Annotated in this window: 54 protein-coding genes (2 of these 54 only partly in view); 37 read left to right on the top strand and 17 right to left on the bottom strand. The window is 67.8% G+C overall.

From position 1 onward, the window contains the following. Window positions 1-242: the 3' end of a selenide, water dikinase SelD gene (gene selD, locus A6B37_RS14280; RefSeq protein ID WP_111826119.1), read on the top strand. Its footprint begins 820 nt before the window's first position; only the last 242 of its 1,062 coding nucleotides appear in the window; its start codon lies off the left edge, out of view; the stop codon is at window positions 240-242. Between the two features lie 10 nt (window positions 243-252). Here selD and A6B37_RS14275 read toward each other — a convergent pair whose 3' ends face one another. Beyond that, window positions 253-1,170 (bottom strand): LysR substrate-binding domain-containing protein, encoded by a 918-nt coding sequence (locus A6B37_RS14275; RefSeq protein ID WP_102773178.1) that lies wholly within the window; start codon window positions 1,168-1,170, stop codon window positions 253-255. Window positions 1,171-1,274: 104 nt separating this feature from the next. On the opposite strand from A6B37_RS14275, the gene A6B37_RS14270 reads away from it, so the two are divergent. Together A6B37_RS14270 and A6B37_RS26085 are read left to right on the top strand one after the other, a co-directional pair. Further along, window positions 1,275-1,928 (top strand): 2-hydroxychromene-2-carboxylate isomerase, encoded by a 654-nt coding sequence (locus tag A6B37_RS14270; RefSeq protein WP_102773179.1) that lies wholly within the window; start codon window positions 1,275-1,277, stop codon window positions 1,926-1,928. A gap of 42 nt (window positions 1,929-1,970) precedes the next feature. Beyond that, entirely contained in the window at window positions 1,971-2,129 is a 159-nt protein-coding gene (locus A6B37_RS26085) for a hypothetical protein (RefSeq protein ID WP_168202195.1), read from the top strand. An 8-nt stretch (window positions 2,130-2,137) separates the two neighbouring features. Here the strand turns inward: A6B37_RS26085 and A6B37_RS14265 are convergent, their stop codons facing one another. Continuing rightward, the gene (locus A6B37_RS14265; RefSeq protein WP_102773180.1) at window positions 2,138-2,518 is read right to left on the bottom strand and encodes a DUF779 domain-containing protein; all 381 of its coding nucleotides are present in this window, start codon (window positions 2,516-2,518) and stop codon (window positions 2,138-2,140) included. Window positions 2,519-2,576: 58 nt separating this feature from the next. Beyond that, window positions 2,577-4,106, bottom strand: a complete 1,530-nt coding sequence (adh, locus tag A6B37_RS14260; RefSeq protein ID WP_102773181.1) for an aldehyde dehydrogenase — start codon at window positions 4,104-4,106, stop codon at window positions 2,577-2,579. Window positions 4,107-4,339: 233 nt separating this feature from the next. Between adh and A6B37_RS14255 the strand changes: the two genes are divergently transcribed. Further along, window positions 4,340-6,205 (top strand): sigma-54-dependent Fis family transcriptional regulator, encoded by a 1,866-nt coding sequence (locus tag A6B37_RS14255; RefSeq protein WP_111826118.1) that lies wholly within the window; start codon window positions 4,340-4,342, stop codon window positions 6,203-6,205. Here the strand turns inward: A6B37_RS14255 and trpC are convergent. The 6 genes from trpC to rpe all read right to left on the bottom strand — a co-directional run bounded on the left by trpC (window position 6,202) and on the right by rpe (window position 11,906). Beyond that, window positions 6,202-6,990 (bottom strand): indole-3-glycerol phosphate synthase TrpC, encoded by a 789-nt coding sequence (gene trpC, locus A6B37_RS14250; RefSeq protein WP_102773182.1) that lies wholly within the window; start codon window positions 6,988-6,990, stop codon window positions 6,202-6,204. The two genes, A6B37_RS14255 and trpC, sit on opposite strands and share 4 nt — an antisense overlap. After that, entirely contained in the window at window positions 6,987-8,018 is a 1,032-nt protein-coding gene (gene trpD, locus A6B37_RS14245; protein WP_102773183.1) for an anthranilate phosphoribosyltransferase, read from the bottom strand. The genes trpC and trpD overlap by 4 nt, the downstream gene beginning before the upstream one ends. A 12-nt stretch (window positions 8,019-8,030) precedes the next feature. After that, window positions 8,031-8,597: an aminodeoxychorismate/anthranilate synthase component II gene (locus A6B37_RS14240; RefSeq protein WP_111826117.1), complete on the bottom strand. Its 567-nt coding sequence runs from the start codon at window positions 8,595-8,597 to the stop codon at window positions 8,031-8,033. A gap of 45 nt (window positions 8,598-8,642) precedes the next feature. Next, on the bottom strand, window positions 8,643-10,163 hold the full coding sequence (gene trpE / locus A6B37_RS14235) for an anthranilate synthase component I (RefSeq protein ID WP_102773185.1): 1,521 nt from the start codon (window positions 10,161-10,163) through the stop codon (window positions 8,643-8,645). Between the two features lie 256 nt (window positions 10,164-10,419). Then, window positions 10,420-11,163, bottom strand: a complete 744-nt coding sequence (locus A6B37_RS14230) for a phosphoglycolate phosphatase (protein WP_111826116.1) — start codon at window positions 11,161-11,163, stop codon at window positions 10,420-10,422. Window positions 11,164-11,177: 14 nt separating this feature from the next. Continuing rightward, window positions 11,178-11,906, bottom strand: coding sequence for a ribulose-phosphate 3-epimerase (rpe, locus tag A6B37_RS14225; protein WP_111826115.1), 729 nt, complete (start codon window positions 11,904-11,906; stop codon window positions 11,178-11,180). 90 nt (window positions 11,907-11,996) lie between these two features. Here rpe and apaG point away from each other — a divergent pair, with 90 nt between their 5' ends. From apaG to A6B37_RS14200, 5 genes are all read left to right on the top strand, one after another. Next, the gene (gene apaG / locus A6B37_RS14220) at window positions 11,997-12,371 is read left to right on the top strand and encodes a Co2+/Mg2+ efflux protein ApaG (protein WP_039882644.1); all 375 of its coding nucleotides are present in this window, start codon (window positions 11,997-11,999) and stop codon (window positions 12,369-12,371) included. A gap of 36 nt (window positions 12,372-12,407) precedes the next feature. Further along, window positions 12,408-13,706: an MltA domain-containing protein gene (locus A6B37_RS14215; RefSeq protein WP_111826114.1), complete on the top strand. Its 1,299-nt coding sequence runs from the start codon at window positions 12,408-12,410 to the stop codon at window positions 13,704-13,706. Continuing rightward, entirely contained in the window at window positions 13,703-14,872 is a 1,170-nt protein-coding gene (locus A6B37_RS14210; protein WP_111826113.1) for a UbiH/UbiF family hydroxylase, read from the top strand. The genes A6B37_RS14215 and A6B37_RS14210 overlap by 4 nt, the downstream gene beginning before the upstream one ends. A gap of 52 nt (window positions 14,873-14,924) precedes the next feature. Then, the gene (locus A6B37_RS14205; protein WP_111826112.1) at window positions 14,925-15,710 is read left to right on the top strand and encodes a DsbC family protein; all 786 of its coding nucleotides are present in this window, start codon (window positions 14,925-14,927) and stop codon (window positions 15,708-15,710) included. A gap of 61 nt (window positions 15,711-15,771) precedes the next feature. Further along, complete coding sequence (locus tag A6B37_RS14200) at window positions 15,772-16,728, top strand: D-2-hydroxyacid dehydrogenase family protein (RefSeq protein WP_111826111.1); 957 nt, start codon at window positions 15,772-15,774, stop codon at window positions 16,726-16,728. A gap of 243 nt (window positions 16,729-16,971) precedes the next feature. On the opposite strand, the gene ttcA is transcribed toward A6B37_RS14200, so the two are convergent. Both ttcA and folB read right to left on the bottom strand, forming a co-directional pair. Further along, on the bottom strand, window positions 16,972-17,937 hold the full coding sequence (gene ttcA, locus A6B37_RS14195; protein WP_111826110.1) for a tRNA 2-thiocytidine(32) synthetase TtcA: 966 nt from the start codon (window positions 17,935-17,937) through the stop codon (window positions 16,972-16,974). 2 nt (window positions 17,938-17,939) lie between these two features. Continuing rightward, on the bottom strand, window positions 17,940-18,299 hold the full coding sequence (gene folB, locus A6B37_RS14190; protein ID WP_102773193.1) for a dihydroneopterin aldolase: 360 nt from the start codon (window positions 18,297-18,299) through the stop codon (window positions 17,940-17,942). 112 nt (window positions 18,300-18,411) lie between these two features. On the opposite strand from folB, the gene A6B37_RS14185 reads away from it, so the two are divergent. From A6B37_RS14185 to A6B37_RS14135, 11 genes are all read left to right on the top strand, one after another. After that, window positions 18,412-19,308 carry an NAD(P)/FAD-dependent oxidoreductase gene (locus A6B37_RS14185; protein ID WP_111826109.1) on the top strand — a complete coding sequence of 299 codons (897 nt, stop codon included), beginning with the start codon at window positions 18,412-18,414 and terminating at the stop codon, window positions 19,306-19,308. 379 nt (window positions 19,309-19,687) lie between these two features. After that, entirely contained in the window at window positions 19,688-20,881 is a 1,194-nt protein-coding gene (gene urtA / locus A6B37_RS14180) for an urea ABC transporter substrate-binding protein (RefSeq protein WP_111826108.1), read from the top strand. Between the two features lie 69 nt (window positions 20,882-20,950). After that, window positions 20,951-21,853, top strand: coding sequence for an urea ABC transporter permease subunit UrtB (gene urtB, locus A6B37_RS14175; protein WP_111826107.1), 903 nt, complete (start codon window positions 20,951-20,953; stop codon window positions 21,851-21,853). Window positions 21,854-21,857: 4 nt separating this feature from the next. Continuing rightward, a complete protein-coding gene (urtC, locus tag A6B37_RS14170; protein WP_111826106.1) occupies window positions 21,858-22,904 on the top strand; it encodes an urea ABC transporter permease subunit UrtC in 1,047 nt (348 codons plus the stop codon). Window positions 22,905-22,936: 32 nt separating this feature from the next. Continuing rightward, the gene (gene urtD, locus A6B37_RS14165) at window positions 22,937-23,698 is read left to right on the top strand and encodes an urea ABC transporter ATP-binding protein UrtD (protein ID WP_111826345.1); all 762 of its coding nucleotides are present in this window, start codon (window positions 22,937-22,939) and stop codon (window positions 23,696-23,698) included. Window positions 23,699-23,712: 14 nt separating this feature from the next. Continuing rightward, window positions 23,713-24,402, top strand: a complete 690-nt coding sequence (gene urtE / locus A6B37_RS14160; RefSeq protein WP_111826105.1) for an urea ABC transporter ATP-binding subunit UrtE — start codon at window positions 23,713-23,715, stop codon at window positions 24,400-24,402. Window positions 24,403-24,427: 25 nt separating this feature from the next. Beyond that, entirely contained in the window at window positions 24,428-25,465 is a 1,038-nt protein-coding gene (locus tag A6B37_RS14155; RefSeq protein WP_111826104.1) for an aliphatic amidase, read from the top strand. A 70-nt stretch (window positions 25,466-25,535) separates the two neighbouring features. Further along, complete coding sequence (locus tag A6B37_RS14150) at window positions 25,536-26,342, top strand: CbbQ/NirQ/NorQ/GpvN family protein (protein WP_111826103.1); 807 nt, start codon at window positions 25,536-25,538, stop codon at window positions 26,340-26,342. Between the two features lie 2 nt (window positions 26,343-26,344). Further along, complete coding sequence (locus A6B37_RS14145; protein ID WP_246842473.1) at window positions 26,345-28,318, top strand: VWA domain-containing protein; 1,974 nt, start codon at window positions 26,345-26,347, stop codon at window positions 28,316-28,318. 97 nt (window positions 28,319-28,415) lie between these two features. Continuing rightward, window positions 28,416-29,570 carry a transporter substrate-binding domain-containing protein gene (locus A6B37_RS14140; RefSeq protein ID WP_111826101.1) on the top strand — a complete coding sequence of 385 codons (1,155 nt, stop codon included), beginning with the start codon at window positions 28,416-28,418 and terminating at the stop codon, window positions 29,568-29,570. Continuing rightward, window positions 29,570-30,199 carry an ANTAR domain-containing protein gene (locus tag A6B37_RS14135; RefSeq protein WP_111826100.1) on the top strand — a complete coding sequence of 210 codons (630 nt, stop codon included), beginning with the start codon at window positions 29,570-29,572 and terminating at the stop codon, window positions 30,197-30,199. Before A6B37_RS14140 ends, A6B37_RS14135 begins: the two co-directional genes overlap by 1 nt. 11 nt (window positions 30,200-30,210) lie before the next feature. On the opposite strand, the gene A6B37_RS14130 is transcribed toward A6B37_RS14135, so the two are convergent. Together A6B37_RS14130 and A6B37_RS14125 are read right to left on the bottom strand one after the other, a co-directional pair. Then, entirely contained in the window at window positions 30,211-30,972 is a 762-nt protein-coding gene (locus tag A6B37_RS14130; protein WP_111826099.1) for an Asp/Glu racemase, read from the bottom strand. A gap of 82 nt (window positions 30,973-31,054) precedes the next feature. Further along, window positions 31,055-32,014 carry a tripartite tricarboxylate transporter substrate binding protein gene (locus tag A6B37_RS14125; RefSeq protein ID WP_111826098.1) on the bottom strand — a complete coding sequence of 320 codons (960 nt, stop codon included), beginning with the start codon at window positions 32,012-32,014 and terminating at the stop codon, window positions 31,055-31,057. Between the two features lie 119 nt (window positions 32,015-32,133). On the opposite strand from A6B37_RS14125, the gene A6B37_RS14120 reads away from it, so the two are divergent. Next, window positions 32,134-33,021: a LysR substrate-binding domain-containing protein gene (locus A6B37_RS14120; protein ID WP_111826097.1), complete on the top strand. Its 888-nt coding sequence runs from the start codon at window positions 32,134-32,136 to the stop codon at window positions 33,019-33,021. A 25-nt stretch (window positions 33,022-33,046) separates the two neighbouring features. Here the strand turns inward: A6B37_RS14120 and A6B37_RS14115 are convergent, their stop codons facing one another. Further along, window positions 33,047-34,816 carry a PDZ domain-containing protein gene (locus A6B37_RS14115; RefSeq protein WP_111826096.1) on the bottom strand — a complete coding sequence of 590 codons (1,770 nt, stop codon included), beginning with the start codon at window positions 34,814-34,816 and terminating at the stop codon, window positions 33,047-33,049. A gap of 51 nt (window positions 34,817-34,867) precedes the next feature. On the opposite strand from A6B37_RS14115, the gene A6B37_RS14110 reads away from it, so the two are divergent. From A6B37_RS14110 to A6B37_RS14035, 16 genes are all read left to right on the top strand, one after another. Further along, window positions 34,868-35,644 carry an enoyl-CoA hydratase gene (locus A6B37_RS14110; RefSeq protein ID WP_102773197.1) on the top strand — a complete coding sequence of 259 codons (777 nt, stop codon included), beginning with the start codon at window positions 34,868-34,870 and terminating at the stop codon, window positions 35,642-35,644. A 262-nt stretch (window positions 35,645-35,906) separates the two neighbouring features. Further along, a complete protein-coding gene (locus A6B37_RS14105) occupies window positions 35,907-37,442 on the top strand; it encodes a DUF1254 domain-containing protein (RefSeq protein WP_111826095.1) in 1,536 nt (511 codons plus the stop codon). Between the two features lie 385 nt (window positions 37,443-37,827). Beyond that, entirely contained in the window at window positions 37,828-38,265 is a 438-nt protein-coding gene (locus tag A6B37_RS14100) for an ATP synthase subunit I (RefSeq protein WP_102773199.1), read from the top strand. Between the two features lie 84 nt (window positions 38,266-38,349). Then, complete coding sequence (gene atpB / locus A6B37_RS14095; protein ID WP_102773200.1) at window positions 38,350-39,231, top strand: F0F1 ATP synthase subunit A; 882 nt, start codon at window positions 38,350-38,352, stop codon at window positions 39,229-39,231. A 119-nt stretch (window positions 39,232-39,350) separates the two neighbouring features. Further along, window positions 39,351-39,593, top strand: coding sequence for a F0F1 ATP synthase subunit C (atpE, locus tag A6B37_RS14090; RefSeq protein ID WP_003815363.1), 243 nt, complete (start codon window positions 39,351-39,353; stop codon window positions 39,591-39,593). A gap of 143 nt (window positions 39,594-39,736) precedes the next feature. Beyond that, complete coding sequence (locus tag A6B37_RS14085) at window positions 39,737-40,207, top strand: F0F1 ATP synthase subunit B (RefSeq protein WP_013391129.1); 471 nt, start codon at window positions 39,737-39,739, stop codon at window positions 40,205-40,207. 12 nt (window positions 40,208-40,219) lie between these two features. Further along, a complete protein-coding gene (locus tag A6B37_RS14080) occupies window positions 40,220-40,759 on the top strand; it encodes a F0F1 ATP synthase subunit delta (RefSeq protein ID WP_102773201.1) in 540 nt (179 codons plus the stop codon). 28 nt (window positions 40,760-40,787) lie between these two features. Further along, a complete protein-coding gene (atpA, locus tag A6B37_RS14075; RefSeq protein WP_102773202.1) occupies window positions 40,788-42,329 on the top strand; it encodes a F0F1 ATP synthase subunit alpha in 1,542 nt (513 codons plus the stop codon). A gap of 98 nt (window positions 42,330-42,427) precedes the next feature. After that, the gene (gene atpG, locus A6B37_RS14070) at window positions 42,428-43,333 is read left to right on the top strand and encodes a F0F1 ATP synthase subunit gamma (RefSeq protein ID WP_102773203.1); all 906 of its coding nucleotides are present in this window, start codon (window positions 42,428-42,430) and stop codon (window positions 43,331-43,333) included. 37 nt (window positions 43,334-43,370) lie between these two features. Continuing rightward, window positions 43,371-44,771: a F0F1 ATP synthase subunit beta gene (gene atpD / locus A6B37_RS14065; protein WP_102773204.1), complete on the top strand. Its 1,401-nt coding sequence runs from the start codon at window positions 43,371-43,373 to the stop codon at window positions 44,769-44,771. Between the two features lie 9 nt (window positions 44,772-44,780). Further along, window positions 44,781-45,206, top strand: coding sequence for a F0F1 ATP synthase subunit epsilon (locus A6B37_RS14060; protein ID WP_043543081.1), 426 nt, complete (start codon window positions 44,781-44,783; stop codon window positions 45,204-45,206). Window positions 45,207-45,640: 434 nt separating this feature from the next. Beyond that, entirely contained in the window at window positions 45,641-46,468 is an 828-nt protein-coding gene (locus A6B37_RS14055; protein WP_246842472.1) for a helix-turn-helix domain-containing protein, read from the top strand. A gap of 115 nt (window positions 46,469-46,583) precedes the next feature. Further along, complete coding sequence (hemE, locus tag A6B37_RS14050; RefSeq protein WP_102773205.1) at window positions 46,584-47,657, top strand: uroporphyrinogen decarboxylase; 1,074 nt, start codon at window positions 46,584-46,586, stop codon at window positions 47,655-47,657. A 292-nt stretch (window positions 47,658-47,949) separates the two neighbouring features. Beyond that, entirely contained in the window at window positions 47,950-50,037 is a 2,088-nt protein-coding gene (locus A6B37_RS14045) for a primosomal protein N' (RefSeq protein ID WP_111826094.1), read from the top strand. Between the two features lie 96 nt (window positions 50,038-50,133). Next, window positions 50,134-52,197, top strand: a complete 2,064-nt coding sequence (locus tag A6B37_RS14040; RefSeq protein WP_102773207.1) for a UvrD-helicase domain-containing protein — start codon at window positions 50,134-50,136, stop codon at window positions 52,195-52,197. An 85-nt stretch (window positions 52,198-52,282) separates the two neighbouring features. Next, the gene (locus A6B37_RS14035) at window positions 52,283-53,122 is read left to right on the top strand and encodes a class II glutamine amidotransferase (RefSeq protein WP_102773208.1); all 840 of its coding nucleotides are present in this window, start codon (window positions 52,283-52,285) and stop codon (window positions 53,120-53,122) included. A 172-nt stretch (window positions 53,123-53,294) separates the two neighbouring features. Here A6B37_RS14035 and dapD read toward each other — a convergent pair whose 3' ends face one another. From dapD to A6B37_RS14020, 3 genes are all read right to left on the bottom strand, one after another. Then, window positions 53,295-54,278, bottom strand: coding sequence for a 2,3,4,5-tetrahydropyridine-2,6-dicarboxylate N-succinyltransferase (dapD, locus tag A6B37_RS14030; protein ID WP_111826093.1), 984 nt, complete (start codon window positions 54,276-54,278; stop codon window positions 53,295-53,297). Window positions 54,279-54,358: 80 nt separating this feature from the next. Continuing rightward, window positions 54,359-55,489, bottom strand: a complete 1,131-nt coding sequence (locus A6B37_RS14025) for a M20 family metallopeptidase (protein WP_111826092.1) — start codon at window positions 55,487-55,489, stop codon at window positions 54,359-54,361. Between the two features lie 38 nt (window positions 55,490-55,527). Continuing rightward, window positions 55,528-56,079, bottom strand: the 3' portion of a protein-coding gene (locus tag A6B37_RS14020) for a prolyl oligopeptidase family serine peptidase (RefSeq protein ID WP_111826091.1). Its footprint extends 354 nt past the window's final position; the window shows 552 of its 906 coding nt (coding positions 355-906); the start codon falls outside the window, past its right edge; its stop codon occupies window positions 55,528-55,530.

Here is a 56,079-nt window from a genome sequence, read left to right as displayed (position 1 = left end):
TGATCACCGGCGCGTCCGGCCGCAACTGGGCCTCCTACGGCGAATCCATCCGTCTGGGCGAGTCGGTCACCGACACGCAGCGCGCCCTGCTGACCGACCCCCAGACCTCGGGCGGCCTGCTGGTGTCCTGCGCGCCTGACACGGCCGACGCGGTGCTGGACCTGTTCCGCGGCCACGGCTTCGCCGACGCCGCCGTGATCGGCGAGATGAGCGCCGGCGAGCCGCTGGTGCGGGTGGAGTAAAGCGGGGCCGCTACGCGCCCAGGCCGCTGGCGGTGGCCGCGGCCTGTTCCGCCAGCCACTGCATGACCACCGCCGTGTCCGGCGAGCTGCGGCGCGGGTTGCACACCAGCCAGTAGGCCAGCTCGGTGGCGCTGGCGGCCTGCCCGCCCACCGCCTCCAGGCGCTTGTCCGCCAGCATCGGCGCGACCAGCGCCAGCCGTCCCAGCGCGATGCCGTGGCCGGCCAGCGCCGCGTGCACGATCTGGTCGTACTGATTGAAGCGCAGCATGCCCTTGGCCTGGGCCCGGCCCAGGCCGCGCGCGTTCAGCCATTCCGACCATTGCAGCCAGGGGCGGCCGGGGTCGTCGAATTCCAGCAGCACGTGGCGCTGCAGTTCGCGGGCGTCCAGTTCGCGCGCGCCCAGGCTGGGATGCGCGACCGGCACCACCGATTCCCCGAACAGCCACCGCGCCGTGTCCGGCACGCCGTCGCGCAGGCTGTAGCGGATGGCGATGTCCACGTTCTCGCGGTCGATGTCGATGAGCCGGTTGTCGGCCGCCACGCGCACGTCGATCTGCGGGTGGGCCGCCTGGAAGTCGCCCAGGCGCGGCAGCAGCCACAGCGAGGCCACGCCGATGGTGGTGGTGATGGTGACGGGCGTGCGCCGCTCGGGCGCGCGCAGCTGCTCGGTGAGGTCGCCCAGCTGGCTCAGCCACACGTCGGCCATGCGGAACAGCTGCGCGCCTTCGGAGGTGAACGACACGCTGCGAAAGCCCCGCACCAGCAACGCTACGCCCAGGTGCGCCTCCAGCGCCCGGATCTGGCGGCTGACGGCGGACTGCGTCACATGCAGGTCCTGCGCGGCCAGCGTGATGCTCATGCGGCGGCCCACGGCCACGAAGCCCCGGACGAGATCAAGCGGCGGCAGTTTGGCCAGCGGATATGGCATTCGTGAAACTCATGCGTACCGGACGGAAATGTTGCTTGAGCAATAGTACTCCGAGGGCGTTCAATAGGGATTCGGAGGCCTCCCTGACCCTTACGGAGTTCGTGATGACTGTATCCCTGCCCGATGCGCCGCGCATCGAGATGTGGTTCGATTTCGCCAGCCCGTACAGCTATCTGGCGATCGAGCGCATCGACGCCCTGGCCCGCGAGGCCGAAGTCCGGGTCGATCTCAAGCCTTTCCTGCTGGGCCCCATCTTCCAGGCCCAGGGCTGGAACGATTCGCCGTTCCGGCTGTTTCCCGGCAAGGGCGCCTACATGATGCGCGACATCGCCCGCCTGGCCGAGAAATACGGCCTGGTCTACCGCCGGCCGCGCCTGTTTCCGCGCATGAGCGTGCTGCCCGCGCGCATCGCCCTGCTGGGCCAGGACGAGCCCTGGGGCCGCGACTTCTGCCTGGCCGTTTTCCGCGCCAATTTCCAGCATGACCAGGACATCCAGGCCGAGGACGTGGTGCACGGGCTGCTGACCGGCATGGCGCTGGACGCCGACGCCCTGATCGCCCGCGCCAAGTCCGAGGCCGCCAAGGAGGCGCTGCGGCGCCAGGTCGACCGCGCCCGCAACCTGGGGCTGTTCGGCGCGCCCACGTTTTTCGTGGACGGCGAGATGTTCTGGGGCAACGACCGCCTGGAAGATGCGCTGGACTGGGCCCGCCGCGGCGCGCCCGTCGGCGCCTGGGCGCCGTCGGCGGCCCGCGCCTGAACCGCCGCCCGAGCAAGTTTTCCGTCAACCCTTCGTCACACAATGAAGAACGCCAGCAGTGCCTATCGCGGCGCGCCCATGCCGGGCGGCCGTTCGTTCACCCAGTTCCGCGCCGCCCGCATCCGGCGCGTATCCTTCCATTGGAAGCTGGCCGAGCGCGCCCAGCCTGACGGCAGGCGCGATCCGAAGAACGGGCCCTAGCGCACGGCTCATCCTCCGCGCGTCACGGGCGCCACGCGCGCCCATTCCTCGTCCGAATACAGCCGCGAGCGCAGCAGGAAACGCTTGCCCTCGGCGCTGTCGAGCGAAAAGGCGCCGCCCCGGCCCGGGACGGCGTCGATGATGAGCTGGGTGTGCTCCCAGTAGGCGAACTGGTCCTCGCCCATGTAGAACGGGCAGCCTTCCAGTTCGCCCAGCAGCACGTCCGAGCCGCCCACCATGAATTCCCCCAGCGCATAGCACATGGGCGAGCTGCCGTCGCAGCAGCCGCCCGACTGGTGGAACATCAGCGGGCCGTGCTTGGCGCGCAGCGTGTCGATCAGGCGGCGCGCCTCGTCGGTCGCGACCACGCGCGGCGTATGCTCTGCCATGATGTCGTCCTCCCGGGCGCGCCCGGCCGCCGGGCCAGGCGCGCCCGCCGGTCGCGGGTCAGAAGAAGCCCAGCTTCTTGGGCGAGTAGCTCACCAGCAGGTTCTTGGTCTGCTGGTAGTGGTTGAGCATCATCTTGTGGTTCTCGCGCCCGATGCCGGATTGCTTGTAGCCGCCGAACGCGGCATGCGCCGGATAGGCGTGATAGCAATTGGTCCACACCCGCCCGGCCTTGATCGCGCGTCCCATGCGATAGCAGGTATTGGCGTCGCGCGACCAGACGCCGGCGCCCAGGCCGTAGAGCGTGTCGTTGGCCAGGGCCAGCGCGTCATCGGCGTCCTTGAAGGTGGTCACCGCCACCACCGGGCCGAAGATCTCCTCCTGAAACACGCGCATCTTGTTGTGGCCCTTGAACACCGTGGGCTGCACGTAATAGCCGCCTTCCAGCGCGCCCTGCATCTGCGCGCGCGCGCCGCCGGCCAGCACGTCGGCGCCTTCCTGCTTGCCGATGTCCAGGTACGACAGGATCTTTTCCAGCTGCTCGGTCGAGGCTTGCGCGCCCAGCATGGTGTCGCCGTCCAGCGGGTTGCCCTGCTTGATCTGGCCGACGCGCTTGAGAGCGCGCTCCATGAACCTGTCGTACAGCGACTCCTGGATCAGCGCGCGGCTGGGGCAGGTGCAGACCTCGCCCTGGTTCAGCGCGAACATCACGAAGCCTTCCACCGCCTTGTCCAGGAAATCGTCGTCCTGCGCGGCCACGTCGGCGAAGAAGATGTTGGGCGACTTGCCGCCCAGCTCCAGCGTGACCGGGATGATGTTCTGCGAGGCGTACTGCATGATCAGCCGCCCGGTGGTGGTTTCGCCGGTGAAGGCGATCTTGGCGATGCGCTTGCTGGAGGCCAGCGGCTTGCCGGCCTCCAGGCCGAAGCCGGTGACCACGTTCACCACGCCCGGGGGCAGGATGTCCGCGATCAGCTCCATCAGCAGCAGGATGCCCAGCGGCGTCTGTTCGGCGGGCTTGAGCACCACGCAGTTGCCGGCGGCCAGCGCGGGCGCCAGTTTCCACGCCGCCATCAGGATGGGGAAGTTCCACGGAATGATCTGGCCCACCACGCCCAGCGGTTCGTTGAAATGGTAGGCCACGGTGTCGTGGTCGATCTCGGACAGCCCGCCTTCCTGGCTGCGGATGCACGAGGCGAAATAGCGGAAGTGGTCGATGGCCAGCGGGATGTCGGCGGCGCGGGCCTCGCGGATGGGCTTGCCGTTGTCCCAGGTTTCGGCCGTGGCCAGGCGCTCCAGGTTGGCCTCCATGACGTCGGCGATGCGCATCAGCATGCGCGCGCGCTCGGCGGCCGACGTGGCGCCCCATTTGGGCGCGGCGCGATGCGCGGCGTCCAGCGCCAGCTCGATGTCGCGCTCCCTGGAGCGGGCGTTGCGGGTCAGCACCTGGCCGGTGACCGGAGTCAGGTTGTCGAAGTATTCGCCGTCCGCCGGCTTCTGCCACTTGCCGTCGATGAAGTTGTCGTACTGGGTTTTCAGGTCCAGGCGCGTGCCATAGGTGTCGGGGGTGACTCGGGTCGCGATGTCCATGCTTGTCTCCGGTATTGTGTGTCGGGGGCGGCAGTGGGCTGCCTGCTCCGTATCAAGCAAGGACCATGCCAGTAGGGGCCGGTCCGCTGGACAGCGGGGATTGCGCGTGCGAAAGTAGGATTCCACACGCCGGGGAGATCGCCCTCAGCCGTCTGGCGGCCCCCACCCGCTGTTGCGTTATGCGACAGTGTTGCGGAACAGGCGTCGCAGAATGCCTGTCCCAGGAGACACGCATGGCCACTCATTCCCGTCAGCACACGCTGACGCAAGCGCGCCTGCTGTTCAACCAGCAGGGCGCGGTGCCCGGCGGCATGGTCGCCGAGCCCATCCTGCGTTCATGGCGGCGCTGCGCCGACCTGGGCTTCGACATGCGCGGCGTGCGCCGCACCGAGCTGATGACCCAGGGCGAGCTGCGCGAGGCGCAGCAGCGCAACGAGGCGCTGCGGCGGATGTCCGAGCCGGCCATGTCCATGCTGCGCCGCCAGGCCGGCGGCAGCGGCAGCCTGGTGATTCTCTCCGACGCCCAGGGGCTGGTGCTCGACAGCGACGGCGACGTCGATTTCGCCCAGCGCGCCTCGCGCGTGGCGCTGATGCCCGGCGCCGCCTGGGACGAGGCCGCCGCGGGCACCAACGCCATCGGCACCGCGCTGGTGGAAGGCCGGCCCATCGCCGTGCACGGCGCGGAACATTACTTCGAACCCAACCGCATCCTGACCTGCGCGGCGGTTCCCATCACCGACAACGAAGGCCGCACCGTGGGCGTGCTGGACCTGTCCAGCCAGGCGCGCGAGATCCGGCCCGAGGTGCTGGCGCTGGTGCGCGCGGCGGTGGACCTGATCGAGCACCGGTTGTTCGAGCAGGCCTTCGATCCGCACACGGTGCTGCAACTGCACACCAGCCCGTCGGGCCTGGGCCTGCCGGGCGAGGGACTGCTGGCGTTCGAGGGCGACCTGCTGGTGGGCGCCAACCGCTGCGCCCTGCAGGCGCTGGGCCTGGCCGCGACCGCCCTGGGCGTGTACCGCTACGCCGACGTATTCGAAGGCGATATCGAACGCGGCCCGGACGCGGCGGGCCGGGTGCTGACGCGCGCCGGCGCGGCCTACCATGCGCGCCTGCGCCGCCCGCCGGTGCGCGCCCGCCAGGCCCCGGCCGCGCCGGTCGCGCCGCCGGCCGCCTCGCGCCCCGCCGCGCCGAACTTCGACGCCGCCACGCTGGGCGCGCTGGCGCGCGCCGTGCATCTGTCGGATGCGGGCGTGTCCATCCTGCTGCAAGGCGAAACCGGCGCGGGCAAGGAAGTGTTCGCGCGCGAACTGCATGCGCGCAGCAAACGGGCCGCCGGCCCGTTCGTGGCGGTCAATTGCGCCGCGCTGCCCGAAAGCCTGATCGAATCCGAACTGTTCGGCTATGAAGACGGCGCCTTCACCGGCGCGCGCCGCCAGGGCAGCAAGGGGCTGCTGCGGCAGGCGCATGGCGGCGTGCTGTTCCTGGACGAGATCGGCGACATGCCGCTGCTGCTGCAGTCGCGCCTGCTGCGCGTGCTGCAGACCCGCGAGGTCTCGCCGCTGGGCGCGGCGCGCCCGGTGCCGGTGGACTTCGCGCTGGTGTGCGCCACGCACCGCCCGCTGGCGCACGCGGACGCCGACACGCAGGGCGTCGACACGCCGGTGCGGCCCGACCTGTATTTCCGGATTGCCGAGTACACCGTCACGCTGGCCCCGCTGCGCGCCCGCGCCGACCGCCTGGAGCTGCTGCGCGGCCTGTGGGCGGCGCAAGGCGCAGGGCCGCGCCTGCCGCCCGACATCGAAGCCGTCCTGCTTGCGTACTCATGGCCCGGCAACTACCGCCAGATGGCCGCCGTGCTGCGCACGCTGCACGTGCTGGCGGGGCCGGCGGGCCGGGTCGATGCCGACATGCTGCCCGCGGATATCCGCGCAACGCCGGCGCCCGCGCCTGGCGCCGCCGGCGATTCCGCCAACCTGCAAGCAATGACCGACGCCGCGATCCGCGACGCCCTGGCCGCGCATGGCGGCAACGTCAGCCGCGCGGCGCGCGCGCTGGGGGTGCACCGCAGCACGCTGTATCGGCGTATGAATGCCTAACCCACCAGCCGCGCCAGTTCCGCGCCCGGGTCCTTGGCGCGCATGAAGGCTTCGCCCACCAGGAAGGCGTCGACCTTGTTCTTGCGCATCAGCTTCACGTCTTCCGGCGTCAGGATGCCGCTCTCGGTCACCACGCGCTTGCCGGCGGGGATGCGCGGCAGCAGGTCCAGGGTGTTCGACAGGCTGGTCTCGAAGGTGCGCAGGTTGCGGTTGTTGATGCCCAACAGCGGCGTCTTCATTTCCAGCGCGATGTCCAGCTCCTTGGCGTCGTGCACTTCGACCAGCACGTCCATGCCCAGTTCGATCGCCAGGGTTTCGTACTCGCGCAGCTGCGCCGGGGTGAGGGCGGCCACGATGAGCAGCACGCAGTCGGCGCCCATCGCGCGCGCGGCGATGATCTGGTAGGGGTCGATCACGAAGTCCTTGCGCAGCACCGGCAGCGAGCAGGCCGCGCGGGCCTGGCGCAGGTGGTCGTGCGAGCCCTGGAAGAACTGCACGTCGGTCAGCACCGACAGGCAGGCCGCGCCGTGCACGGCGTAGGAGGCGGCGATTTCGGCGGGGGCGAAGCCCTCGCGCAGCACGCCCTTGGAAGGCGAGGCTTTCTTGATTTCGGCGATGACGCCGGCCTTGCCCTGCGCGATCTTGTCTTCGATGGCCTGGGCGAAGCCGCGCACGTCCTGGCGCGCCTGCGCTTCGCGCAGGACTTCGGCTTCGCTGCGCATCTGGCGGGCGGCGGCGACTTCCTCGACCTTGACGGCGAGGATCTTCGCGAGAATATCGTTCATTTCAGGAATTTCCGGGTATATGCGCAGAATTCTTCCAGCTTGGCTCGCGCCGCGCCGGTGGAAATCAGTTCGAATGCTAGCGCTAAGGCTGCGGGAATGGAATCGGCTTTATTGCCTGCATAAATCGCGAGCCCGGCATTGAGCGCGACAATGTCGCGGGCCGTGCCTTCGACATTCTCGAGCGCCTCTATGACCAGCTCGCGCGATTGTTCGCGATTGGACACCTTGATGCTGCGGTTGGACATCATGGATAGCCCGTAGTCCTCGGGATGAATTTCATATTCGAGGACCTTGCCGTCCTTGAGTTCCCCGACCATGGTGGCCCCGCCCAGCGAGGCTTCGTCCATGCCGTCCTTGCCGTGCACCACCAGCACGTGGCGCGAGCCCAGGCGTTCCAGCACGCGCACCTGGATTCCGACCAGGTCGGGGTGGAACACGCCCATCAGCTGGTTGGCGGCGTTGGCCGGGTTGGTCAGCGGGCCGAGGATGTTGAAAATGGTGCGCACGGCCAGTTCCTTGCGCACGGCGGCCACGTTCTTCATGGCGCCGTGGTGGGCCGGCGCGAACATGAAGCCGATGCCGGTGGCCTGGATGCATTCGGCCACCTGCTCGGGCGTGAGCACCAGGTTGGCGCCCAGGGCTTCGAGCACGTCGGCGCTGCCGCTGGAGGACGAGGCGCTGCGGTTGCCGTGCTTGGCGATCGGCACGCCGGCGGCCGCCGCAACGAACATGGCCGTGGTGGAAATGTTGAAGGTATGGCTGCCGTCGCCGCCGGTGCCGCACATGTCCAGCAGGTCTTCCGGATTGGGCGTGACCACGGGCGTGGCGAATTCGCGCATGACCTGCGCGGCGGCGGTGATCTCGCCGATGGTTTCCTTTTTCACGCGCAGGCCCATCAGCAGGGCGCTGGCGATCTGGGGCGACATCTCGCCGCGCATCAGCATGCGCATCAGATGCAGCATTTCGTCGTGGAAAATTTCGCGGTGTTCGATACAGCGCGTCAGCGCTTCGGCGGGGGAAATGGTCACGATGCGTCCTTCTCAGGCGAGGTTCAGGAAATTGCGCAGCAGGGCATGGCCATGCTCGCTGAGCACGGACTCGGGATGGAACTGTACTCCGTATAGCGGCAGCGTCTTGTGGCGCACGCCCATGATGTCGCCGTCCGGCGCGGTGGCGGTGACCGCCAGGCAGTCGGGCAGCGTGGCCGGATCGATGGTGAGCGAGTTGTAACGGATGGCCGTGTACGGGGTGGGCAGGCCGGTGAAGATGTCGGTGCCGGTGTGCGAGATCTGCACGGTCTTGCCGTGCATGATCTGCTGGGCCCGCACGATCCTGCCGCCGTAGGCCGCGCCGATGGCCTGGTGGCCCAGGCACACGCCGAGTATGGGTTTCTTGCCGGCGAAGGCTTCGATGACGGGCACCGAGATGCCGGCCTCGGCGGGCGAGCAGGGGCCGGGCGACACGCAGATGCGGTCGGGGTTCATGGCGGCGATTTCGTCCAGCGTGATCTGGTCGTTGCGCGCGACGCGCACGTCCTCGCCCAGTTCGCCGAAGTATTGCACCAGGTTATAGGTAAACGAATCGTAATTGTCGATCATCAGCAGCATAGTTTTCTCCGTGCGGGCGGTATTCGGTAGGGGCGGGGCCTGGGGTCAGATGGGTTCGTCCAGGCCATGCTGCACCTGCTCGGCGGCGCGCAGCACCGCGCGGGCCTTGGCCTCGGTCTCGGCCCATTCGGCTTCGGGGCTGGAGTCGGCCACGATGCCGGCGGCGGCCTGCACGTACAGCGTGCCGTCCTTGATGACGCCGGTGCGGATCGCGATGGCCACGTCCATTTCGCCGCCATAGCTCAGGTAGCCGGCCGCGCCGCCGTAGATGCCGCGGCGCACGGGTTCGAGTTCGTCGATGATCTTCATGGCCTCGACCTTGGGCGCGCCGGTCAGGGTGCCGGCCGGGAACGAGGCGCGCAGCACGTCCATGCTGCTCATGCCGGGGTTCAGGTTGCCGGTTACGTTGGACACCAGGTGCATGACGTGCGAATAGCGTTCGATGACCATGGTGTCGCTGACCTTCACCGAGCCCACTTCGGCCACGCGGCCCACGTCGTTGCGCGCCAGGTCGATCAGCATCACGTGCTCGGCCACTTCCTTGGGGTCGGCCTTCAGTTCGGCGGCCAGCGCGGCGTCCTCCTCGGGCGTGGCGCCGCGCTTGCGGGTGCCGGCCAGCGGGCGGATGGTGATCTGCGACTTGGGCTCGCCGTTTTCGACCACGCGCTCCTGGCGCACCAGGATCTCGGGCGAGGCGCCCACGACCTGGAAGTCGCCGAAATTCCAGAAGTACATGTAGGGGGAGGGGTTGAGCGAGCGCAGGGCGCGGTAGAGGGAGAGGGGGGAATCGCGGAAGGGCTTGGCGATGACCTGGCCGATCTGCACCTGCATCAGGTCGCCGGCGGCGATGTGTTCCTTGGCGCGGCGCACGGCCGCCAGATAGTCTTCCTTCTTGAAGTCGCGCCGCTCTTCGGTCTGCATGCTGGCGTGGCTGTACGGGATTTCGACCGGGCGGCGCAGGCGCACGCGCAGGTCGTGCAGGCGCTGCTGGGCGCGGCTGTAGGCCTCGGGCTGGGCCGGGTCCGCGTAGACCATCAGGTAGATGCGGCCGGCCAGGTTGTCGACGATGACCAGTTCGTCGACGTGCATCAGCATCAGGTCGGGCGTGCCGCCTTCCATGCCGGCCGGAAACGGCTTGACCGCCGGGCCCAGGCAGGGCTCGATGTGGCGCACCGTGTCGTAGCCGAAGTAGCCGGCCAGGCCGCCGCAGAAGCGCGGCATGCCCGGGCGCAGGGCCACCTTGAAGCGGCTCTGGTACTGCTCGATGAAGGCCAGCGGGTCGCCGTCGTGGGTCTCGGCGATCTTGCCGTCGTGCAGCACCTCGGTGCGCGTGCCGCTGGCGCGGATCACGGTGCGGGCCGGCAGGCCGATGAAGGAATAGCGGCCGAAGCGCTCGCCGCCCACCACCGATTCCATCAGGCAGGTCATGCGGCCGGCCTGCGGGCCGGCATGCGCCAGCTTCAGGTAGATGCCCAGGGGCGTGTCCAGGTCGGCGTAGGTTTCGGCCACCAGCGGGATGCGGTTGTAGCCTTGCGCGGCGAGGGCCTTGAATTCGATTTCGGTCATGTGGGTCTCGTAAGCGTTCGATTTGCTTGCGGACCGGGCACATAGCAAAAAGCCCGGTCCAGGTTACTGGTTCCGGGCTTGGCTCTGTGGTTACACAGCTACGGCACTAGGCGGCATACGCGTCCAGGGCCGGGAGGGATCATCGCCACCCGGAAGACAAACGCCACCAGCGCCACGAGGCGCCGAGCATTTGGTTCTGGATGGAAACGTTCATCGGGTGATTCTGCTATGGAAACTTGGTATGGAAACCTGCTGGTCAGGAACCGGTTTTTGCCGTGGCGTTCGCCGCGGTGTTTGCCGCAGTGTTTGCCGTATTGCGGCTCTGGTTCCAGAGCGCGACCCACTGGGCCGCGTCAACTAGCGTGTCAACTATACCATCGACATCGAGCTCGCGCACGTCCTTGCCTTCGTTGTAGCCATAAGGCACCACCAGCACCTGCGTGCCGGCGCTGCGTCCGGCCTGGGCGTCGTTCAGGGAGTCGCCGATGGTCACGGCCTGCGGCGCCGTGACGCCGAGCAGGTCGCAGGCATGCAGCACCTGGTCGGGATCGGGCTTGCGGCGCGCGCAGGTGTCGCCGCAGACCACGGCGTCGAAAAAGCCGGCCAGGCCGGTGCGCTGCAAAAGCGGCAGCGTGAACTCGGTGGGCTTGTTGGTGACCACCGCCAGCTTCAGGCCCTGTTCGCGCAGCTGCTTCAGGCCGTCGATGACGCCGGGGTACACCTGGGCCTTTTCGCCATTGACCAGGTGGTAGTGGCGGTAGAAGGCGGCGCGGGCGCGGTCGAACTCGGCGGGCTCCGGGTCGGCGCTCTCCAGGCTGCCGGCCAGGCTGCGGCGCACCAGGTTGTCCACGCCCTTGCCGACGAAGGTCGCCACCACGTCCTCGCGCAGCGGGGACATGCCCAGCTCCACGCGCATGGCGTTGGCCGCGAAGGCCAGGTCGGGGATGGAGTCCAGCAGGGTGCCGTCCAGGTCCAGCAGCGCGGCGCGAAAAGCGGTCATATCGATTCCCGGTATCAGATGGCGGTGGTTTCGCCGACGGCGATCTGCTCGCGCATCGACTTGATGATGCCGGCGTAGTCCGGCTTGCCGAAGATGGCCGAACCGGCCACGAAGGTGTCCGCGCCGGCGCGGCGGATCTCGGCGATGTTGTCGATCTTGACGCCGCCGTCGACCTGCAGGGCGATTTCCTGGCCGCCGGCGCGGGTCCAGGCGTCGATGCGGGTGCGCGCCTCGCGCAGCTTGTCCAGCGCGGCCGGAATGAAGCTCTGGCCGCCGAAGCCGGGGTTGACCGACATGATCAGGACCAGGTCGATCTTGTCCATCACGTAGTCCAGGTAGGACAGCGGCGTGGCGGGGTTGAACACCAGGCCGGCCTTACAGCCGTTTTCGCGGATCAGCGTCAGCGTGCGGTCCACGTGGCGGCTGGCGTCGGGGTGGAAGCTGATGTAGTTGGCGCCGGCCTTGGCGAACATCGGCACCAGGTCGTCCACCGGTTCCACCATCAGGTGCACGTCGATCGGCACGGAAACATGGGGACGGATCGCCGCGCACACCATGGGGCCGATGGTCAGGTTGGGGACGTAGTGGTTGTCCATCACGTCCACGTGGATCCAGTCGGCGCCGGCGGCGACGACGTTGCGGACTTCCTCGCCCAGGCGGGCGAAGTCAGCCGACAGGATGCTGGGGGTGATGCGGGTGGAGGCCGAAAGGGTAGACATGATGTTCGGAGTCGGGGAGGGCATAATGTGCCATTATTGCAGTTTGAGGCGCGGTACCGGGAGTGGCCCGGTCCGGCGGGTCCGGCGGCCGCGCCTGCTACACAGGAAAGGACTGTGAAACCTTACGACCTGAGCGTCTCCGTCTCTCCACGCTTCGTGCCTGAACAGTCCGATCCCGGCGAACAGCAGTTCGTATTCGCCTATACCGTCCGCATCACCAACACGGGCGAACACCCCGCCCAGGTGATCAGCCGCCACTGGATCATCACCGACGGCAACCAGCGCGTGCAGGAAGTGCGCGGGCTGGGCATCGTGGGCCAGCAGCCGCTGCTGGCGCCCGGCGAAACCTTCGAATACACCAGCGGCTGTCCCCTGCCTACTCCGGTGGGCACGATGCGCGGCACCTATCACTGCGTCGGCGAGAACGGCATTCCGTTCGAAGTGCCGATCTCCGAATTCGTCCTGGCCATGCCGCGCACGCTGCACTGAATGGCCCGGTCCCCGTCGTACGTCCTGCCCTTGCTCATGAAGCGCATTTTCAGTTTGTCCGTGCTGTCGGTACTGCTGGCGGCCTGCTCCACGCCCTCCGACATTCCCCCCGATTCCGGCACGCTTCCCGGCGCGCGTCCGCCCGCGGCCGAAGGCCCCCTGGTGGTGCCGCCGCTGTCGGCGCTGCCCGATACGCCGCCGCGCGCGCTGGCGGGCAAGTTCAAGCCGGGCAACTGGTCGGAAATGCCCGGCTGGAGCAGCGACGACCTGTCGCGCGTGTGGCCGCTGTTCCTGCGCAACTGCCGCGGGCTGATGCGGCCCACTTCCGGCAACCTGGCCGCGCCGGCGCGCGCCACGCCGCGGGCCTGGCAGCCGGTCTGCGCGGCCGCCACCGACCCGGCGCGCGCGCCCGCCGCGGGCGACGGCGAGGCGGTGCGGCGCTTCTTCCAGACCTATCTGCAGCCGTGGCGCCTGAACGCGGCCGACGGCAAGCCGGCCACCAATACGGTCACCGGCTACTACGAGCCGCTGGTGCGCGGTTCGCGCCGCCAGGGCGGCAACTACCAGTGGCCGCTGTACGCCGTGCCCGCCGACCTGCTGACCATCGACCTGGGATCGGTCTATCCGGACCTGGCGGGCAAGCGCGTGCGCGGCAAGCTCGACGGCAAGCGCGTGGTGCCCTACGACACGCGCGCCGCCATCGAATCGACCGCCGGCCGCCGCCCGCCCGTGGTGGTGTGGGTGGACGATCCGGTGGACAACTTTTTCCTGCAGGTGCAGGGCTCGGGCCGGGTGCAGCTCACCGACGGCCCCGACGCCGGCAAGACCATACGCGTGGCCTATGCCGACCACAACGGCCAGCCCTACGTGTCCATCGGCCGCTGGCTGATCGACCGCGGCGAACTCGCGCCCGACCAGGCCTCGATGCAGAACATCCGCGCCTGGGCGCAGCGCAATCCCAGGCGCGTGCCGGAAATGCTGAACGCCAATCCGGCCGTCGTGTTCTTCCGCGAAGAAGCCGTGGTGGACCCCGAACTGGGTCCCAAGGGCGCCTACGCGATCCCGCTGGCGCCGATGCGCTCGGTGGCGGTGGACGCCAGCTTCGTGCCGCTGGGCACGCCGGTGTTCCTGTCGACCACCTATCCGGCGTCCGATCGGCCGCTGCAGCGCCTGGTATTCGCCCAGGACACCGGCACGGCCATCCGCGGTGCGGCGCGCGCCGACTTCTACTGGGGCTACGGCGACGCGGCCGGGCAGCAGGCGGGGCGCATGAAGCAGCGCGGCCAGATGTGGGTGTTGTGGCCCAAGCAGGCCGGGGAGCCGACAGCAAGATGAGCCATCAGATCGTCGTTTGCGGAGCCGGCATCGTCGGCCTGTCCACCGCCCTGGCGCTGGCCCGCCGCGGCCAGCGCGTGGCCGTGCTGGCCCCGCGCGCCAGCGTGCCGGCGGCCGATCCCAACCACTACCATCCGCGCGTCTACGCCATTTCGCCGGCCAGCCAGCGTTTCCTGGCCGAGCTGGGAGTCTGGGACGCGATGCCCGCGGCCCGGCTCACGCCGGTGACCGCGATGGAGATCCACGGCGACGCCGACGGGCAGGTGAACCTCAATGCCTGGCAGGCGGCGCTGCCGCAGCTGGCGTGGATCGTCGAATCCGGCGAAATCGAGCGCGTGCTGATCCAGGCCGTGCGCATGTTCGGCATTGCCTGGCTGGAAGACCGCTGCACCGGCTATCGCAACGGCGCCATCGAGACGGAAGGCGGCGCGCGCATCGAGGCCGAACTGTTCGTGGGCGCCGACGGCGCGGCCTCGCCGCTGCGTACGGCGGCCGGCCTGAAGCACGAGTCCCAGTCCTATCACGACACCGGCCTGGTGGTGCACCTGGACGCGCAGCGTCCGCACCAGGGCACGGCCGTCCAGTGGTTCCGCGACGACGGCGTGCTGGCGCTGCTGCCGCTGCCCGACACGGCCGACGGCCCGCAGGTCTCGATGGTCTGGTCCATGCGCAGCGAGCAGGCCCGCGACTTGCTGGCCTTGCCGCCGGCCGAACAGACGGCGCGCCTGGAGGCCTTGCTGGCCGACGCCGCCGAAGGCCGGCTGGGAACCCTGAAGGTGCGCAGCAGGCTGCATGGCTTTCCCCTGACCCTGGAGCGCGCGCAGATGGTGGCGCCGGGCATCGCGCTGGCGGGCGACGCCGCGCACCGGCTGCACCCGCTGGCCGGACAGGGCCTGAACCTGGGCCTGGGCGACGTCGAGGCGCTGGTGCGCACGGTCGCCGGGCGCGAGCCCTACCGCACGGCCGGCGACCTGCGCGTGCTGCACCGCTACCAGCGGGCGCGGGCCGAGCCGGTGCTGGCCATGCGCCTGGCCACCGACGGCCTGCACAAGCTGTTCGCCTCGCGCGCCACGCCGCTGGTCTGGCTGCGCAACGCCGGCATGCACTGGGTCGAGCGCGCGCCGCTGGTCAAGCGCCGCCTGATCGCCGGGGCCTCGAGCAACTAGGTTACGCTAGGCCCTAGGCCGAACGACACGATATACGAGTACAGGAGCACAGATGAATTTCCGCATTTCCGCCGTCCTGGCCGCCGCGCTGCTGGCGGTGTCGGCCGGCGTGTCGGCCCAGGACGCCAAGTCCGTGTCCACGCAGTCCGTCGGCCAGGCCGGCAAGGACGCCAAAAGCTACGCCACGCCCCAGGCGGCGCCGGCCGATCCCGCGGCGGACGCGGTCAAGGAACGTTTCAAGCAGCGTTTCTCCGGCATGGACGTCACGGCCGTGCGGCGCACGCCCTACGGTTTGTTCGAAGTGCAGCTGGGCATGGACATGATCTACACGGACGAGAAAGTCACCTGGGTCATGGAAGGTCCGCTGATCGACGCCATGACGCGCCGCGACGTCACCCGCGAATCGCTGGAGCGGCTGAGCGCCGTGAAGTTCGACGATCTGCCGCTGGAACTGGCCATCAAGCAGATCAAGGGCGACGGCTCGCGCAAGGTGGCGATTTTCGAAGACCCCAATTGCGGCTATTGCAAGCAGCTGCGCAAGACGCTGGAAGACGTGGACAACCTGACCGTCTACACCTTCCTCTATCCCATCCTGTCGGCCGATTCCAAGGACAAGGTGCGCGACGTCTGGTGCGCCAAGGACCCGGGCGCGGCCTGGGACGACTGGATGCTGCGCGGACGCAAGCCGGCCGCCGCCAGCTGCGACGTGCCCGAGGCCGAACTGCTGGCCCTGGGCCAGCGCCTGATGGTGCGCGGCACGCCCACTTTGTTCTTCGCCGACGGCACGCGCACCAGCGGCGCGCTGCCCCTGGAGCAGCTCAAGGCCCGACTGAACTGACCGGCGCGCGCCGCCGGCCGGGAGGCTGGCGCCGCAAGCGCCACGCCACCCGGAGACCGCATTGAAAATCGCAATACTCGACGATTATCACGACGTAGCCCGGCGCTACGCCGACTGGACCTCGCTGGGCGGCGACGCCGAGGTGCAGATCTTCAACAACTACATTCCGCCCGAGCAGGTCGAGGCCACGCTCGAGAGCTTCGACGTCATCGTCGCCATGCGCGAGCGCACGCCGTTCCCGGCCGAGCGCATCCGCGCGCTGCCCGGGCTGCGCCTGTTGATCACCACCGGCATGCGCAACAACGCCATCGACATGCAGGCCTGCGCCGCGCAGGGCATCGTGGTGTGCGGCGCGCCCGGCAGCCCCGAGGCCGCCACCGCCACCGCGGAGCTGGCCTGGGCGCACATCCTCGGACTGTTCAAGCACCTGCCGGCCGAAGACGCGGCCATGCGCCGCGGCATGTGGCAGACGGCCATGCCCGAGCCGCTGGCCGGCAAGCGGCTGGGCGTGCTGGGCCTGGGCAAGCTGGGCACGGCGGTGGCCAAGGTGGGCCAGGCCTTCGGCATGGACGTGGTGGCCTGGAGCCCCAACCTCACCGACGAACGCGCCGCGGCCGCCGGCGTGGCGCGGGTGGACAAGCACGAACTGTTCGCCACGTCCGACGTGGTCAGCCTGCACCTGATTCTTTCCGAACGCACCCGCCACGTGGTCGACGCCGCGGCGCTGGCCGCCATGAAACCCACCGCCTATCTCGTCAACACCTCGCGCGCCGGCCTGGTGGACCAGGAAGCGCTGATGGACGCGCTGGTGAAATTCCGCATCGCCGGCGCGGGGCTGGACGTCTATCCCGAAGAGCCGCTGTCGCCCACCGATACGGTGCGCGACCTCGACAACGTGATCCTCACGCCGCACCTGGGCTACGTCAGCCGCGAGAATTTCGAGGCGTTCTACCAGAACGCGCTGGAAGCCGTGAAAGCCTGGCAGGCGGGGCAACCGGTGCGGGTGCTGAATACGTGAAACGTGCGGATGGTGGGGATACGTAGGATGGGTGTAGCGCGAGATTTCTTGGGCAAGAATTCAATTGTCCGTCGCGCGTAACCCATCGGCCGGCGGCAGCCGGCTGTTTGTCTCTTGCCACGAAAACCGGCGGCTGGCGCCGCCTGATCGGTTACGCGCGCTCGATATTTGAGTTCTTGCCCAAGAAATCTCGCGCTGCACCCATCCTACGTCCGAATCCCAAACCTCGCCCCCCCCCCCGAATCACCCGGCGCCGCCCGGCCGCGAGAACGTCACCTTCTTCTCGACCATGCCCTGCGGCGCGGTATCGCCGCAGGCGTCGGCGCCGTCCGCTTCCGGGTCCACGGCGTCGAACGCGGTGTCGCCGTTGGCGTCGGGCACGCCGGTGGGCTTGAGACCCACGAAATCGAACAGGTCGCGGTCCATCAGGTGCGAGGGCACCACGCGCGACAGCGCGTTGAACACATTCCACGAGCGCCCCGGATGCTGCCGGTCCCATTCCTGGATCATGCGGCCGACCTCCTTGCGCTTGAGGTTCTCCTGCGAGCCGCACAGATTGCACGGGATGATGGGGAACTGCTTGAGTTCCGCATAGGCGATCAGGTCGGTCTCGGGCACGTAGGCCAGCGGACGGATCACCGTGTGGCGGCCGTCGTCGGACACCAGCTTGGGCGGCATGCCCTTGGCCTTGCCGCCGTAGAACAGGTTCAGGAAGAAGGTGCCCAGGATGTCGTCGCGGTGGTGGCCCAGCGCGATCTTGGTCGCGCCCAGTTCCGAGGCCACGCGGTACAGGATGCCGCGGCGCAGCCGCGAACAGAGCGAGCACATGGTCTTGCCTTCTTCCAGCACGCGCGTGACGATGGAGTAGGTGTCCTGCGTCTCGATGTGGAAGGGCACGCCCAGTTCGGTCAGGTAGCGCGGCAGGATGTCGGCCGGAAAGCCCGGCTGCTTCTGGTCCAGGTTGACCGCGACCAGCTCGAACGGAAACGGCGCGCGCTTTTGCAGCTGCATCAGGATGTCGAGCAGCGCGTAGGAGTCCTTGCCGCCGGACAGGCACACCATCACGCGGTCGCCGGCCTCGATCATGTTGTAGTCGGACAGGGCGCGCGTGGTTTCGCGGGCCAGCCGCTTGGTCAGCTTGTTGCCTTCGTGGCGGAGTTTCTTTTCTTCGGCCGCGGTGCGCAGGCCGGGGGAGGCGATATCGTTCATGGTCAGCGCGTAATCTGGATTTCCACGCCGACTGCGGCGCAGTCGGAGAACGCCATGGGCTTGCTGATGCGCAGGCGCAGCGCGCGGATTTCCTGGAAGTCGGCCAGCAGGCGGGCGGCCACCTGCTCGGACAGGGTTTCGATCAGGTTCACGTGGGCCTGGGTGCATTCCTCCACGATGGCCTCGCGCAGGCGGCGGTAGTCGAGCACGCTGTGGATGTCGTGGTCGTCGACCGCGCGCTGAATGTCCACGTCGAATTCGGCGTCGACATGCAGGGGCTGGGTGGCGCGGCGCTCGTGCTCGAGGATGCCGATGCGGGCGTCGAGCGCGAGCCCGGAAAGGATGATGCGGCGTGTGGGCATGATGAAAACCTGGATGGCGTAGCCGGGAATTGTAAGGCGGCGGCGGGAAGGGGGCAGCCCGCTGGCTACAATCCGGCCATGCGCGGGCGCGCCGCGGTCAACAAGGGGTGAAATGCAACAGATGCACGATACGGTGATTGTAGGCGGCGGCCCGGCCGGCGCCTCCTGCGCGCTGTGGCTGGCCAGGCTCGGCCTGTCCCCGTTACTGGTCGAGGCCGGCGCCCGCCTCGGCGGCCTGGGCAACGACAATCCGTTCCCCGACGACTGGATCGCCGTGCTGCCCGGCGTCACCGGCCAGCAGGTGGCCGCCAACATCGACGCCAGCGTGCGCGCCGCCGGCGTGCCGCTGCGCCTGGAGACCCGCGTCACCGCGGTGCGGCCGTGCAAGGGCGGCATCGAGGCCCGCCTGGCCGGCCCCGACGGCGCCGAAAGCCTGGCGCGGGCGCGCACCCTGGTCATCGCCTCGGGCGTGCGCGCCAAGGGCCTGCCGGACCACCCGCCCGGCGCGACCTGGCCGGGCGTGCTGATCGGGCCGGGTTCGCCCATCGTGGCGCAGGACTACACGGGCCTGTCGGTGGCGGTGCTGGGCGGGGGCGACAACGCTTTCGAGAATTTCGTCTACGTGCGCAACCGCGGCGCGCGCGCCGTGCACCTCTACGCCCGCAGCGTCCGCGCCCAGCAGCAATGGGTGACGCGCGCCGGCCGCGACGGCGTGCGCATCGGCCCGTACCGGGTCGATCCGGCCGCGCGCAGCGTCGACGGGCGCCGCTACGACCTGATCCTGGTGTTCTACGGCTGGGAGCCCCAGGCGGGCTTCGCCGACAGCCTGCAGCTGGCGCGCGACGCGCGCGGCTACATCCGCACCGATTTCGCCACCGCCGAGACCAGCGTGCCCGACATCTACGCCGTGGGCGAAGTGGCCAACCGCATGCATCCCTGCGTGGTCACGTCCCTGGCCGACGGCGTGGTCGCGGCCAAGGCCATCCAGCGGCGCTGGGAGCGCGCCTAGCCGGCGCGCATTGCGCAAGCGCTAAGGGAAAATACGCATGGCATAGCGCGGCACGCTTGTTCAGAATTCCTTCCAGACGCGAGTTCGTCTTCATATTTTCGCCGACTGCCAGTGTTGCCAGTCAGGCGTAGGGCAAAAAGGCCCGAGCCGGAAAATCCGGCTCGGGCCTTTTCGTTTTCCGTTTTTCCATCGCTTTTCTTCGAATGGCGTTTCGATGCGCCGTGGGCGAAGCCTTGCCCGGAGAAACGAGGGTGCAGCGGACGGACGGCGGTCGTCGCGATGTGATCGGCAAAGGCGCCTGCCCAATCCCGGGCAGTTCGGGGCTTGCAAGCAGGCCCTGGCCGCAGGCTTGCCCACAGAAACGCACAGGAGCGCAATGATGAGCGAATACAACCGCCGCCGCTTTCTGCAGCACAGCGGCTCCATGGTCCTACTCAGCGCCGCGTCGGGGATGGCAGCCGTGCCCCGCCTGGCTTTTTCCCAGGACACCGTCAAACTGGGCTTGCTGCATTCCCTGTCCGGCACCATCGCCATCGCCGAGGCGTCGCTGGTCGACGCCGAGAAGCTGGCGATCGAGGAAATCAACGCCTCGGGCGGCGTAATGGGCAGAAAGATAGAGCCGGTGGTGGAGGACGGGGCGAGCGAGAACGCCGTGTTCGCCGAAAAGGCGCGCAAGCTGCTCGACCGCGACAAGGTCGCCGCCATCGTCGGCTGCTATACCTCGGCGTCGCGCAAGGCGCTGCTGCCGGTGCTGTCGCGCAGCAAGGGCCTGCTTTACTACCCCACCTACTACGAGGGCCAGGAGCAGGACGCCCGCGTGTTCTATCCTTCCCAGGAGGCAACCCAGTCGGTGATCGCGGCGGTGGAGTGGATGGCCCGCGAGAAGGGCAAGACCTTCTTCCTGGTCGGGTCCGACTACATCTATCCGCGCACGTGCAACAAGATTGCCAAGCCGGCCATCGCCCGTGCGGGCGCGAAGGTGGTGGGCGAAGAGTACGCGCCGCTGGGGCATACCGAATTTTCCTCGATCATCAACAAGATCAAGGCGGCCAAGCCGGAGTGCATCTACAGCACGGTGGTCGGCGGTTCCAACGTGGCGTTCTACAAGCAGTTGCGCGCCGCCGGCCTCGACGGCACCCGGGTGGTGCTGCTGTCGACCGTGGTGTCCGAGAACGAGATCGAAGGGATCGGCAAGGACAATGCTGCCGGCTACTACGCTTGCATGGGGTACTTCCAGAGCCTGCAGAATCCCGCGAACGAGAAGTTCGTCAAGGCCTTCAAGGCGAAGTACGGGCCGGACCGTGTCATCGGCGATCCGATGGAGGTCGCCTACAACAGCGTGCACCTGTGGAAACTCGGCGTCGAGAAGGCCGGTTCGTTCGAACCCGACAAGGTCATCGCCGCGACGGGCGGACTGACCTTGGAGGCGCCCGAGGGCACGGTGCGCGTGCATGAAACCAACCACCACGTCTGGAAAAAGGTGCGCGTGGGCCGCGCCCGGCCCGACGGGCAGTTCGACATTGTCTGGGAGTCCGCCGACCTGATCGAGCCCAATCCCTTCCCGAAGCTGTAGGCGGCGCCCGCAGGCGCTGGCAAACCAACCGCCGGCGGCCATGCCGCCGGCGCAGCCTGGAACGTGACCATGAATCTCGACATCGCGGCAATGCAACTGTTCAACGGGATCAGCCTGTTCAGCATTCTGCTGCTGATGGCGATCGGCCTGGCCGTCGTGTTCGGCCTGATGGGCGTCATCAACATGGCGCATGGCGAGCTCATGGCGATGGGCGCGTACACCACCTACCTGGTCTCGGTGGCCTTCCAGCATTGGGCGCCCGGATGGATGGACGTGTACCTGTTCGCGGCCATTCCGCTGGCGTTCCTGGTCACGTTCGCTTTCGGCTATGTGCTCGAGCGGGGCTTCATCCGATGGTTCTACAACCGTCCGCTGGACACGTTGCTTGCAACCTGGGGGCTCAGCCTGATCCTGCAGCAAACCTACCGCTCGCTGTTCGGCGCGCAGGAGGTCAGCGTGCCGCTGGCGTCGTGGCTCAGCGGCGCCTGGGAGCCGACCGCCGACCTGCAGTTCCCGCTGAACCGCATCTTCATCCTGGGGCTGACGCTGCTGGTGGCCGTGGGTGTCTATCTGCTGCTGTACCGCAGCGCCTGGGGCCTGCGGGTGCGCGCCGTCACGCAGAACCGGGCGATGGCGGGGGCCGTGGGGATCAACACGCGGCGCGTGGACGCGCTGACCTTCGCGCTGGGTTCCGGCCTTGCGGGCATCGCCGGCTGCGTCTTCACGATGATCGGGTCGACCAACCCCGGCACGGGCCAGCTCTACATCGTCGATTCCTTCATCGTGGTGGTGTTCGGCGGTGTGCAGAGCCTGCTGGGAACCGCGTTCTCCGGGCTGGCCATCGCGCAGTCCCAGACCACGCTCGAATACCTGATGAGCGGTTCCATGGCCAAGGTCACGATCCTGGTGCTGGTGATCCTGGTCCTCTATTTCCGCCCGAACGGGCTGTTCGCCAACAAGACGCGGGGATGAAGCGATGAAGGCTCTACACCGGAAAGCCGAGGAGATCGCGATCCTGCTGGTCGCGGCGCTGATCCTGGCCGTTCTGCCCCTGGCGCTGGACCCGTTCCGGCTCAATCTGGTCGGCAAGTACATGGCGTTCGCCTTCGTGGCGATCGGCATCGTGCTGACTTGGGGCTACAGCGGCGTGCTCAGCCTGGGCCAGGGCATCTTCTTCGGCCTGGGCGGCTACATGATGGCCATGTTCCTCAAGCTGGAGGCGTCCGCTCCGGAACTGCCGGACTTCATGGTGTGGAGCAGCGTGGAGAGCCTGCCCGTGTGGTGGCAGCCGTTCCATTCCCTGACGCTGACTCTGCTGCTCATCATTGTCTTGCCGGCCGCGATCGCCTACCTCTTTTCGCTGGCAATCTTCCGCAAGCGGGTCAGCGGCGTGTATTTCGCGATCGTGACGCTGGCGCTGGCGATGACGCTGACCGTGCTGATCGTCGGCCAGCAGGGCGACACGGGCGGCGCCAACGGGATCACCGATTTCCGCACGCTGCTGGGTTGGGACATCGTTGGCGACGATGGCAAGCTGGCGCTTTATTTCGTGGAGGCCGGCGCCCTGGCCGTGGCGATGCTGGCGGCGCTGGCGATCGTGCGCAGCCGGTTGGGCAAGATCCTGATCGCCATCCGCGACCGCGAAGACCGCGTGCGGTTTTCGGGCTACGACACCGCGCACGTGAAGGCCTGCATTTTCTGCGTGGCGGCGGTGCTGTCCTCCATCGGCGGTGCCTTCTTCACGCTGCAGGTCGGCTTGATTTCCCCGGGAGCCATCGGGGTGGTGGCTTCGATCGAGATGGTGATCTACGCGGCCGTCGGCGGCCGGCTGTCCATCCCCGGGGCAGTGATCGGGGCTCTGTTGATCGGCTTTCTCAAGTCCTACCTGTCCGAGACGTTTCCCGAAATTTGGCTCTATTTTCTTGGCGCGGTCTTCATCGTGGTGGTCGTGGCCATGCCCAACGGGCTGGCGGGAATCTTCGGCCAGATTCAGGCGCGCCGCGCCGCGGGGAGCACGCGATGAGCGCCGCCCTGGACCTGCAGGAGCCCGCCACCATGGACATGAGCAGCGACCGCCCGGCGCCCGGCGCCATCCTCAGCGTCGAGGACCTGACGGTGTCGTTCGACGGTTTCAGGGCCGTGGACGGCCTGAGCCTGAGCGTGGCGCAGGACGAACTGCGCGTCATCATCGGTCCGAATGGCGCGGGCAAGACGACGCTGCTGGACATCATCTGCGGCAAGACGCGGCCGTCCGCGGGGCGCGTGATGTTCCAGGGCCGCGACCTGGTGAGGATGGCGGAGTTCGACATCGTGCGCGCCGGCGTCGGCCGCAAGTTCCAGACGCCTTCCGTCTACGAGGACCTGACGGTACAGGAGAACTTCGAGATCTCGCTGCCGAACGCGCATGGCGTCGTCCGCTCCCTGCGGTTCCGGCGCACGGCGGAGATCCGCGGTTGTATCCAGGCCATGGCCGGGCAGGTATTCCTGGCCGACCGGCTGGACGAGAAGGCGGGCCGCCTCAGCCACGGGCAGAAGCAATGGCTCGAGATCGGCATGCTGTTGATGCAGAACCCGCAGCTGCTATTGCTGGACGAGCCGGTGGCCGGCATGAGCCCGCGCGAGCGGGAGCAGACCGCCGAGCTGCTGGTGCGCATCTCGCGCGGCAAGTCGGTGGTGGTGATCGAGCACGACATGGACTTCGTCAAACGCATCGCGCACAAGGTCACGGTGCTGCACCAGGGCCGCCTGCTCAGCGAGGGGACGGTGGCAGAGGTGCAGGCCGATCCGCGTGTGCTGGATGTTTACCTGGGCCACTGAATAGGGGATGCGCCGTGTTCCGGATCGACAAGCTGAACGTGAGTTACGGGGAATCCCACGTCGTCCACGACGTGTGCTTCGAAGTCGCGCCCAAGGAGTCGCTGGCCATCATGGGCCGCAACGGCATGGGCAAGACGACCCTGCTGAAGGCGCTGATCGGCATGTTGCCCTCGGGATCGGGCAGCATCCGGCTCGACAGCGTCGAACTGGCCGGCATGGAGAGCTACCTGCGCGTGCGAAACGGCCTGGCCTTCGTGCCGCAGGGGCGCATGATCTTTCCGTTTCTCACAGTGGAACAGAACATCCTGACCGGCGCCGGGCGCAGCGGACTCAAGGCGGTGCCGGAGTACCTCTACCGCTTTTTCCCGGTGCTGCACGAGATGCGCCGGCGCAAGGGCGGCAACCTGTCCGGCGGGCAGCAGCAGCAGTTGGCGATCGCGCGGGCGCTCATATCGAATCCGCGCGTACTGATCCTGGACGAGCCGACCGAAGGGATCCAGCCCTCCATCATCAAGGACATCGCGCGGGTCCTGAATGCATTGCGCGAAGAACGCGGCTTCGCCATCGTCGTGTCGGAGCAGATGCTGGGTTTCGCGTTGGACCTGGCCGACCGGTTCCTGGTGATAGATCGCGGCCGCATCGTGCACGAGGCGTGCCGCACGAGCCTGGACCAGGAAAAAGTCAGATCTTTCCTGACGGTATGACCGTCAACTACCGAGGAGCATTGTCATGAGACACGGAGATATCTCCAGCAGCAACGATTGCGTGGGCGTGGCCGTCGTGAACTACAAGATGCCGCGTCTGCATACCCGGGCCGAGGTGATGGAGAACGCCCGCAAGATCGCCGACATGGTCGTGGGCATGAAGCGGGGGCTGCCGGGCATGGACCTGGTGATTTTCCCGGAATACTCCACCCACGGCATCATGTACGACGCCAAGGAAATGTACGAGACCGCCTCGGCCATTCCCGGCGAGGAAACCGCCGTGTTCGCCGAAGCCTGCCGCAAGGCCAAAGTATGGGGCGTCTTCTCGCTGACCGGCGAACGGCACGAAGAGCATCCGAACAAGGCTCCCTACAACACGCTCATTCTCATGAACGACAAGGGCGAGATCGTGCAGAAGTACCGCAAGATCATGCCATGGGTGCCCATCGAAGGCTGGTATCCCGGCGACTGCACGTATGTGTCGGAAGGCCCCAAGGGCCTGAAGATCAGTCTCATCATCTGCGACGACGGCAATTACCCCGAAATCTGGCGCGATTGCGCCATGCGCGGCGCGGAACTCGTGGTGCGTTGTCAGGGCTACATGTACCCGGCCAAGGACCAGCAGGTGATGGTGTCCAAGGCGATGGCCTGGATGAACAACGTCTACGTGGCCGTGGCCAACGCCGCGGGTTTCGACGGCGTCTATTCCTACTTCGGCCATTCGGCCATCATCGGATTCGACGGCCGCACGCTGGGCGAGTGCGGCGAGGAAGACATGGGCGTGCAATACGCGGAGCTCTCGACCAGCCTAATCCGCGACGCGCGCAAGAACATGCAGTCGCAGAACCACCTGTTCAAACTGGTCCATCGCGGATACACCGGCAAGATCAATTCCGGCGAAGAGATCAACGGCGTCGCGGTCTGCCCCTACACCTTCTATGCGAACTGGATCAAGGATCCGGAAGGCACGCGCAAGATGGTCGAATCCTTCACCCGGTCCACGGTCGGCACGCCGGAATGCCCGATGGAGGGAATTCCCAACGAAGCGTCCAAGCACCGCTAGGCGCATGCCCCGCCCATCCCGTCCGGCCGGGCTCCAAGCCGGCCGGACGCCGCCGAAAAGGATATGAACCGTGCCGTCTCCCCTCGACACCTATCGGATTGCGCATGAACCCTTCTACCGCCCGACCGGCCGGGAAACCGCGCTGTACGCGCATGCCTACGCGCACCGGCTGCCAATGATCCTGAAAGGCCCCACCGGCTGTGGCAAGACGCGGTTCGTGGAGTACATGGCGTGGAAGCTGGGGCTTCCGCTGGTCACGCTGGCGTGCAACGAAGACATGACGGCGTCCGACCTCGTCGGCCGCTATCTGCTGGACGCCGCCGGCACCGCCTGGCACGACGGCCCGCTGACGCTGGCGGTGCGCCACGGCGGCATCTGCTACCTGGATGAGATCGTCGAGGCGCGCCAGGATACGACCGTGGTGATCCACCCGTTGACCGACGCGCGGCGCATTCTGCCCCTGGACAAGAAGGGCGAGGTGGTGCGGGCGCATCCCGACTTCCAGTTGGTCGTGTCCTACAACCCCGGCTATCAGAGCAGCGCGAAGGATCTGAAGCCGTCCACGCGCCAGCGGTTCGTGGCGCTGGACTTCGATTATCCGGACGCCGAGCGGGAAGCGGAGATCGTGGCGCACGAAGCGGGCATCGATGCGGCGCTGGCGGGCAGGCTGGTGCGCATCGCGCGCAGTTCGCGCGAGCTCAAGCGCCATGGGCTCGACGAAGGTGTGTCGACCCGCATGCTGATCTACGCGGGCATCCTGATCCGCGACGGCGTCAGTGCTGCCGACAGCTGTGACATGACCATGACTCGCGCGCTGACCGATGATCCCGACATGGCCGCGGCCCTGCGGGCGCTGGTCGACGCCAACCTGGAATGACGATGCGAGCCATGCTGTCGGTGCAGGAGGGGGCCGGGGCCGGCAGGCGCCTGGCCGATACGCTGGCCGACAAGCTGCAGCGGCTGGCCGCGCGCAGTGGCGAGGGGCAGGCCGCCGAGACGCGACGCTGGATCGAGGCGTTGCGCGTAGAGGACCCCGAGTGCGCCCAGGCCGTGGCGGACCGGCTGGATCGGTTGACGGCGAAGCTTACGGCCGGCGGGCTGGGGCGATGGATGCTGGCCGGGCTGCGGCGGTACGAGCGTCAGCCCAGGCTGCTGCGTGCCTACTTTCAGCTGCGCGATCCCTACGCGCGCGAAGCCCTGAACGGGGAAGCCGGCGCGCAGGATCTGGAGGCCGCGCAGGCGAGCCTGTCGTGGCTGCTGTGCGGATTGTCGGGCCGGGATCTGGCGGTTGAACCGCTGCGGCGGCCGACGCTGGACGGTCCGCCGTCGCGCCCCGTCCTGGCGCCTTCGCACCTGCTGGTGCCGGACAGCTATACCGTGCTGGATGGCGCCGACCGGCGGTCGCTGTACCGCGCGGCGGTGGCGCACGCGGCGGCCCACCTGCGCTATTCAACGGCCGCGCAGCCCGTCCGGAGCCTGAAACCCATGGGCGTGGCGGTCGTGTCGGCCATCGAAGATGCGCGGGTGGAGCGGCTGCTGGCGGCCGAGTATCCCGGCGTGCGCCGCTGGTTCAGGCCTTTCGTGCCGGCGGCGCCGGATCCCGCCGACCTGGGTTTCGCCGCGCTGATCCAGCGCATGAGCCGGCTGCTGATGGATCCGGACCTGCGCGACGACAATCACTGGGTGAACAAGGCGCGCAGGCTCTTCGAGGCGCAGACCGCGGACCTGCGCGACGCGGCGGCCTTCCGGCGGCTGGCCTCGATCCTGGCCAACGACCTGGGGCAGATGCGGGTGCGCTTCGACCCCCGGCAATATGCCGTGCCGGTTCCCTATCGCGACGACAACGCATACCTGTGGGATTACGGGGATTCGGCGGACCCCGCGCCCGAACTGGCTTTGGGCACGCAGTGCGCGGCGCCCGGACGGCGCGGCGCCGCGCAGCACGAAGCGCCGATCGAGGCTGCCGCCGACGTGGAATCGGGCCGCTACCGCTATCCCGAATGGGATTACAAGCTGGGCCGCAGCCGGCCCGACTGGTGCACGGTGATCGAGACGCTGCCGGGATGGAGCGGCGCCGCGGCGGCGTCTGCCGCGCGCACGCCGCGGCTGGCGCTGCCGCGTTCGCGCCGCCTGAGCCGGGCGCGCCGTCTCAGGCGGCAATGGGAGGGGGACGATATCGATCTGAACGCCGCGATCGAGGTGCTTATCGACCGCCGCATGGACCTGGCGCCGGATGCCCGCTACTTCATGCGGCCCGGGAGTCAGCCCTGCGCATGCAGCACGCTCGTGCTGCTGGACCTGTCGGCGTCGGCCAACGATCTGGCCGCCGAGGCGGGCGCGACGGTGCTGGATCTGGAGAAGCAGGCGGCCGTGCTGCTGGCGAACGCTGTGCCGGGCGAAGGCGACCGCATCGCCGTGCACGGTTTTTGTTCGGATACGCGCGCGGCCGTGTACTACTACCGCCTGCTCGAAACCGGCGACGTGCCGACGCCCGCGGCGCTTGAGTCGATCGGCGCAGCCCAGGCCCGCTATTCGACGCGGCTGGGCGCCGCGTTGCGGCATGCCGGCGCGCTGGCGCAGCGCACGCCGGGCGAGCGCCGCGCCATCATCGTCGTGACCGACGGCGAGCCGTCGGACGTGGACGCCCACGATCCGCGCTACCTGGTGGACGATGCTCGCGAGGCGGTGCTGGAGTTGCGCGCCCGCGGGCTGCGGGTGTACTGCGTGGCGCTGGACGCCAGGGCCGAACCTCAGTTGCGCGCAATGTTCGGTTTCCGCGGCTACCGGATCGTGACGAACCCGGCTGCGCTGCCGATGGCGCTGGTGCGGACCTGCACCGGCGCGATGTTATGACGCCCTCAGGAATCCTCGTGTTGACGCCGCATGCGCCTATGCTGAAACTGTTGACCTCGACAAAGGAAGGATGTCCGCGCCAGCGGGCGTCTCGATCATGGCAAACAAAGATCCCATCCGTGTAGGCGTGTTGTTCTCTGAAACGGGGGCCACATCGACCATAGGCCGTTCCCAACTGCAGGGCACGCTGCTGGCCATCGAAGAGATCAACGAGGCTGGCGGCGTCGACGGCCGGGAGATCGTGCCGGTGCGCTACGACCCGCGCTCCGATCCCGCCACCTACAGCGTCCTGGCCGAAAAGCTGATCACGCAGGACCGGGTGAACGTCATCTTCGGCTGCTACATGTCCAGCAGCCGCAAGGCGGTGCTTCCGGTGGTCGAAAAATGGAACCGGCTGCTCTTCTACCCGACGCTCTACGAAGGGTTCGAATTTTCCAACAACATCATCTACACCGGCGCCGCGCCGAACCAGAACAGCGTGCAGCTGGCCGAATTCATGACCGCCAATTTCGGCGCCCGCGTCTACCTCATCGGCTCGGACTACATCTATCCCTATGAGTCCAACCGCATCATGGGCGAACTCGTGCTGCAGCGCCAGAACAGCGCCAAGCTGGGCGAGCGCTACGTGCCCTTGACCGCGACCGAGCGCGACTACCGGGAAATCCTGGACGACATCCGCAACAAGCGTCCGGACTTCATTTTCTCGACCGTGGTCGGCAACTCGACGGCCTGCCTTTACCGCGCCTACGCCGACGCGGGCTTCGACCCCAAGACCCTGCCCATCGCCAGCCTCACGACCTCGGAAGCGGAGATCTCGCAGATGGAGCCCGAGGTGGCGGCCGGGCACTTCACTTCTGCGCCGTATTTCCAGTCGATCGATTCCGAGGTCAACCGGCGTTGCCTGGAGCGGCTGCGCCAGCGTTTCGGCCACGATAGCGTGCCCAATCTGTGCTGGGAGGCAGCGTATTTCCAGATGCACATTTTCGCCAACGCCTTCCGCGACACCGGCACCGACGAGATCGCGCAGATCCTGCCGCGCGTGCTGCAAAGCGAATTCCAGGCGCCCCAGGGGCGCGTGCGCATCGATCCCACCAATCACCATACCTGCCTGTATCCCCGCGTCGGCCGGGTCAACGCCAAGGGCCAGTTCACCATCGTGCGCGAGGCCACGCGGCCCGTGCATCCCGATCCGTACCTGGTCACCCATTCGCTGGGCGACTGGACGGCCACCCTGAGCTCGCTGGAGATCTGATGGGGGAGACCGCCAGCCGACAGCGCACGGTGCGCGCGACGCCCTCCCTGCTCAAGGATCTGCGCACGCTGCGGATAGCCGTCTATCATCCGGACGATGCCGATGGCCGCCAGCTGACGCAGCAGTTGCAGCGGATAGGCTGCCAGGTGCAGACCTTTTGGCCGCCCGCGCCCACCCTGCCCGAAGGGCTGGACGCGGTGTTCCTGGCGGTGCGGCCGGACGTGATCGACCTGGGCTTCGAATGGGCCAAGAGCGAAGACGCGCCCATGGTCATCGCCATCGTGACTTACGAGAACCCCACCATCGTCGAGGCGGTGCTGCGCATCGGCGCCAAGGCCGTGCTGCCGTCGCCGGTGCGCTCGTTCGGGCTGTTGTCCTCGCTCGTGGTCGCGCGTCAGGTCTACGACGACATCAAGTCGCACGCCCGCCGCCTGCGCAAGCTCGAGGGCAAGTTGCTGGGCGTGCGGCGCATCGCGGAGGCCAAGAGCATCCTCATGCGCACCCGCAATGTCACCGAAGGCCAGGCCTACGACCTGATCCGGGAACAGGCCATGAACAAGCGCGTGACCACCGAGGAGATCGCGAGCGCCATCGTCAACGCCAACGAGATTCTGTCGCTGGGAAAATAGGCGGCGCGCGCTCAGTACTTGCCCGTCAGCAGCTCGCCCGCATCGGGCACCCGCGCCTGCAGGTCCAGCACCTTCAGCATCCGGTAGACCGTCGCGGCGGCGGCGGTCACCACCGGCAGGCCCAGGCGGTCCTGCACCGGCTGGATCGACGCCAGCGACGGCATCTGCACGCAGGCCGACAGCACCACGGCGTCCACGCCGCGCGTGTTCAGGCGCGCCACATGCCCGGCGGGCGCCATCGGATCTTGCGCGCCGACCTTCAGGTTGTCGGCGATCTCCAGCGACAGGCTGTCGTGCACCTCGATGCCCTCGTTCTCGATATAGTCCACCACCAGGCGGGTCAGCGGCTTCATATAGGGAGTCAGGATGGACACCTTGCGCGCGCCGATGGCATGCAGGCCCTCGACCAGCGCGCCCGCGCTGGAGATCACGGGCGTCGGCGCGCCGTTGTCCACGGTGGCCCGGTGCAGCCGCTCTTGGGAAATGCGGTGGTAGCCCAGGCCCTGGCTCATGATCGCGACCAGGCAGGCGTAGCCCAGCACGTCCACGCGCGCGTCCGAAAGCTCCAGCGCGCAGCGGTCCGACTCGCGGTCCATCGAGGCCAGCTCGGCGGCGGTCACCTGCTTCATGCGCATGCGGCTGGAATGGAAGGTGAAGCGTTCGGCGGCGATGGTTTCGCGCAGGCGCAGCATTGCCGGAATCTCGGTTTCCATGGTGGTGTTGGAACTGGGCACGATCTGGCCGATGCGCAGGGTGCGAGGGGGTGTGGTCATGGGCGGCGCTCCCGGAAAAAATGGCGAAAAGAGGCCCCCCTCGCGTCGCGACGCGAGGTTGCGGGGCACTGCGGCGTAGGAATCAGTCGGCGGTGATGCCCGCGGCGGCGACGGTGCGCTGCCAGTAGGCCAGTTCCGTATTGACGCGCTGGTTCAGCGCATCGGGACCTTCGAAGCGGGCCTCGATGCCGGCGGCCTCGGCGCGCTGCACCGTGGCGGGCTGCTTGAGCGCGGCTTCGACGCTGGCGGCCAGCTTGTCGATGACGGGCTGCGGCGTGCCCGCGGGCGCGAACAACGCCACCCAGGATTCCAGCTGGTATCCGGGCAGGCCGGCTTCGGCGGTGGTGGGCACGTCGGGCAGCATGGGATGGCGCTTGGGGCTGGTGACCGCCAGGGCCTTGAGCTTGCCGGACTGCACATGGCCCATCACCGACGGCGGCGTGGTGATGAAGACCTGCACATTGCCCGCGAGCACGTCCTGGATGGCGGCGCCCGAGCCGCGGTACGGCACGTGGAACAGCGCGGCGCCGGTCTGCTGCTTGAACACCTCGGTGCCCAGATGGGACAGCGAGCCCACGCCCTGCGAGGCGTAGTTGAAGCGCCCGGGTGAATTCTTGACCTCCGCCACGAACTCGGTGACGTTGGTGGCCTTGATGGACGGATGCACCGCGATCACGTTGCTGGACACCGTGACCAGCCCGACCGGAACGAAGTCCTTGGGCGCCCAGGGCAGATTCGCCGTCAGGTTGGGGTTGCCCACGTGATAGGCCGAATACGACACCAGCAGGGTGTAGCCGTCGGGCTTGGCGCGCGCAACGTACTGGTAGGCGATATTGCCGCTGCCGCCGTCCTTGTTTTCCACCACCACCGGTTTGCCCAGCGCGGCGGCCAGGGGCTCGGCCACGATGCGGGCGGACGTGTCCACCAGCCCGCCCGGCGGATTGGGAACGACGAGGGACAGCGTGCGGCTGGGAAAATCATCGGCGGCATGAGCGCCGAACGCGGCCCCGGACAGCAGGGCGGCGGCAAGCAGTCTGTGCATGGGTGGTCTCCGGATATTGTCGTGTGCTCTCTGGCACCGCCTCATTCTGCTCGCTGCGAACTATAGTTTCCAATATAGTTTTTATCTGGTTTCATACCTTCTGCAAATAACCGGCCGCCATGGAAATCCGTCACCTGCGTTACTTCGTCGTGCTGGCCGAAGAGCTGAACTTCACGCGGGCGGCGGCGCGCCTGCATATCTCGCAGCCGCCGCTGAGCCTGCAGATCGCCCAGCTCGAGCGCGAGCTGGACGTCAGGCTGTTCGACCGCAACAACCGGCGCGTGACGCTGACCGAGGCTGGAGAGGCCTTTCTGAACGACGTGCGCGCCCTGCTGGCGAGCCTGAAGGACGCCACCGTGCGGGTCCGGGCGGTAGACCGGGGGCTGGCGGGGCGCATCGAAGTCGGGCTGTCGGGCTCGCATTTCCTGGGGCCGGGGCCGGCGCTGATCGCGCGCTACACGGCCGAGCATCCGCAGGTGTCGGTGCTGCTCAACGAAATGAATCCGGCGGCGCAGCTCGAAGCGCTGCGCGGGCATCGCATCGACGTCAGCATTTCGCGCACGGCGGTCAACGATGAAGCGCTGCAGGCCATGCCACTGTGGCCCGATCCGCTGGTGGCCGCGCTGCCCCGGCGCCATCCGTTGGCCGCGCGCCAGCGCCTGGAATTGAGAGACCTTGCCGGCGATGCCTTCGTCGTGCTGCGGCCGGATTCGTCCGCGTTCGCGCGCCGCCTCGCCGATATCTGCGCCCAGGCGGGCCTGCCGACGTCGGTGGCGCAAACGGTGGCGGAAGTGCCGGCGCAGCTGGCGCTGGTCGAGGCCGGGATGGGCGTGGCGCTGGTGCCGCGGTCGACCTGCCGCCAGGTCGGCGACCGCATCGCCGTATGCAGCCTGCCCGCCGCGATCTCGGACGCCACCGTCTACGCGGTCATCCGCCGGCAGGGCAGGCGGCGCGCGCTGGACACCTTCCTGCAGACGGCGGCGCAGATGGGCGACGGCGAGGCGTGAGGCGGGACGCCCCGGGAAGCGGCCGTCAAGTCAGCACGCACTCCGAGGCGTCCGGCGCGGCCAGCCTGACGCGGAACGACCGCAGTTCGTCGCGGCGGAACACGTGCACCGTGACCCGCTCGCCCGGCCGGTACTGCGCCAGCAGCAGGTCCAGCCCGGCCGGCGCGTCCACGCGCAGCCCGTCGATGGCCACCAGCACGTCGCCGGCCGACAGGCCGCCCTTGTGCGCGGCGCCGCCTTCCAGCACCGTGGCCAGCGCCAGCGAGTCGCCCTGCTTGCGGGTGCGCGCGTCCAGCGACGGGATGTTGGCCGCCGCCTTCCATTGCAGCGTCACGCCCTGCGGCGCCAGCAGCTCGGCCAGCGGCACGTCGGCCGTGCCGTAGGCATGGCGCGCGATGAAGCGGCGCGCGTCGACGCCAGTGGCTTCTTCGATGAGCGCGGGCAGGCCGTCTTCGGGCAGGCCCTGAGGCTTGCCGCGGTAGAAGTCGCGGCCATAGCGCTCCCATAGCAGGCGCATGACGTCGTCCAGCGAATGCGCGCCGGCGCTCTGGTTGCGGATCAGCAGGTCCAGCCCCAGCGCCACCAGCGCGCCCTTGGTGTAGTAGCTGACCAGCGCGTTGGGCGAGTTCTCGTCCTGCTTGTAATAGCGGGTCCAGGCGTCGAAGGAGCTTTCCGCCACCGACTGCTTGCCGCGGCCCGGCGTGCGCGCCACGCTGGAGATGGTCTTGGCCAGCAGCCGCAGGTAGTCGGGCCGGGTGATGGCGCCCGAGCGCAGCAGCAGCAGGTCGTCGTAGTAGGAAGTGAAGCCTTCGAACACCCACAGCAGGCGCGTCAGGTCGGGCTGCGACAGGTCGTAGGGCGCGAAGGCCTGCGGCTTGATGCGCTTGACGTTCCAGGTATGGAAGTACTCGTGGCTGACCAGGCCCAGGAAGCCGCGGTAGCCTTCGCCCTGGCCCTGCTGGCCCAGCACCGGCAGGTCCTTGCGCGAGGTCATCAGCGCGGTGCTGGCGCGGTGTTCCAGGCCGCCGTAGCCGTCGCCGGTGACCATGGTCATGAAGACGTAGCGCTCGGCGCTGTCCAGGAACGGCGCGCGGCGGGTGCGGGGTTCGAAGAACGCGATCTGGGTTTCGCAGATCTTGCGCACGTCCGCGACGATGCGGTCCAGGTCCAGGTTGGGGGCGACGCCGGTGAACACCAGTTCGTGCTCGGCGCCGTGCGCGGTGAAGCTGGCGACCTGCGGCGTGCCCATTTCCACCGGATGGTCGATCAGCGCGTCGTAGTCCGGCGCCAGGTACAGGCCGAAGCCGTGGCGGCGGGCCGCGCCGCGGTGGCCGCGGGCCTCGGGCAGGCTGGTGTAGACCTTCCAGCCTTCGATGCCGCGCGGCGGCGCCAGGTCAACCAGGCAGGGCAGGTGCTCGTGTCCGTGGACGCGCAGGAACACGCTGGTGCCGTTGAAGAAACCGTGGGTTTCGTCCAGGTGCGCGCCGCGCACCGACAGGTCCCAGGCGTAGACCACGTACTCCACGCGCAGCGGGCCGTCGCAGGCCGCGGCCCGCCAGGTGTGGTTGTCCGTTTTCTCGACCGGCACCCGGCGCGCGCCGGCATAGGCCGCCAGCGATTCGATCTGGCGCGAGAAATCGCGGATCAGGTAGCTGCCCGGAATCCAGGCCGGCAGCGACAGGCGCTGGCCGTCCGGAGAGGGCGCGGGGATGGTTAGGGTTATCCGGTAGCGGTGTCCGGCGGGGTCGAAGGGCGCGAGGCGGTAAAGTAGCGGCGGAGCTTGGTCTTTTTCCATAGCCGCATCTTATTTCATAGCCTTACTTTCACACCATATCGGAGACATGTGATGAGCGAGTCGTTTGTACTGGTCGAAACCCGGGGCCGCGTCGGCCTGCTGACGCTTAACCGTCCCAAGGCGCTGAACGCGCTGAACGATCAACTGATGGACGAGCTCGGCGCCGCGCTGCTGGCCTTCGAAGCCGATCCCGGCATCGGCGCGGTGGTCATCACCGGCAGCGAAAAGGCCTTCGCCGCGGGCGCGGACATCGGCGCGATGAAAAGCTGGTCGTACATGGACGTCTACGGCAGCGAATACATCACCCGCAACTGGGAGACGCTCAAGCGCATCCGCAAGCCGGTGATCGCCGCGGTGGCCGGCTACGCCCTGGGCGGCGGCTGCGAACTGGCCATGATGTGCGACATCATCATCGCCGCCGACAGCGCCAAGTTCGGCCAGCCCGAAATCAAGCTGGGCGTGATCCCCGGCGCCGGCGGCACCCAGCGCCTGCCGCGCGCGGTGGGCAAGGCCAAGGCCATGGACCTGGCGCTGACCGCCCGCATGATGGGCGCCGAGGAAGCCGAGCGCGCGGGCCTGGTCTCGCGCGTGGTGCCGGCCGACAAGCTCATGGAAGAAGCCATGGACGCGGCCACCGTCATTGCCTCCATGTCGCTGCCGTCGGTGATGATGGCCAAGGAGTGCGTCAACCGCGCCTTCGAGGGCTCGCTCAACGAAGGGCTGCTGTTCGAGCGCCGCGTGTTCCATTCGCTGTTCTCGACCGAAGACCAGAAGGAAGGCATGGCCGCTTTCACCGAAAAGCGCAAGCCGGAATTCAAGCACCGTTAAGCCCCGTTACGCGCCGCGCCCCGCGGCGCGCACGAACGGCACGCAAAAACGCGCCCCTCCCGGGCGCGTTTTTGCATTTTGAACCACGCGTTTTCCGAGCGTTGCGCCTTGAAACGCTTGGTCAGCACCTAGGCCCCGGGTTCGGTCATATCCTGGATGGGCGTCATCTAGAGGTGCCGCGCCAGGGAGGCTGGACCGAACTGGCTCCCTGTCACGCGCGGCGGCTCGCCTTCAAACGAACAACACCAAGAAGGAGCCTTGCATGCGTACATTTATCGCTACCCGCCGGTGGTCCGCCGCAATTCTCGCCGGCGCGCTCAGCGCCGGCCTCGCCACCGCCGTCCAGGCTCAGGCGCCGCGCTCCACGCTGCGGCTGGTGTCCGAAACCCCGCAGTCCGCGCCCGCGCCGCAGATGAGCGAGCAGGAGCTGCGCGACACCGCCATCGACGCCTACGTCTACGCCTATCCCATGGTGCTGATGGAGCTGGCGCGCCGTCAGGCCACGGCGGTGCAGAGCCCGCTGGACGGCAAGGCGCCGATGAACCAGTTCGGCCACAAGGCCTCGTATCCCGACCCGCGCGCCGGGGACACGCCGTGGCCCAGCGCCGACGCGCTGTATTCCAGCCTGTGGTTCGACGTGTCGCGGGCGCCGCTGGTGGTGAACCTGCCGGCCACGGGCGAACGCTATTCGGTACTGTCGGCGCTGGACATGTGGAGCGACGTGTTCGCCTCGCGCGGCTCGCGCACCAACGGCCGCGGCGCGCAATCGTTCGTCATCGTCGGCCCCGACTGGCAGGGCGCGACGCCGGCCGGCATGGACGTGATCCGCAGCCCGACGGCCACCGGCTGGCTGATCGGCTGGACCCAGGCGGCCGGCCCGCAGGACTACGCGGCGGTCAACCAGATCCAGGCCGGCATGACCGCCAATCCGCTGGCCGTGCCCATGACGCGCACTACCCGCGCGCGCGGCGACGGCAGCGTGTATCCGCAGACCGGTCCCGGCGTGGGCGCCGCGCCCATCGGCAGCGGGCTGCGCGCGCCCATGCCGGCGCTGCCGGCCGGCACGCCGGCCGAGCAGGCCGCGAGCATGGACGCCGCCGCCTTCTTCGGCCTGTTCTTCGACCTGCTGCGCAACAACCCGCCGCATGCCAACGACACGCCGATGCTGGACCGCATGCGCCGCATCGGGCTGGACAGCCGGCGGCCGTTCTCCTACGGCAGCCTGAGCCCGGCCGTGCAGCAGGCGCTGGCCGACGCCCAGCCGCTGGCGGGGCGCCGCATCGCCGACAACGTGTCGCGCCTGGCCACGCCGCTCAATGGCTGGAACACCGTGCTGTCGGGCATCGGCACCTACGGCACGGACTACACGCGCCGCGCCGCCATCGCCTACGCCGGCCTGGGCGCGCCCACGCCGGAAGACGTGCTGTATCCGGTGACGATGGTCGACTCCAAGGGCCGGCCGCTGAACTCCGACGAGGACTACGTGCTGCATTTCGACAAGGGGCAGCTCCCGCCGGCCAACGCGTACTGGTCGCTGCACGTCTACGACGACAAGCACGGCTTTGCCGACAACCCCGCCAACCGCTACGTGCTGCGCAGCACCGACGCCCTGAAGTACAACGCCGACGGCTCGCTGGACATCTACATCCAGCAGCGCGACCCCGGCGAGCGCAAGCGCTCCAACTGGCTCGCCAGCCCCGCGGCCGACGCGCCGTTCCTGCTCAGCATGCGCCTGTACTGGCCGCAGGACACCGCGCTGGACGGCCAGTGGGCGCCACCGCCGGTCAAGGAGGATTGAGCCCGTCCGCGCAGGGCCGCGAACAGCGCCCGGCGTCTCCTCTGGGAGCGCCGGGCGTCCGCTTTTCACGGCGGCGCGGACCGTTGTTTACACCTTACAAACGGCCGAAAGTTCATTTGCTCGGGTAAAAAGAATCAAGCTATACTCTGCGAGTTTGACGCTTGCGGGGTAAGAACACTTGGCGGCTGGTTGAGAGGGTATTGGGCGTAAATACGCGTCGATATCCAAAAGCCGAATGCGCCGGTTCTGGCAAGAGCAAGATTGAGAGCAGGAAGGCTTACGGAGCAAGAAGGCTTACGGGGCTTTGCGGCTTACGCGGGGAAGTTTGATGCAACAGAACTCCATGCAGCAAAATATGCGGCAGGGTCCGGTTGGGAGCCACGGTATGGAAGTGTTGGACCAGGGCGCCACGGAAAAAGTTCTGGTACTTAGCGACGCGGACCGCGCGGCGCTGAATGCTCAAGCGAGCCGTGGGCTCTTGTTGGCACTGGCTGCGCAGGGCGCCATGGGGCTCGCAGCGGCGGTAATTGCGGGGGTTGTCGGAGGGGCGGCGGCAGGTTGGTCGGCGCTGGCGGGGGCGGGAGCGTATTTCATACCCAATGCGTTGTTCGCATTGCGCCTGGCGGTCAGCGTTCGGGCCGGTAAAGCCAGTCCCTTTACCTTTCTCTCTGGTGAGTTGATCAAGCTGTTCGCAACGGCGCTGCTGTTGTGGCTGCTTTCGCGTGTGGCGCAGGACAGCCTCGTATGGCCTGCCGCGCTGCTCGGTTTGATACTCACATTGAAGGGTTATCTCCTGCTTATGATGTTCCGCAAGTTGTCTTAGCGCCGAGCAGGTTTGCGGCAAACGAAATCGTGGAATCGTCCGGTTCGCAAGGGCCGGGCATACAGCAAATAGGGTAGGATTCAAATGGCTGCTGCCAGCGACGTGTCGCCTCAGTCTGCGTATATTCAGCACCACCTGGTGCATCTGAACAATACGGGCGAGAAACAGAGCGCTATCGCTCAGTTCGACATCATCAATTACGACTCGTTGTTCTGGTCCGGCCTGATGGGTCTGATCGTCGTTTTCTTCCTGTGGCGCGCCGCGCGCCGCGCCACCAGCGGCGTGCCGGGCCGTTTCCAGGCTTTCGTGGAAATGATCGTCGACATGGTCGACGACCAGGCCAAGGGCATCGTCCACAATGCCAAGAGCCGCCTGTTCATCGCCCCGCTGGCCCTGACCGTGTTCCTCTGGATCGTCCTGATGAACGCGCTGGACCTGCTGCCGGTCGACCTGCTGCCCTCGATCTGGCGCCTGACCGGCCTGGGCGCCGAGCACGGCGACCCGCTCTACTACCACCGCATTCTGCCGACCGCCGACCTGAACGTGCCGATGGGCATGTCGCTGGGCGTGCTGCTGCTGATGTTCTATTACGGCATCAAGATCAAGCACCCGGGCGGCTTCGTCAAGGAACTGTTCACCGCGCCGTTCCACGCGCACGGCATCGGCGCGTTGCTGCTGGCTCCGTTCAACCTGCTGCTGAACCTGATCGAATACGCCGCCAAGTCCGTGTCGCTGGGCATGCGGTTGTTCGGCAACATGTTCGCCGGCGAACTGATTTTCATGCTGATCGCCCTCCTGGGCGGCGCCTGGACCGGCTTCAACGGCGCCAGCATCGGCCTGGGCCTGGGCCATATCCTGGCCGGCTCGATCTGGGCGATCTTCCACATCCTGATCGTCCTGCTGCAGGCCTTCATCTTCATGATGCTGACGCTGGTTTACCTCGGCCAGGCTCACGAAGGCCACTGATCCCCCGGATTTCCCGCGCTGGCCATCCGGCCAGCGTGGGATAGCAAGATTTTCTTGCATTGAGCTGTACCCCTTATTTTTCAATTTTTTGACTTCAGATTTCTAACCAAGGAGTTGTCATGACCAACGTCGCTTTCGTTGCCCTCGCTTGCGGTCTTATCATCGGTCTGGGCGCTATCGGCGCTTGCATCGGCATCGCACTGATGGGCGGCAAGTATCTGGAAGCCTCGGCTCGTCAGCCTGAGCTGATGAACGCTCTGCAAACGAAGATGTTCCTGCTGGCTGGCCTGATCGACGCGGCATTCCTGATCGGCGTGGGTATCGCCATGCTGTTCGCCTTCGCCAATCCGTTCGTCGGCTAAGGCACCGCCCGCCGGCGAAAAGGCGGGTCATGACGCTGGCGGCGGTGCAGGACTACCGCGCATCGCCGCCCAGCAAAGTATCGAGTGCTCCGTAAGCCCCGTCCCGGGCGCAGCCGGAGCCGAAAGGTGTTAAAGGAACGACCGTGAATCTGAACGCGACGATCATTTTCCAGATGCTCGTGTTCTTCGTTCTGGGCTGGTTCACGATGAAATTCGTGTGGCCTCCTCTGACGAAGGCGATGGACGAGCGCCGCCAAAAAATCGCCGACGGCCTGGCCGCCGCCGAGAAGGGCAAGGCCGATCTGGCCCAGGCCCAGGCGCGCGTCAGTCTGATCGAGGCTTCTGCCAAGTCCGAAAACCACGCCCGCATCATCGAGGCCGAAAAGCAAGCCGCCTCCCTGATCGAGCAGGCCCGCCGCGAAGCGGAAGCCGAACGCGCCCGTATCGTGGCCCAGGCTGCCCAGGACGCCGCGCAGGAAGTCCAGCGCGCCCGCGACCTGCTGCGCGACGACGTCGCAGCGCTGGCCGTGAAGGGTGCTGAACAGATCCTCAAGCGCGAGGTTGACGCCCGCGCGCACGCCGAGCTGCTCAACCAGCTTCGCGCGCAGCTTTAATCCGGGACCGCCATGGCTGAACTTTCCACTGTTGCCCGGCCCTACGCCGAGGCGCTCTTCAGCGCGGCGTGCGACGACAAGGCCGGCTTGCCGGCCTGGTCCGACCTGGTCGGTGAAATGTCGCAGGTTGCCTCCAACCCCGACGTGCGCGAGGCCATGGCCGATCCGCGTCTGGGCGACAAGCAGCGCGTCGAGCTGTTCACCGGCCTGATCAAGGCCGAACTGCCGCAAGCCGCCCGCAATTTCATCGCGCTGCTGGTCGAGAACGACCGGCTGTTGCTGCTGCCCGACATCGCCACGCAATTCGCGGCGCTGCGGAATCGTCACGACGGCACGGCGCAGGCGGAAATCACCAGCGCGTTCGAGCTGAGCGACGCCCAGGTCCAAGAACTGGTGGCCGCGCTCGAACAAAAATTTGGCCTCAAGCTCAAGCCCAGCGTCACTGTCGACCCGTCGTTGATTGGCGGCGTGCGCGTGGCCGTCGGGGACCAGGTGCTCGATACTTCCGTACAAGCCCAATTGGCCCGCATGCGCGACCAGCTCGCCGCTTAAGGCAACTAACAGGATTCCAGGAGTCAATATGCAACTCAATCCCTCCGAGATCAGCGAACTGCTCAAGAGCCGCATCGAGGGCCTGGGCGCTTCGACTGATGTTCGTACCCAAGGTACCGTCGTCTCCGTGACCGACGGTATTACCCGCATCCACGGCCTGTCCGACGTGATGCAGGGCGAAATGCTCGAGTTCCCCAACAACGTTTTCGGTCTGGCACTGAACCTCGAGCGCGACTCCGTCGGCGCCGTGATTCTGGGCGACTACACCGGCGTGTCCGAAGGCGACCAGGTCAAGACGACCGGCCGCATTCTGGAAGTGCCCGTCGGCCCCGAGCTGCGCGGCCGCGTGGTCAACACGCTGGGTCTGCCGATCGACGGCAAGGGCCCGATCAACGCCAAAGAAACCGACATCATCGAGAAAGTGGCCCCCGGCGTTATCGCCCGCCGCTCGGTGTCGCAGCCGCTGCAGACCGGCACCAAGGCTATCGACGCCATGGTGCCGATCGGCCGCGGCCAGCGCGAGCTGATCATCGGCGACCGCCAGACCGGCAAGACCGCCGTCGCCGTCGACACCATCATCAGCCAGAAGGGCAAGAACGTCACCTGCGTGTACGTCGCCATCGGCCAGAAGGCGTCGACCATCAACAACGTGGTGCGCAAGCTCGAAGAGCACGGCGCCATGGAATACACCATCGTCGTGGCCGCCTCGGCCTCCGACTCGGCCGCCATGCAGTACCTGGCCGCCTACGCCGGCTGCACGATGGGCGAATACTTCCGCGACCGCGGCGAAGACGCCCTGGTGATCTATGACGACCTGACCAAGCAGGCCTGGGCCTACCGCCAGGTGTCGCTGCTGCTGCGCCGTCCGCCGGGCCGCGAAGCCTACCCGGGCGACGTGTTCTACCTGCACTCGCGCCTGCTGGAGCGCGCCGCTCGCGTCAACGAAGAGTACGTCGAGAAGTTCACCAACGGCGCCGTCAAGGGCAAGACCGGCTCGCTGACCGCGCTGCCGATCATCGAAACGCAGGCCGGCGACGTGTCCGCCTTCGTTCCGACCAACGTGATCTCGATCACCGACGGCCAGATCTTCCTGGAAACCGACCTGTTCAACGCCGGTATCCGCCCCGCCATCAACGCCGGTATCTCGGTGTCGCGCGTCGGCGGCGCCGCCCAGACCAAGGTCATCAAGAAGCTGTCCGGCGGTATCCGTACCGACCTGGCGCAGTACCGTGAACTGGCCGCCTTCGCGCAGTTCGCCTCCGACCTGGACGACGCCACCCGTCGCCAGCTCGAGCGCGGCAAGCGCGTGGTCGAACTGCTCAAGCAGCCGCAATACCAGCCGCTGCAGGTGTGGGAACTGGCCGTGTCGCTGTACACCGTGAACAACGGCTACCTCGACGACGTGGACGTGGCCCAGGTGCTGTCCTTCGAGAAGTCCTTCAAGGACCACCTCAAGGCCAAGCATGCCGCCCTGATCCAGCGCATCGAAGACACCAAGGAACTGTCCAAGGACGACGACGCCGAACTGGCCGCCGCGCTCCAGGATTTCAAGAAGCACGGTGCTTTTTAAGGCAAGGTCTGGCGTAGTCGATGGGCGCGAGCCCATCCTACGGTAGGGCGGGAGCGGTGTGAAGCCGAGCCCGCCAGCCGTCTCAACAGGAAAGCGCAATGCCCGGAATCAAGGAAATCCGAACCAAGATCAAGAGCGTGCAGAACACGCGCAAGATCACCAAGGCGATGGAAATGGTCGCCGCATCCAAGATGCGCAAGGCGCAGGAGCGGATGCGCGCGGGCCGTCCGTACGCCACCAAGGTGCGCGAGATCGCCGCGCATCTGATGCAGGCCAACCCGGAATACAACCACCCCTACCTTCAGGAACGTGAAGTCAAGTCGGTGGGCGTGGTGCTGGTCACGACCGACAAGGGCCTGTGCGGCGGCCTGAACACCAACATCAGCCGTCTGACGCTGTCGCGCCTCAAGGAATTCGAGGCCAAGGGCATCAAGGCGCAGGCGACCGCATTCGGCAACAAGGGCCTCGGCCTGTTGACCCGTATCGGCGCCAAGCTGGTGTCGCAGGAAGTGCAGCTCGGCGACAAGCCCGACCTGGACCGCCTGCTGGGCGCCATCAAGGTCCAGCTGGACGACTACCTCGAAGGCCGCATCGACGCGCTCTACGTGGCGACCACGCGCTTCATCAACACGATGAAGCAGGAGCCGGTGTTCCTGCGCCTGCTGCCGCTGGCCTCCGGTTTGGACGACCCGTTCCAGTCGGGCGCGCAATCTCTGGAACCGACGGCCGAGATCAAGTCCGACTACAGCTGGGACTACATCTACGAACCGGACGCCAAGAGCGTGATCGACGATCTGCTGCAGCGCTACGTCGAAGGCCTTCTGTACCAGGCCGTGGCCGAGAACATGGCCTCGGAACAGTCCGCTCGTATGGTCGCCATGAAGGCGGCGTCGGACAACGCGAAGAAGGTCATCGGCGACCTGCAGCTGGTCTACAACAAGACCCGCCAGGCCGCGATCACCAAGGAAATTTCGGAAATCGTAGGGGGCGCTGCCGCGGTGTAAGCCGGGCAGTATCCCGTCAAAATATCAAGGAATCGACATGAGCAACGGAACCATCGTTCAGTGCATCGGCGCCGTGGTGGACATTCAGTTCCCCCGCGATGAAATGCCCAAGATCTACGAAGCGCTCACCCTGGCCGACGAGGGTTCCTCGTTCGCCGAAAAGGGTCTGACGCTGGAAGTGCAACAGCAGCTCGGCGACGGCGTGGTACGCACCATCGCCCTGGGTTCGAGCGACGGCCTGCGCCGCGGCATGGCCGTGGCCCGCACCGGCGCGCCGATCTCGGTGCCCGTCGGTCACGGCACCCTGGGCCGCATCATGGACGTGCTGGGCCGTCCCATCGACGAAGCCGGTCCCATCCAGTCCGACGAAAAGCGCGCCATTCACCAGTCCGCCCCGAAGTTCGACGAACTGTCGCCCTCGGTGGAACTGCTGGAAACCGGCATCAAGGTTATCGACCTGGTCTGCCCGTTCGCCAAGGGCGGTAAGGTCGGCCTGTTCGGCGGCGCCGGCGTGGGCAAGACCGTCAACATGATGGAACTGATCAACAACATCGCCAAGCAGCACAGCGGCTTGTCGGTGTTCGCCGGCGTGGGCGAGCGTACCCGCGAAGGCAACGACTTCTACCACGAAATGGAAGAGTCGAACGTTCTGGACAAGGTGGCCATGGTGTTCGGTCAGATGAACGAACCCCCGGGCAACCGTCTGCGCGTGGCGCTGACCGGCCTGACGATGGCCGAGAAGTTCCGCGACGAAGGCCGCGACATCCTGTTCTTCGTCGACAACATCTACCGCTACACCCTGGCCGGCACCGAAGTGTCCGCGCTGCTGGGCCGTATGCCGTCGGCGGTGGGCTACCAGCCCACGCTGGCCGAGGAAATGGGCGTGCTGCAAGAGCGCATCACCTCGACCAAGACCGGCTCGATCACCTCGATCCAGGCCGTGTACGTGCCTGCCGACGACTTGACCGACCCGTCGCCCGCCACCACCTTCCAGCACTTGGACTCCACTGTCGTGCTGTCGCGTGACATCGCCGCCCTGGGTATCTACCCGGCCGTGGACCCGCTGGATTCGTCCAGCCGCCAGCTCGACCCGCAAGTCGTGGGCGAAGAGCACTACGCCGTGGCCCGTGGCGTGCAGCAGACGCTGCAGCGCTACAAGGAACTGCGCGACATCATCGCGATTCTGGGCATGGACGAACTGTCGCCGGAAGACAAGCAGGCCGTGGCCCGCGCCCGTAAGATCCAGCGTTTCCTGTCGCAGCCGTTCCACGTGGCCGAAGTGTTCACGGGTTCGCCGGGCAAGTACGTGCCGCTGGCCGAAACCATCCGCGGCTTCAAGATGATCGTCAACGGCGAATGCGATTCGCTGCCCGAGCAGGCCTTCTACATGGTCGGCACGATTGACGAGGCCTTCGAGAAGGCCAAGAAACTGCAATAAGGATCCACTATGGCTACCCTGCATGTCGATGTGGTCAGCGCAGAGGAAGCGATCTTCTCCGGTGAGGCGAAGTTCGTGGTCCTGCCTGGCGAGTCGGGTGAACTGGGCATTCTGCCCGGCCACACCCCGCTGATTTCGCGCATCCGCCCCGGCACGGTCAAGATCGTTCGTGCCGACCAGGGCGAGGAAAACGTCTTCGTCGCCGGGGGCATTCTGGAAGTGCAACCGGGCAGCGTGACGGTTCTGGCCGATACGGCCATCCGCGCCGCCGACCTGGATGAAGCCCGCGCCCTGGAAGCGCGCCAGAAGGCCGAAGAGGCCCTGGCCAACGCCAAGGACAAGGCGGACATCGCCGTCGTCGAAGCCGAACTCGCCATGCTGGCTGCGCAAGCCATCGCGGCGCGCAAGCTGCGCCAAGGCGGCCGTTCGCACTAAGCGGCAGTAATGCTCCGCGCGTAAAAGGCGGCCCTTCGGGGCCGCTTTTTTTATCCGACGCTCGGTTGGTTGTCGGTCGTTGAATGGGGCCTGTTGAACGGCGCGTGGTGGATGGCGTGTGTTGAATGTAGGATGGGTGTAGCGCGGCAAGCTCGCGGCAAGAACCGGTTGTTGAACGCGCGTAACCCATCAGGCGGCGCAAGCCGGCATTTGGGCATTTGGGCTTGCCACGAAAACCGGCGGCTCCCGCCGCCTGATGGGTTTCGCGCGTTCAGCATCAGGGTTCTTGCTTAAGAATTCTCGCGCTGCACCCATCCTACGCCCCAATCGTCCTCTCCCCAGCGTCCACCTCCCCCATTGCGTTCAATACGAATAGCCGCGCCCGGCCGGCTTCGGTAGCCTTCGGTCAAGTCGAATCAAACCAGGGAGGCGGCGTGCGGGACGTGCTGGATTGCGGGGTGCTGCTGGCCCCAGGCCACGAGGCCGCGATGCGCGGCTGGGTAGAGCGCCATCCGGTGCGCGCCACGCGCCTGCGGCTGCATCCGGTGTCGCTGACCGCGCTGCGCTACGCGCCCGTCGCGGCGCATCCTCATCCCCCGGCCCTGGCCGTGGCGGTTCCCGAAGGTCCCGACGTGCTTGCGCTGGCGCGCATGGCGGTGGCGCTCACGCGCTACGACGTCTGCATCCTGCCGGTGGCGCCCGCGACGCTGGCCTGGACCCGCATGGCGCTGCAACAGGCGCGCGCGGCCTTGAATACGCCGCTGCTCCTGCTGGTCCACGAGGTCAAGGCGCCGGCCATCGAAGACCTGCTCAGCCTGGGCGCCTGGGATTTCATGACCCAGCCGGTGTGCCTGGAAAGCCTGCGCGTGCGCCTGGGCCGCCTGGCCAGGCCGGCGGCGGGGCGCGATGCGCTGCGCGAACCCGCCGCGGCCTATGGCGCGGCGTCTGCCGCCGCCGCGGGCCGCTGCCGGCCGGGCGCAGCCCGCCAGCGGCCGTCGGGCGCGCCGGCCGAGCACGGCTGGGCCGGGGCGCGCCATCACGCGCACCGCGGCGCGCTGGAACCGTTCCGCGCCGCCAAGGCGCGCGTGGTGGACGGCTTCGAGCGCGACTACATCCGCCACGCCCTGTCGCGCCACGGCGGCAACGTGGCGCAGGCGGCGCGCGCGTGCAGCAAGCACCGGCGCGCGTTCTGGGCCCTGATGCGCAAGCACGGCATCGAGGCCGCGCCCTACCGGCAGGCCGCGCAGGCGCATCGGGACTAGTTCCTGGCGCGTCATGCGCGCGCGCTTGCGCGCGGGCAAGCCGGCCGCTGAAGGCGGCGGCGCCCGGCTGCCCGGGGGGAAGTAAAATCACGGCTTCCGATCATCGAGGATAGTCGTGTCTGCTCCCGTCTTGAAGAACGATGTGTTCTTGCGCTCGCTGCTGCGCGAGCCCGTGCCCTACACCCCGATCTGGCTGATGCGCCAGGCCGGACGCTACCTGCCCGAATACCGCGAGACCCGCGCGCGCGCAGGTTCCTTCATGGGCCTCGCTCAGAATCCGGACTATGCCGCCGAGGTCACGCTGCAGCCGCTGGCGCGTTTCGACCTGGACGCGGCCATCCTGTTCTCCGACATCCTGACGGTGCCGCATGCCATGGGCCTGGGCCTGGACTTCGCCGAAGGCGAGGGCCCGCGCTTTGCCCGCCCGGTGCGCACCGAGGAAGACGTGGCGCGCCTGGCCGTGCCCGACATGGAGCGGCTGCGCTACGTGTTCGACGCGGTCGGCGTGATCCGGCGCGAACTGGACGGCAAGGTGCCGCTGATCGGCTTTGCCGGCAGCCCCTGGACCATCGCCTGCTACATGGTCGAAGGCCAGGGCAGCGACGATTACCGCCTGATCAAGACCATGCTGTACGCGCGTCCCGACCTGCTGCACCGCATCCTCGAGATCAACGCCGAAGCCACGCTGCAATACCTGAACGCGCAGATCGCCGCCGGCGCGCAGGCCGTGATGCTGTTCGACAGCTGGGGCGGGGTGCTGGCCGACGGCCTGTTCCAGCAATTCTCGCTGGCCTACACGCGCAAGGTCGTGGCCGGCCTCAAGCGTGAAAACGAAGGCCGGCGGGTGCCGGTCATCGTCTTCACCAAGGGCGGCGGCCAGTGGCTGGAGGACATCGCGGCCTGTGGCTGCGACGCCGTGGGCCTGGACTGGACCGTCGACCTGGCGGCCGCCCGGCGCCGCACCGGCGACGCCGTCGCCTTCCAGGGCAACCTGGACCCGATGGCCCTGTTCGGCGGCGCGCAGGCCATCCGCGCCGAAGCGCGCCGCGTGCTGGACGCCTTCGGCCCGGTGGGCAAGGGCGGCCACGTCTTCAACCTGGGCCACGGCATTTCGCGCTTCACTCCGCCGGAAGCCGTAGCCGAATTGGTCGATGAAGTCCACAGCCACAGCCGCTCGCTGCGGGGGTAAGTGAGTGAACGCTTCGGCCCTCAGGGCCGGAGCAGCGCGCACTTGTGCACAGCAAGATTGCTCTCGGGGAAAACCCTTTAGAAGCTAGTTTACAATCTTGAAATATTGTACAAGTCATTGTTTTTTCAGGTGAATCGTGGATTTTTGACAGGAATTCACAGGTTCACGAAATCCAGGCTTTTTCCAATTTCCGACCTTGCTCCAGCCTTTTCCCCAAAGTTATCCACAGGCGGGGACAGGCCGGGAGCGCGTCGGGCGGGGTCATCCTCCCTTATGCACAGTCCGATCCTCCATGTCTGAAGCGCAGGCCACCTTGGTTTCCCCGCCTGCCTGGGTGCGGGTGGCGCTGGACGTGCCCCTGCCCGGTCCTTTCGACTACCGCAGCGACGCGCCGGTGACGGTGGGCCTGCGGGTGATCGTGCCGTTCGGCCGCCGCAAGCTCATCGGCGTGGTTGTGGACAACCCGGCCGAGCCGTCCTACGACCCCAAGCAGATACGGCCGATCGAGGCGGTCCTGGACGATCTGCCGCCGTTCGACGAGGCCTGGCTGCGGCTGGCGCGCTTCGCCGCGGATTATTACCAGCGGCCGCTGGGCGAAGTGATGCTGCCCACGTTGCCGCCGCCGCTGCGCAAGCCCACCGCGTACCAGGGCAAGCGCTCGGCCGGCGGGCCGGTGGCCAGGCTGGACGGGCGCAAGCGCAAGGCCGTGCGAGCCCCGGCCGCGGCCGACGAGCCGCCGGCGCTCAACGAGGCCCAGCAGGGCGCGGTCGAGGCCATCGCCGCGCTGGACGGATTCAAGCCGGTGCTGCTGCACGGCGTGACCGGCAGCGGCAAGACCGAGGTGTACCTGCGCGCCGCCGAGCGCGTGCTGGCCGCCGGCCGCCAGGTGCTGCTGATGGTGCCCGAAATCAACCTGACACCGCAGCTCGAGGGCGCGCTGCGCGCGCGCCTGGAGGCGCTGGTGGGGCCGGACGGGCTGGCCGTCATGCACAGCGGCCTGTCCGACGGCGAGCGCCTGCAGGCCTGGACCCGCGCCCAGCGCGGCCAGGCGCGCATGCTGCTGGGCACCCGCATGTCGGTCTTCGCGCCCATGGGCGAGCTGGGCCTGATCGTGGTGGACGAAGAGCACGACGCCTCCTACAAGCAGCAGGACGGCCTGCGCTATTCGGCGCGCGACCTGGCCGTGTGGCGCGCCCACGACCTCGGCATCCCGGTGGTGCTGGGCTCGGCCACGCCGTCGCTGGAGACCTGGCAGCACGCCGAGCGCGGCCGCTACCTGCGCCTGAGCCTGCCGGGCCGGGCGCGCGCCAGCAGCCTGCCGACGGTGCGGCTGGTGGACACGCGGCGGCTGCAGCTCAAGCAAGGCATGTCGCCGCAACTGCTCGACGCCATCGGCCAGCGCCTGGAGCGCAAAGAGCAGTCGCTGATCTTCCTGAACCGTCGTGGTTATTCGCCGGTGCTGCATTGCCAGTCCTGCGCCTGGGTCAGCAATTGCCCGCGCTGCACCGCGTTCACCGTGCTGCACCGCACCGAGGGCCGCGGCCACCGCCTGCAATGCCACCATTGCGGCTATCAGGCCCCGGTGCCGCGCGCCTGCCCCGAATGCGGCGACCAGGACCTGGCGCCGATGGGACGCGGCACCCAGCGCGTGGAGGAACACCTGGCCGAGCTGTTCCCCGAGGCCCGCATCCTGCGCATCGACGCCGACAGCACGCGCAGGAAGGGTAGCGCCGAGGCGCTGTTCGCCTCGGTCCACGCCGGCGAGGTGGACATCCTGGTGGGCACGCAGATGGTGGCCAAGGGCCACGATTTCGCGCGGCTGGGGCTGGTGGGCGTGCTGAACGCCGACTCCATGCTGTTCGCGCACGATTTCCGCGCGCCGGAGCGCCTGTTCGCGCAGCTGATGCAGGTGGCCGGCCGGGCCGGGCGCCACCAGGGCAACGGCGAGGTGCTGATCCAGACCGGCTACCCCGAGCAGCCGGTCTACCAGGCGCTGCTGCGCCACGACTACGCGGGGTTCGCCCGCCACGCGCTGCGCGAGCGCGAAAGCACCGGCCTGCCGCCCTACGTCTACCAGGCGCTGCTGACCGCCGAGGCGCGCGAACTGAAGGTGGCCAAGGATTTCCTGGAACGCGCGCGCGCCCTGCCCGAAGGCGAATGGGCGGCGGATTTTCCGGGCCTGGACGCCATCATGCTGTACGATCCCGTGCCGCTGCGGGTGGTGCGCGTGGCCAATATCGAACGCGCCCAGCTGCTGGTCGAAAGCAGCAGCCGTCCGGCCCTGCAGGCCTTCCTGGCGTCCTGGTCGCACCACCTGCCTTATCTCGCCAACGAGGCGCGCGTGCGCTGGCAGCTGGAAGTCGACCCCCTGGAGATCTGAGGGCCGGGCCATGCGCCCGCCGCCCGATTGTTCTATGATCTTTGTCCTCTTCCGCGCCGGCGTCGCCGCGTCGCGCCGCCCGACCCCACGATCCAAATGTCCGCAAGCGAACCCATAGGCCTAGGCATGAACCCCGCCCAGAGGGAGGCGGTGCTGTACCTGGACGGCCCCTGCCTGGTGCTGGCCGGCGCCGGCAGCGGCAAGACCCGGGTGATCACGCAGAAGATCGCCTACCTGCTGCGCGAATGCGGCTACATGGGCCGCAACGTGGTGGCGCTGACCTTCACCAACAAGGCCGCGCGCGAGATGGACGAGCGCGTCAAGACGCTGGTGGACCGCAAGCTTTCCAAGGGGCTGATCATCAGCACCTTCCACTCGCTGGGCGTGAAGATGCTGCGCGAGGAAGCGCGCAACGCCGGCCTGAAGCCCACGTTCTCCATCCTGGACGCCGACGACGCCATGGCCATCATCCAGGAGCTGCTGGGCACCACCGACAAGGCGCGGCTGCGCCACGTGCAGGGCATCATCTCGCTGTGGAAGAACGCGCTGATGGAGCCGGACGACGCGGCGCGCGAGGCCATCACGCCGGGCGACGTGGAGGCGGCCAACGTGTACCGCAGCTACGCGGCCACGCTGGCGGCCTACCAGGCGGTGGACTTCGACGACCTGATCCGCATCCCGGCCCAGCTGCTGGCCAATAACGAAGAGGTGCGCACCCGCTGGCAGAACCGCGTGCGCTACCTGTTGGTGGACGAATACCAGGACACCAACGTGTGCCAGTACCGCCTGGTGCAGCTGCTGACCGGGCCGCGCGCCATGTTCACGGCGGTGGGCGACGACGACCAGGCCATCTACGCCTGGCGCGGCGCCACCATCGAGAACCTGGCCAAGCTGACGACCGACTATCCCAACATCAAGCTCATCAAGCTGGAGCAGAACTACCGTTCGGTCCAGCGCATCCTGGCCGCTGCCAACCAGGTGATCGAAAAGAATCCCAAGCTGTTCGAAAAAAAGCTGTGGTCCGAGCTGGGCGTGGGCGAGCCGATCCTGGTGTCGGCCATGGACGGCGAGGAGCACGAGGCCGAATCGATCGCGATGAAGGTGTCGGCGGCGCGCTTCGAGCGTCAGGCGCAGTGGAAGGATTTCGCCATCCTGTACCGCAGCAACCACCAGTCGCGCATCCTGGAGCAGGCGCTGCGCAACCTGAAGATTCCGTACACCATCTCCGGCGGCCAGAGCTTTTTCGACAAGGCCGAAGTGCGCGACGTGCTGGCCTATCTGCGGCTGCTGGCCAACGACGATGACGATCCCGCCTTCATCCGCGCGGCCACCACGCCCAAGCGCGGCATCGGCCAGGCCACCCTGCAGGTGCTGGGCCAGTACGCGGCCAGCCGCGAACTGTCGCTGCTGGCGGCGGTGGCCGAGACCGGGCTGGAAAGCCTGCTGGCGCCGCGCCAGCTGGAGCCGCTGCGCACCTTCGCCGAATTCATCCGCCGCATGCAGTGGCGCGCCGGGCGCGGCGCGGCCACGGCCGGGGACGCCGCGCCGGCCGAGCCCGCCGGCGTGATCCTGGACGACCTGCTGGAGGCGATCCAGTACGAACGCCACCTGTACGAACTCTTCGAGGAACGGCCCGCGCAGACGCGCTGGCAGAACGTGCAGGAGCTGACCGGCTGGCTCAAGCGCAAGGCCGAGGAAGACGACATGACGCTGTTCGACCTGGTGCAGCACGTGGCGCTGGTCACCATGCTCGAGCGCGGCGAAGAGGAAGAGCCCGACGCGGTGAAGATGTCCACGCTGCACGCCTCCAAGGGGCTGGAGTATCCGCACGTATACCTGGCCGGCGTCGAAGAAGGCCTGCTGCCGCACCTGGGCAAGGACGACGAGGTCGGCGACCCGGCGCGCGCCGCCGAGAACCTGGCCACCCGCATCCAGGAAGAGCGGCGGCTGATGTACGTGGGCATCACGCGCGCGCAGCGCAGCCTGAACCTGAGCTGGTGCAAGCGCCGCCGCCGCGCGCGCGAGGACCTGGTGCGCGAGCCCTCGCGCTTCATCGAGGAGATGGGCCTGGGCGACGTGCGCATCCAGGAGGACGAGGCCACGGCCGCCATGAACCCGAAAGAGCGCATGGCCATGCTCAAGGCGCTGCTGAAGAAATAGGCCGTCCGGGCGCGCTTGGACAAGCGCGCCGGCTGCTCCTACACTGGACCGCGCGGGGTTGCCCGCCACAGACAAGGAGCGCGCCATGTGCCGTTGGCTAGCCTATACCGGTAGTCCCATCCAGATGGAGAGCGTGCTGTTCAAGGCCCGGCACTCCCTCATCGACCAGAGCCTGCATGCGCGCATGGGCGCGACCACCACCAATGGCGACGGATTCGGCCTGGGCTGGTACGGCCGCGCGCCGGAGCCGCCGTTCCGCTACCGCAGCGTGCATCCGGCCTGGAACGACCGCAACCTGCGCGAGGCGGCGCGCGCCATCCATGCGCCGCTGTTCGTCGCCCACATCCGCGCGGCCACCGACACGCCGGCCCAGGAAACCAACTGCCATCCGTTTCGCCACGGGCAGTGGCTGTTCGTGCACAACGGCGTCATCCGCGATTACCCGCTGCTGCGGCGCGACCTGATGCTGATGATCGCGCCGGCGTATTTCGGCTCGCTGGAAGGCTCCACCGATTCGGAAGTGATGTTCCTGCTGGCGCTCAGCTTCGGTCTGGAGGAAGACCCGGTGCTGGGCCTGGCGCGCATGGTGGGCGCGGTGGAAGAGACCGGCAGGCGGCACGGCGTGGCGCAGCCGATCAACATGACGGTCTGCGCGCTGGACGGCCAGCGCCTGATCGCGGTGCGCTATTCCAGCGAGGGCGATTCGCGCACGCTGTTCCACAACACCTGCGTGCGCCACCTGCGCGAGCTGTACCCCGACAACGCGCAGATCGCGGCCCTGGACGACGATGCCTTCCTGCTGCTGTCCGAGCCCCTGACCGAAATGCCCGGCGCCTGGGAAGAAGTGCCCGAGGCCACGGCCATCATCGCCGGCCGCGGCAGCGTGACCCATCATCCGTTCGCGCCGGTGCCGCCGGGGCGGTAGTGTGCTGTCCCGTAGATGCGTCCGCATGACGAAATTTCTCCTCTTGGCGTCAGGGCTAGGCGCAAACCGCAGCGATACCCGTAGGTATCGCGAGGATTTGCAACGACGCCTTGGCGTCAAGGGGGGAATTTCGTGCGGGCGTATCTACGGGACAGCACACTAGGCGGGCCGCTCAGTGGCCGGTATGCAGGGCCGGGTTCAGCGTGCCCCAGGCGGCGGTGCGCACCAGCGACTCGACCGCGCCGGTCTGCGAGTTGCGGCGAAACAGCAGGCCGTGCTGGCCCGCCAGCGACGTGGCCTTGACCACCGCGCCTTCCGGCGTCAGCACGCGGGTGCCGGCGGTGATGTAGCAGCCGGCCTCGACCACGCAGTCGTCGCCCAGCGAAATGCCGATGCCCGAATTCGCGCCCAGCAGGCAGCGCTTGCCGATGGACACCACCTGTTTGCCGCCGCCGGACATGGTGCCCATGATGGAAGCGCCGCCGCCGATATCGCTGCCGTCGTCGACGATGACGCCGGCGCTGATGCGGCCCTCGACCATCGAGGCGCCCAGCGTGCCGGCGTTGAAATTGCAGAAGCCTTCATGCAGCACCGTGGTGCCGGGCGACAGGTGCGCGCCCAGCCGCACGCGCGCGGTGTCGGCGATGCGCACGCCGCCGGGCACGACGTAGTCGGTCATGCGCGGAATCTTGTCCACGCCGCGGATCTCCAGCACCTGCCCCGAGGCGCGCAGGTGCCAGCGCAGCGCGTCGACCTGGTCGACCGCGCAGGGGCCGGCCGAGGTCCAGGCCACGTTGGACAGCACGTTGAACAGGCCGTCGAGGTTGGCGTCATGCGGGCGGATCAGCCGGTGGCTGAGCAGGTGCAGGCGCAGATAGGCGTCGTGCGCGTCGACCGGCGGCTCGTCCAGCGAGGCGATGGCGGTGCGCACGGCCACGATGTCCACCTTGCGGCGGGTGTCGCGCACCAGCGCCGTGGGCACGTGTTCGCCAAGGGCGGCGCGCGCCTCTTCGGGGCTGAGGTGGCGGGTGCCGGTGGCGGGCGCGCCTTCGGCCAGCGAGGGGCGGGGATACCAGGTGTCCAGGATGCTGCCGTCGGCGGCCAGCGTGGCGACGCCATAGGCGATGGCGCTGAGGGGCGTGTGGGAGTCGGACATGATCAGAAGGGCGGGGCGCGGTCTCGGGGGGTAAATTCTAGGACAAAACGCCCGCGTCCCCCGAGGCCGCGCGCGCCCTCTCAGACCAGTTCTTTGAGCAGCAGCTGCCAGAACTTCTGGCGTTGTTCCAGCGTCGAGACCAGCACGTATTCGTTCAGGGTATGCGCGCCGTCGCCGTCGGCGCCCAGGCCGTCGAGCGTGGGGATGCCCATGGCGGAGGTGAAGTTGGCGTCGCTGCCGCCGCCGGTCATGGGGGCGTCTTCCAGCAGGAAGCCGGCGCGCTCGGCGTAGCCCTGCACCAGCGCCAGCAGTTGGGCCGCGGCCTCGGTCTTGACCATCGGCGGGCGGTTCAGCTCCACGTCGATGTCCAGCTCCACGTCCGGGCCCACCGCGCACAGTTCGCGCATGCGGCGCAGCACGTCCTCGGCGGCGCCCATGTCGGGCACGCGGAAGTCCACCACGCAGCGGCACTGCGCCGGCACGGTGTTGGTCACGGTGCCGCCGGCGATGGTGCCCACGCTGACGGTGATGCCGCGCTCATAATCGGTCATGGCTTCCAGCGCCAGCACCTGGTGCGCCATTTCGCGGATGGCGCTGCGGCCCTTGTCGTGGTTCATGCCGGCGTGCGCCGGACGGCCCTTGACGTTCAGGTTGAGCATGCCGGTGCCCTTGCGCGCCGTGACGCACTTGCCGCCGTTGGCGCGGGCCGGCTCGCACACCAGCGCGTACTTGGCGTTGGCGGCGAAGCGCTCGATGTGCGGGCGCGAGGCATGGCTGCCGGTTTCCTCGTCCGGCACCACCAGCATGTCCACGGGCAGCCGGGTCGCGTCGGGCTGCGCCAGGCCGGCCAGGGCCGACAGCGCCAGGTAGATGCCGGCCTTCATGTCGTAGCCGCCGGGGCCGTAGAGGCGGTCGCCCTCGATGCGCACCGGGTTCTCCAGCAGCGTGCCGACCGGGTGGACGGTGTCCATGTGGGCCAGGATCAGGATGCCGGGGCGGCTGTCGCCGGGGGCGCGGTTGGTGACGTACAGCAGCGGGCCGGTGGCCGGGCCCAGGGACGACAGCTCCACCGTCAGGCCGGCGGCCGCGGCGTAGTCGGCGATGATGCGCGCCATCGCGGCGATGCCTTCGGGAAAATTCGAGGGCGATTCGCATTGCAGCCAGCTCTGGATGCCGGCGACGATCTGTTCGGTGCTGGGGGTGGTGGACATGGCGGTATCGGATTCGGGCTAAGGGAAAGGGAAGGCGCTCAGGCGACCTGCTGGCCGGCCAGGCGGGCCAGTTCGGCGGCGTCGGGCATGCAGCCGTCGAACCACAGGCTGGCGCACACCGCGGACATGGCGCGGCCGTCGTGGCCGATGCCGGGCACGACCTGCAGCTTCCAGCCGAACGGCACGCCGCGGCGCTCGGCTTCCTTGCGGCCGAACTCGTAGTAGTTCTGCGCGCGCGCGAAACGGTGCGGTCCCTGGCGCATGGCGGCCGGCTCGGACGGCAGGTTGGGGTCGTCGGTGGCGATGTCCTGGTCGCCGGCCAGGATGGTCATGGGATAGGCCAGCAGCTTCACCAGGTGCGCTTCGGTCAGGCCGACGCCGTCCATGCCTTCGGGGAAGGGATGGTCGAAGGTGGGCAGGGTGTACCAGCCCGGGTTGCCGGCGGTCACGGCCTTGAACGGCGCGTGCGACTGGCTGCTCATCAGGCGGTGCACGAACTGGCCGCCCGCCGAATGGCCGAACAGGTAGACGTTCTGGCCGTCGGTGATCTCGGCGGCGATCAGGTCCTTGATGACGTTGCCGACCAGCGC

It is taken from the genome of Achromobacter sp. HZ01 (assembly GCF_003267925.1).
Taxonomy (GTDB): Bacteria; Pseudomonadota; Gammaproteobacteria; order Burkholderiales; family Burkholderiaceae_B; genus Achromobacter; species Achromobacter pulmonis_A.
Note: the sequence above shows the minus strand (reverse complement) of the source record. Positions and strands in the feature narration are given on the sequence as shown.

What these genes read in the sequence shown, in the direction of transcription:
- A6B37_RS14275 (WP_102773178.1), bottom strand. Translation starts at nt 1,170, where the DNA reads ATGCCATATCCGCTGGCCAAACTGCCGCCGCTTGATCTCGTCCGGGGC.
- A6B37_RS14270 (WP_102773179.1), top strand. Translation starts at nt 1,275, where the DNA reads ATGACTGTATCCCTGCCCGATGCGCCGCGCATCGAGATGTGGTTCGAT.
- A6B37_RS26085 (WP_168202195.1), top strand. Translation starts at nt 1,971, where the DNA reads ATGAAGAACGCCAGCAGTGCCTATCGCGGCGCGCCCATGCCGGGCGGC.
- A6B37_RS14265 (WP_102773180.1), bottom strand. Translation starts at nt 2,518, where the DNA reads ATGGCAGAGCATACGCCGCGCGTGGTCGCGACCGACGAGGCGCGCCGC.
- adh (WP_102773181.1), bottom strand. Translation starts at nt 4,106, where the DNA reads ATGGACATCGCGACCCGAGTCACCCCCGACACCTATGGCACGCGCCTG.
- A6B37_RS14255 (WP_111826118.1), top strand. Translation starts at nt 4,340, where the DNA reads ATGGCCACTCATTCCCGTCAGCACACGCTGACGCAAGCGCGCCTGCTG.
- trpC (WP_102773182.1), bottom strand. Translation starts at nt 6,990, where the DNA reads ATGAACGATATTCTCGCGAAGATCCTCGCCGTCAAGGTCGAGGAAGTC.
- A6B37_RS14240 (WP_111826117.1), bottom strand. Translation starts at nt 8,597, where the DNA reads ATGCTGCTGATGATCGACAATTACGATTCGTTTACCTATAACCTGGTG.
- trpE (WP_102773185.1), bottom strand. Translation starts at nt 10,163, where the DNA reads ATGACCGAAATCGAATTCAAGGCCCTCGCCGCGCAAGGCTACAACCGC.
- A6B37_RS14230 (WP_111826116.1), bottom strand. Translation starts at nt 11,163, where the DNA reads ATGACCGCTTTTCGCGCCGCGCTGCTGGACCTGGACGGCACCCTGCTG.
- rpe (WP_111826115.1), bottom strand. Translation starts at nt 11,906, where the DNA reads ATGCCCTCCCCGACTCCGAACATCATGTCTACCCTTTCGGCCTCCACC.
- A6B37_RS14215 (WP_111826114.1), top strand. Translation starts at nt 12,408, where the DNA reads ATGAAGCGCATTTTCAGTTTGTCCGTGCTGTCGGTACTGCTGGCGGCC.
- A6B37_RS14210 (WP_111826113.1), top strand. Translation starts at nt 13,703, where the DNA reads ATGAGCCATCAGATCGTCGTTTGCGGAGCCGGCATCGTCGGCCTGTCC.
- A6B37_RS14205 (WP_111826112.1), top strand. Translation starts at nt 14,925, where the DNA reads ATGAATTTCCGCATTTCCGCCGTCCTGGCCGCCGCGCTGCTGGCGGTG.
- ttcA (WP_111826110.1), bottom strand. Translation starts at nt 17,937, where the DNA reads ATGAACGATATCGCCTCCCCCGGCCTGCGCACCGCGGCCGAAGAAAAG.
- folB (WP_102773193.1), bottom strand. Translation starts at nt 18,299, where the DNA reads ATGCCCACACGCCGCATCATCCTTTCCGGGCTCGCGCTCGACGCCCGC.
- A6B37_RS14185 (WP_111826109.1), top strand. Translation starts at nt 18,412, where the DNA reads ATGCAACAGATGCACGATACGGTGATTGTAGGCGGCGGCCCGGCCGGC.
- urtA (WP_111826108.1), top strand. Translation starts at nt 19,688, where the DNA reads ATGAGCGAATACAACCGCCGCCGCTTTCTGCAGCACAGCGGCTCCATG.
- urtB (WP_111826107.1), top strand. Translation starts at nt 20,951, where the DNA reads ATGAATCTCGACATCGCGGCAATGCAACTGTTCAACGGGATCAGCCTG.
- urtC (WP_111826106.1), top strand. Translation starts at nt 21,858, where the DNA reads ATGAAGGCTCTACACCGGAAAGCCGAGGAGATCGCGATCCTGCTGGTC.
- urtD (WP_111826345.1), top strand. Translation starts at nt 22,937, where the DNA reads ATGGACATGAGCAGCGACCGCCCGGCGCCCGGCGCCATCCTCAGCGTC.
- A6B37_RS14155 (WP_111826104.1), top strand. Translation starts at nt 24,428, where the DNA reads ATGAGACACGGAGATATCTCCAGCAGCAACGATTGCGTGGGCGTGGCC.
- A6B37_RS14145 (WP_246842473.1), top strand. Translation starts at nt 26,345, where the DNA reads ATGCGAGCCATGCTGTCGGTGCAGGAGGGGGCCGGGGCCGGCAGGCGC.
- A6B37_RS14140 (WP_111826101.1), top strand. Translation starts at nt 28,416, where the DNA reads ATGGCAAACAAAGATCCCATCCGTGTAGGCGTGTTGTTCTCTGAAACG.
- A6B37_RS14135 (WP_111826100.1), top strand. Translation starts at nt 29,570, where the DNA reads ATGGGGGAGACCGCCAGCCGACAGCGCACGGTGCGCGCGACGCCCTCC.
- A6B37_RS14130 (WP_111826099.1), bottom strand. Translation starts at nt 30,972, where the DNA reads ATGACCACACCCCCTCGCACCCTGCGCATCGGCCAGATCGTGCCCAGT.
- A6B37_RS14125 (WP_111826098.1), bottom strand. Translation starts at nt 32,014, where the DNA reads ATGCACAGACTGCTTGCCGCCGCCCTGCTGTCCGGGGCCGCGTTCGGC.
- A6B37_RS14120 (WP_111826097.1), top strand. Translation starts at nt 32,134, where the DNA reads ATGGAAATCCGTCACCTGCGTTACTTCGTCGTGCTGGCCGAAGAGCTG.
- A6B37_RS14115 (WP_111826096.1), bottom strand. Translation starts at nt 34,816, where the DNA reads ATGGAAAAAGACCAAGCTCCGCCGCTACTTTACCGCCTCGCGCCCTTC.
- A6B37_RS14110 (WP_102773197.1), top strand. Translation starts at nt 34,868, where the DNA reads ATGAGCGAGTCGTTTGTACTGGTCGAAACCCGGGGCCGCGTCGGCCTG.
- A6B37_RS14105 (WP_111826095.1), top strand. Translation starts at nt 35,907, where the DNA reads ATGCGTACATTTATCGCTACCCGCCGGTGGTCCGCCGCAATTCTCGCC.
- A6B37_RS14100 (WP_102773199.1), top strand. Translation starts at nt 37,828, where the DNA reads ATGGAAGTGTTGGACCAGGGCGCCACGGAAAAAGTTCTGGTACTTAGC.
- atpB (WP_102773200.1), top strand. Translation starts at nt 38,350, where the DNA reads ATGGCTGCTGCCAGCGACGTGTCGCCTCAGTCTGCGTATATTCAGCAC.
- atpE (WP_003815363.1), top strand. Translation starts at nt 39,351, where the DNA reads ATGACCAACGTCGCTTTCGTTGCCCTCGCTTGCGGTCTTATCATCGGT.
- A6B37_RS14080 (WP_102773201.1), top strand. Translation starts at nt 40,220, where the DNA reads ATGGCTGAACTTTCCACTGTTGCCCGGCCCTACGCCGAGGCGCTCTTC.
- atpA (WP_102773202.1), top strand. Translation starts at nt 40,788, where the DNA reads ATGCAACTCAATCCCTCCGAGATCAGCGAACTGCTCAAGAGCCGCATC.
- atpG (WP_102773203.1), top strand. Translation starts at nt 42,428, where the DNA reads ATGCCCGGAATCAAGGAAATCCGAACCAAGATCAAGAGCGTGCAGAAC.
- atpD (WP_102773204.1), top strand. Translation starts at nt 43,371, where the DNA reads ATGAGCAACGGAACCATCGTTCAGTGCATCGGCGCCGTGGTGGACATT.
- A6B37_RS14060 (WP_043543081.1), top strand. Translation starts at nt 44,781, where the DNA reads ATGGCTACCCTGCATGTCGATGTGGTCAGCGCAGAGGAAGCGATCTTC.
- A6B37_RS14045 (WP_111826094.1), top strand. Translation starts at nt 47,950, where the DNA reads ATGTCTGAAGCGCAGGCCACCTTGGTTTCCCCGCCTGCCTGGGTGCGG.
- A6B37_RS14040 (WP_102773207.1), top strand. Translation starts at nt 50,134, where the DNA reads ATGTCCGCAAGCGAACCCATAGGCCTAGGCATGAACCCCGCCCAGAGG.
- A6B37_RS14035 (WP_102773208.1), top strand. Translation starts at nt 52,283, where the DNA reads ATGTGCCGTTGGCTAGCCTATACCGGTAGTCCCATCCAGATGGAGAGC.
- dapD (WP_111826093.1), bottom strand. Translation starts at nt 54,278, where the DNA reads ATGTCCGACTCCCACACGCCCCTCAGCGCCATCGCCTATGGCGTCGCC.
- A6B37_RS14025 (WP_111826092.1), bottom strand. Translation starts at nt 55,489, where the DNA reads ATGTCCACCACCCCCAGCACCGAACAGATCGTCGCCGGCATCCAGAGC.